Annotated in this window: 29 protein-coding genes; 20 read left to right on the forward strand and 9 right to left on the reverse strand. The window is 74.9% G+C overall.

Annotated elements, in window-relative coordinates; all coding sequences use genetic code 11:
- The 13 genes from ACFXAM_RS16810 to ACFXAM_RS16870 form a co-directional block, all read left to right on the forward strand.
- Positions 1 to 1,402 (forward strand): hypothetical protein (locus ACFXAM_RS16810; protein ID WP_380291829.1); only part of this gene is annotated, 1,402 nt, incomplete at its 5' end.
- A 14-nt stretch (positions 1,403 to 1,416) separates the two neighbouring features.
- A complete protein-coding gene (locus ACFXAM_RS16815) occupies positions 1,417 to 2,052 on the forward strand; it encodes a hypothetical protein (protein WP_380291831.1) in 636 nt (211 codons plus the stop codon).
- The gene (locus tag ACFXAM_RS16820) at positions 2,049 to 2,696 is read left to right on the forward strand and encodes a hypothetical protein (protein ID WP_380291883.1); all 648 of its coding nucleotides are present in this window, start codon (positions 2,049 to 2,051) and stop codon (positions 2,694 to 2,696) included. The genes ACFXAM_RS16815 and ACFXAM_RS16820 overlap by 4 nt, the downstream gene beginning before the upstream one ends.
- The gene (locus ACFXAM_RS16825) at positions 2,693 to 3,046 is read left to right on the forward strand and encodes a hypothetical protein (protein WP_380291833.1); all 354 of its coding nucleotides are present in this window, start codon (positions 2,693 to 2,695) and stop codon (positions 3,044 to 3,046) included. Before ACFXAM_RS16820 ends, ACFXAM_RS16825 begins: the two co-directional genes overlap by 4 nt.
- Positions 3,039 to 4,196 carry a hypothetical protein gene (locus ACFXAM_RS16830; protein ID WP_380291835.1) on the forward strand — a complete coding sequence of 386 codons (1,158 nt, stop codon included), beginning with the start codon at positions 3,039 to 3,041 and terminating at the stop codon, positions 4,194 to 4,196. Before ACFXAM_RS16825 ends, ACFXAM_RS16830 begins: the two co-directional genes overlap by 8 nt.
- 24 nt (positions 4,197 to 4,220) lie before the next feature.
- Positions 4,221 to 4,730 carry a phage baseplate assembly protein V gene (locus tag ACFXAM_RS16835; protein WP_380291837.1) on the forward strand — a complete coding sequence of 170 codons (510 nt, stop codon included), beginning with the start codon at positions 4,221 to 4,223 and terminating at the stop codon, positions 4,728 to 4,730.
- A gap of 13 nt (positions 4,731 to 4,743) precedes the next feature.
- A complete protein-coding gene (locus tag ACFXAM_RS16840; protein ID WP_380291839.1) occupies positions 4,744 to 5,076 on the forward strand; it encodes a hypothetical protein in 333 nt (110 codons plus the stop codon).
- Complete coding sequence (locus tag ACFXAM_RS16845; RefSeq protein WP_380291841.1) at positions 5,073 to 5,480, forward strand: GPW/gp25 family protein; 408 nt, start codon at positions 5,073 to 5,075, stop codon at positions 5,478 to 5,480. Before ACFXAM_RS16840 ends, ACFXAM_RS16845 begins: the two co-directional genes overlap by 4 nt.
- Positions 5,477 to 8,680: a putative baseplate assembly protein gene (locus ACFXAM_RS16850; protein WP_380291843.1), complete on the forward strand. Its 3,204-nt coding sequence runs from the start codon at positions 5,477 to 5,479 to the stop codon at positions 8,678 to 8,680. Before ACFXAM_RS16845 ends, ACFXAM_RS16850 begins: the two co-directional genes overlap by 4 nt.
- Entirely contained in the window at positions 8,677 to 12,438 is a 3,762-nt protein-coding gene (locus ACFXAM_RS16855) for a putative baseplate assembly protein (RefSeq protein ID WP_380291845.1), read from the forward strand. The genes ACFXAM_RS16850 and ACFXAM_RS16855 overlap by 4 nt, the downstream gene beginning before the upstream one ends.
- On the forward strand, positions 12,435 to 14,666 hold the full coding sequence (locus tag ACFXAM_RS16860; protein ID WP_380291847.1) for a hypothetical protein: 2,232 nt from the start codon (positions 12,435 to 12,437) through the stop codon (positions 14,664 to 14,666). Before ACFXAM_RS16855 ends, ACFXAM_RS16860 begins: the two co-directional genes overlap by 4 nt.
- 34 nt (positions 14,667 to 14,700) lie before the next feature.
- Positions 14,701 to 16,233, forward strand: a complete 1,533-nt coding sequence (locus ACFXAM_RS16865; RefSeq protein ID WP_380291849.1) for a DUF6519 domain-containing protein — start codon at positions 14,701 to 14,703, stop codon at positions 16,231 to 16,233.
- Complete coding sequence (locus tag ACFXAM_RS16870) at positions 16,230 to 16,433, forward strand: hypothetical protein (protein ID WP_380291851.1); 204 nt, start codon at positions 16,230 to 16,232, stop codon at positions 16,431 to 16,433. Before ACFXAM_RS16865 ends, ACFXAM_RS16870 begins: the two co-directional genes overlap by 4 nt.
- A gap of 24 nt (positions 16,434 to 16,457) precedes the next feature.
- Here ACFXAM_RS16870 and ACFXAM_RS16875 read toward each other — a convergent pair whose 3' ends face one another.
- The 7 genes from ACFXAM_RS16875 to ACFXAM_RS16905 all read right to left on the reverse strand — a co-directional run bounded on the left by ACFXAM_RS16875 (position 16,458) and on the right by ACFXAM_RS16905 (position 23,226).
- Complete coding sequence (locus ACFXAM_RS16875; protein ID WP_380291853.1) at positions 16,458 to 16,733, reverse strand: DUF202 domain-containing protein; 276 nt, start codon at positions 16,731 to 16,733, stop codon at positions 16,458 to 16,460.
- Positions 16,730 to 17,110: a YidH family protein gene (locus tag ACFXAM_RS16880; protein WP_380291855.1), complete on the reverse strand. Its 381-nt coding sequence runs from the start codon at positions 17,108 to 17,110 to the stop codon at positions 16,730 to 16,732. The genes ACFXAM_RS16875 and ACFXAM_RS16880 overlap by 4 nt, the downstream gene beginning before the upstream one ends.
- Before the next feature lie 6 nt (positions 17,111 to 17,116).
- Positions 17,117 to 18,556: a sulfatase-like hydrolase/transferase gene (locus ACFXAM_RS16885; RefSeq protein WP_380291857.1), complete on the reverse strand. Its 1,440-nt coding sequence runs from the start codon at positions 18,554 to 18,556 to the stop codon at positions 17,117 to 17,119.
- A gap of 9 nt (positions 18,557 to 18,565) precedes the next feature.
- Positions 18,566 to 19,963: an MFS transporter gene (locus tag ACFXAM_RS16890; protein WP_380291859.1), complete on the reverse strand. Its 1,398-nt coding sequence runs from the start codon at positions 19,961 to 19,963 to the stop codon at positions 18,566 to 18,568.
- A gap of 24 nt (positions 19,964 to 19,987) precedes the next feature.
- On the reverse strand, positions 19,988 to 21,562 hold the full coding sequence (locus ACFXAM_RS16895) for a sulfatase (RefSeq protein WP_380291861.1): 1,575 nt from the start codon (positions 21,560 to 21,562) through the stop codon (positions 19,988 to 19,990).
- Between the two features lie 125 nt (positions 21,563 to 21,687).
- A complete protein-coding gene (locus ACFXAM_RS16900) occupies positions 21,688 to 22,254 on the reverse strand; it encodes a PadR family transcriptional regulator (RefSeq protein ID WP_380291863.1) in 567 nt (188 codons plus the stop codon).
- 129 nt (positions 22,255 to 22,383) lie between these two features.
- Positions 22,384 to 23,226 carry a formylglycine-generating enzyme family protein gene (locus ACFXAM_RS16905; RefSeq protein ID WP_380291885.1) on the reverse strand — a complete coding sequence of 281 codons (843 nt, stop codon included), beginning with the start codon at positions 23,224 to 23,226 and terminating at the stop codon, positions 22,384 to 22,386.
- Positions 23,227 to 23,717: 491 nt separating this feature from the next.
- Between ACFXAM_RS16905 and ACFXAM_RS16910 the strand changes: the two genes are divergently transcribed.
- Complete coding sequence (locus ACFXAM_RS16910; protein ID WP_380291865.1) at positions 23,718 to 24,500, forward strand: BTAD domain-containing putative transcriptional regulator; 783 nt, start codon at positions 23,718 to 23,720, stop codon at positions 24,498 to 24,500.
- 80 nt (positions 24,501 to 24,580) lie between these two features.
- Here ACFXAM_RS16910 and ACFXAM_RS16915 read toward each other — a convergent pair whose 3' ends face one another.
- Positions 24,581 to 25,132, reverse strand: a complete 552-nt coding sequence (locus ACFXAM_RS16915; protein ID WP_380291867.1) for a cysteine dioxygenase — start codon at positions 25,130 to 25,132, stop codon at positions 24,581 to 24,583.
- Positions 25,133 to 25,198: 66 nt separating this feature from the next.
- Positions 25,199 to 26,161, reverse strand: coding sequence for a TauD/TfdA family dioxygenase (locus ACFXAM_RS16920; RefSeq protein ID WP_380291869.1), 963 nt, complete (start codon positions 26,159 to 26,161; stop codon positions 25,199 to 25,201).
- Positions 26,162 to 26,473: 312 nt separating this feature from the next.
- Here ACFXAM_RS16920 and ACFXAM_RS16925 point away from each other — a divergent pair, with 312 nt between their 5' ends.
- The 6 genes from ACFXAM_RS16925 to ACFXAM_RS16950 form a co-directional block, all read left to right on the forward strand.
- Positions 26,474 to 27,784 (forward strand): sensor histidine kinase, encoded by a 1,311-nt coding sequence (locus ACFXAM_RS16925; protein ID WP_380291871.1) that lies wholly within the window; start codon positions 26,474 to 26,476, stop codon positions 27,782 to 27,784.
- Positions 27,772 to 28,413 carry a response regulator gene (locus tag ACFXAM_RS16930; RefSeq protein ID WP_380291873.1) on the forward strand — a complete coding sequence of 214 codons (642 nt, stop codon included), beginning with the start codon at positions 27,772 to 27,774 and terminating at the stop codon, positions 28,411 to 28,413. The genes ACFXAM_RS16925 and ACFXAM_RS16930 overlap by 13 nt, the downstream gene beginning before the upstream one ends.
- 10 nt (positions 28,414 to 28,423) lie before the next feature.
- Positions 28,424 to 29,200 (forward strand): DUF4097 family beta strand repeat-containing protein, encoded by a 777-nt coding sequence (locus ACFXAM_RS16935; RefSeq protein WP_380291875.1) that lies wholly within the window; start codon positions 28,424 to 28,426, stop codon positions 29,198 to 29,200.
- Between the two features lie 233 nt (positions 29,201 to 29,433).
- Complete coding sequence (locus tag ACFXAM_RS16940) at positions 29,434 to 29,652, forward strand: MbtH family protein (RefSeq protein ID WP_380291877.1); 219 nt, start codon at positions 29,434 to 29,436, stop codon at positions 29,650 to 29,652.
- A 106-nt stretch (positions 29,653 to 29,758) separates the two neighbouring features.
- Positions 29,759 to 34,516: an amino acid adenylation domain-containing protein gene (locus ACFXAM_RS16945; RefSeq protein ID WP_380291879.1), complete on the forward strand. Its 4,758-nt coding sequence runs from the start codon at positions 29,759 to 29,761 to the stop codon at positions 34,514 to 34,516.
- Positions 34,513 to 40,511 (forward strand): amino acid adenylation domain-containing protein (locus ACFXAM_RS16950; RefSeq protein WP_380291881.1); only part of this gene is annotated, 5,999 nt, incomplete at its 3' end. The genes ACFXAM_RS16945 and ACFXAM_RS16950, both read left to right, overlap by 4 nt.

Consider the following 40,511-nt stretch of genomic DNA (forward strand, 5'->3'; position numbering starts at 1 on the left):
CCCGAAGGCCGCTCCCCGCCGCCCGGCCTCCGCCGTCGGCCGCGCGCTCCGCTCCTCCCGGCGGACCGTCCGGGCCGCCCTCACCCGCGTGCGGGCCGCCGCCCGCGCCCTCGGCCGCAGGCTCCTCGGCAGCAGGCTCGGCCGCGCCCTCACCACCGGCGCCCGGCGGATCCGCGACGCCTACCGCAGGCAGCGCGACCGCCTGCGCGACTGGCGGCAGCGGCGCCGCCAGCAGCGCGCCGCCCGCCGCGAACGCGAGAACTCGCCCCGGGCGAAGCAGCAGCGCCTGGACCTGATCGTCGCCCGGATCCGACCGCGGATCCAGCGGCTGCTGGCCCGCGGCGTCCGGCAGCTGGTGCTGCGGCCCGTGCTGGCCGGGATGCGGGCCTGGTATCGGCTCACCGGGCTGGCGGAGGTCGGCGGTCCGGCCTTCACCGTCGAGGCCCTGCTCAACCCGAAGGCCTCGGCCGGGGGCGGCTTCGAGCTGACGGACGCGGAGATCCGCGCGATCGTCCGCAAGCAGGCGGAGGGCCTGCTGGACCGCGCCGACGTCATCGACGTCGCTGCGCGCCTGCGGCTCATCAAGTACCGGGCCCAGGCGGACGCGGTGAACCAGTCGCTGGTGATCCAGGGGTCGCAGGACATCCCCGGCGTCGTCAGGTACCTGCGGGAGCGCGGATCGGCCCTCCAGCTCTCGGCCGCCCAGGGCGGTCCGCTCCTCCTCCCGCCGTACACCGTCGGCACCGGGAAGGTGGACCGCTACCTGGTCGGTCCGGACGCCGAACCGGTCGGCGAGCAGAAGCAGAAGCGGGGCGCCCTCAACTCGATGACCATGGGGGTCACCAAGTACCACGAGCTCGTGGGCGACCTGAAGCGCGTCGGCCTGAGCGACATGGACTTCGCCATGGCGCTGCGGGCCTACAGCACCAACAGCCACCTGCCGCCCTCGTTCACGGCCGAGCAGCGGGCCCTGGTGCGCAGCACGCACTGGCTGATGTTCGTGCGGGAGTCCGTCCGGAGCCCCGCCAACCTCGGCTACGCGGCCATGACGACCGACCTCCTGGCCCGCGGACCGGGCGCCGGCGGGCTGGACCGGACACAGGCGTTCGCCGAGTACGAGGGCAAGCGCCGCGGCGACCGGGGGCGGTTCCCGATGTCGATGGTGAAGGCCGTGCCGGCCGCCCGCGCGCTCAAGCAGGAGGAGGCCGGCCGGCAGAAGCACTTCGACGCCTCGAAGGCCGACCGCGACGAACTGCGCTTCCGCGAGTTGCAGCTCGGCGAGGCCTGGGCCCGCGCCCACACCGGCGGCCTGGGGATCCTCGCCGCCACGGAGGACGAGACCGTGAGGAAGGGCGAGAAGCTCGTCCGGGACTTCCTGCGGAACTTCTACGGCCTGACATGAGAGAGAAGACCGGAATGACCCGATCGTTCACCCGCCTGGTCCTCAGGCCCGAGTTCGGCGAGCACGACTTCAAGCTGGTCGTCTGGGACCTGTTCTGGAACCTGCTCGACCTCGGGCGCGAGGAGGACGGCGCCGTCGTCGACAGCTGGCTCACCCCGGACGGCAGGGCCGAGGTGCACTACGTCGACGACCGGACCACCGGCCTGCGGTACGTCACGATCCGGGGCGAGGGCGCGGCGGAGACGGAGGCGGAACTGCGGCCCCGCTGCCGGGTGTGGACCCTCGACGAGGCCCTGACCGCGCTGCGCCGGAGCGCCGGACGCGGCGAGCGGCCAGGCGTGGACGACCGGCCCGAAGCGGACGACCGGCCAGGCTCGGACGACCGCAACGACCGGCTCGTCGCGCTCTACGCCGCCGCGCTGACCGCCGAGGGCCCGGAGGACCGGGCGGTGGTCGAGGCGTTCGCCGCCGCGGCCCGGGACGACGATCCGGGGATCCGGCAGGCGGTGGTGGTGGCGACCGGCTACCTGCCCTGGCCCGGCCTGGTGGCCCTGGTGGAGGAGCTGGGCCGGACGGACCCGGTGGACCACGTCCGGCACAACGCCCGGGTCCTGCTGGAGGGTCTGGCCCGGACGGAAGGCGACTCCTGATGCCCTACACGGACGCCCCCCGGCCGGTGCGCTCCGGCCTGGTCGTCGTCGACCCGCAGCGCGGCACGCCGCAGCGGATCATCGTGCTGCAGTTCAACCCGGACAGCCTGGAGCGGTCGCTGGCCCCGCAGGCGGCGGGGGCGGACGGCAGCGGGGACCGCACGGAGGCCCTGCGGCTCAAGGGACCGGCCGTGGAGACGTGGAAGTTCACCGCGGAGCTGGACTCCACCGACCAGCTGGACGTGCCGGCCCCGAACGGCATCCTTCCGCAGCTGGCCACGCTGGAGTCGCTGGTGCAGCCGGCCAGCGCACAGCTGAGGGCCGGCCAGGCGCTCGCCACGCTCGGCACCCTGGAGATCGCGCCGGTCGAGGCGCCGCTCACCCTGTTCACCTGGGGCGGCAAGCGGATCCTGCCGGTGCGGCTGACCGAACTCACCATCACCGAGGAGGCGTTCGACATGGATCTGAACCCGGTCAGGGCGGCCGTCGCCGTCGGCCTGCGCGTGCTGACCGTCAGCGATCTGCCGGCCGGCCACCGCGGGGCGGAGCTCTACCTCGCGCACCTGGCGCAGAAGGAACGGCTCGTCACCGCCGGGGCCGACGGCGGGCCGGGGGCGCTCGGCCTGGGCGGAGGGCTCCGATGACCGCCGGCGACCCGTTCGACGCGCTGCCCGTGCCCTCGCCGTACCCGCCGGGCAGCCGCTACCACGGCGTCCCGCTCGCGCTGCACACGGAACCGGACGGACGGCAGGTGCCGTACCTGCGGCGGCGGCTGCTGCCGCGCGCGGACGGCCTGACGCCGCTCGCCGAGCACACCGTCGGGGCCGGCGACCGCCTCGACCTGCTCGCCGACCGCTACCTCGGCAGCGCCGACCAGTGGTGGCGGATCGCCGACGCCAACCCGGTGCTGGATCCACGGGAGCTGACCGCGACGCCGGGCCGGCGGATCGTCATCGCGCTGCCCGGCGCGGGAGCGGGGGCGGACCATGGCTGACGCCCCGGCCGTCACGGGCGGCGGACCGGTCGGCCCGATCCGGCTCAGCCTGCTGATGGGCCCGCGGATCCCGGTGCCGGTGCCGCAGCCGGTGACCGACGCCCTGCTGTCGGCGCAGGTCACGGTGGCGTCCGGGCAGCGCAGCGGGTTCCAGCTGGCCTTCGACCTGTCGAAGCGCGGTCCGGTCAACACCGCCCTGCTGCCGGGCGGCTTCTTCGACCCGAAGACCAGGGTGGTGCTGATGGTGACCGTCACCGGCACCCCGAGCGTGCTGATGGACGGGGTGATCATCCGTCAGGAGGTCGGCATCAGCAACCAGCCCGGGCAGTCCACGCTCACCGTCACCGGGGAGGACCTGACGGTGCTGATGGACCTGGAGGAGCAGGCCGGGGTGCCCTTCCCCGCGATGTCCCCGGCGGCCCGGGTCGCCGCGATCATCGGCAAGTACGGGCAGTACGGCATCGTCCCGCTGGTGATCCCGGAGCTGGTGCCGCAGACGCCGATGCCCACCCGGCGGATCGACTTCCAGAAGGGCACCGACCTCGGGTACGTCAACGAGCTGGCGAAGGCCAACGGGTACGTGTTCTACCTGGACCCCGGCCCGGTCCCCGGGGCGAGCCGGGCCTACTGGGGGCCGGAGAACCGGCTCGGTGTCCCGCAGCACGCGCTGAACGTGAACATGGACGCGCTGTCCAACGTCGACCAGCTCACCTTCGCCTTCGACGGGACGGCCCGCGAGGAGCCGGAGGCCCGCGTCCAGCTCCCGGCGACCAAGGTGTCCGCCGTCCTGCCGGTGCCGGAGGTGAGCGTCCTGCGCCCGCCGCTCGCGCTGCGGCCCGCGCCGGCACTGAAGAAGAAGGTCGTCGCCGACACCGCCAAGAAGGACTCCACCCAGGCGGTGGCCGAGATCATCGCCCAGGCGGTGCAGTCGGCGGACGCCGTCTCGGGCTCCGGCCGGCTCGACGTCCTCCGGTACGGGCACGTGCTGCGGCCGCGCGAGCTGGTCGGCGTCCGCGGCGCCGGCCTCACCTACGACGGCCTGTACTTCGTCAAGAGCGTCACCCACGACCTCAAGCGCGGCTCGTACACCCAGAACTTCACGCTGACCCGCGAGGGCCTGATCGCCCTCCAGCCGGTCGTCGTCCCGTAGCAGCCACAGTCAGGAGGTGCCCGCATGGCCGAACCGACCCGCTACCTCGGCAAGTTCCGGGGGACGGTGGTGAGCAACGCCGACCCGCTGGGGATCGGCCGCATCCAGGCCCAGGTGCCCGACGTGCTGGGCGAGGCGGTCTCCACCTGGGCGATGCCCTGCTTCCCGGTGGCCGGCCCGGGCATGGGGCACTACGCGCTCCCGCCGGTCGGGGCGGGGGTGTGGCTGGAGTTCGAGCAGGGCGACCAGAGCTACCCGGTCTGGACGGGCTGCTGGTACGGATCCGCCGCGGAGGTGCCGGCGGAGGCGGCGACCGGCCCGCCGGGTCTGCCGAACACGGTGCTGGAGACCTCCGGGCGGCGGGTGATCGTGCTGTCCGACGATCCGGTCACCGGGATCACCCTGCGCACCCCGGGCGGGGCCTCGATCGTGATCAACGACTCGGGCATCCGGATCAGCAACGGCCAGGGCGCCTCGATCGCGCTCGTCGGCGCCACCGTTTCCATCAACCAGGACGCCCTGAGCGTGACCTGACGGGGAGGACCTCGTGCCCGGAAATCTGCTGCACGTCAACGCCACGGTGCTCTGCCCGCACGGCGCCCGGGCGACCGCCCGGCCCGCCCAGGCCCGGGTGCTGGTCGCCGGCCAGGCCGTCACCGGCACCGCCGACCCGTACACCGTGACCGGCTGCCCGTTCACCGTGGCCGGCAAGCCGCAGCCGTGCGTCACGGTCCGCTGGGTGGTGCCGTCGGCCCGGATCCGGGTGAACGGCTCCCCCGCGCTGCCGAGCTCCGCCGTCGGGCTGTGCCAGAGCGCCGAGCAGGTCCCGCAGGGGCCGCCGGTCGTGACCGTCGTCCAGCAGCGCGCGGAGGGGACGTGAACGGCACGGGGTACCCCGGCGACGGCGCCGGGCCGGCCCGCACGGACCTGGCGTTCCCGTTCCGGATCGACCGGCGCGGGCGCACCGCCGAGGCCGGGTACGACGACCACGTGCGGGACCTGATCGAGCAGTTGCTGTTCACCGCTCCCGGCGAGCGGGTCATGCACCCGGACTTCGGCTGCGGACTGCTCGACCTGGTCTTCGCGCCGAACAGTCCCGAGCTGGCGGCCACCCTGCAGCTGTCCGTCCGGGCGGCGCTGCAACGGTGGCTCGGCGATGTGATCGAGGTCGGCTCGCTCGACGTGGAGAGCGAGGACGACGTGGTGCGGGTCCGGCTGGCGTACGTGGTGCTGCGCACCGGCACGCAGCGGCAGGACGTCTTCGAGGGCGGGGTGGCGGCATGACCGGGCGCAGCGAGGGGCCGGGGGCCCGGTGCGGGACGGACCTGCGGCGCGCCGATGTGCGCGCGGCGCGGTCGGCGGGCCTGGACGGCGCCGAGCCGGGCGACGACGGGCGCACGCTGGAGGTGACCTTCCTCGGCCGGGCGCCGGACGGGCTGGGCCCGGAGAACCTCCGGATCGACGGCGGCCGGCGGATCACCGGTCTGCGCGCCGTCCGGGTCGAGGTCGAGCGCGCGGACGACCCGGAGCTGGACGACCTGATGCGGGTCACCCTCGACCGCTCCGGCGACACCTCCCGCTACCGGCTGACCGTGGTCGAGGCGGACGCCCACGGCCGGCCGGGCACCCGCCCCCGTCCGGACTTCGACCCGCGGTACGCGAGCACCGCCTTCTCCTTCGGCGCCGACTGCCCCTCGCCCTTCGACTGCCGCGCCGAGGAGAGCTGCCCGCCCGTCGTCCGCCCGGCCCCGGTGACCGACTACACGGCCCGCGACTACGAGAGCCTGCGGCGGCTGGTGCTGGACCGGATGAGCCTGACCGTCCCCGGCTGGTCCGAGCGGCACCTGCCCGACCTCGGCGTCACCCTGGTCGAGCTGCTCGCCCACACCGCCGACCTGCTCTCCTACCAGCAGGACGCGGTGGCCACCGAGGCGTACCTCGACACCGCGCGCCGCCGGGTGTCGGTGCGCCGGCACGTCCGGCTGACCGACTACCCGATGCACGACGGCTGCAACGCCCGGGCGTTCGTCGCGCTGACGGTGGACCGCCCGCTGACGCTGCGGCGCGGCACCTTCCGCTTCGCCGCCGTCGACGTCGGCCGGCTCGACCCGCGGGACCGCCCGGACCTGGCGGCGGTGGTCCCCGACGAGGAGCTGGACGCGCTCGCCCGCACCGCCGCCGTCGAGGTGTTCGAGCCGCTCGGCGGGGAGGACGTGGCGCTGCACCCCGCCCACAACACCATCCGGTTCTGGACCTGGGGCGACCAGGACTGCGTGCTGCCCGCGGGCGCGACCGGCGCCACGCTGCGCGACGAGTGGCACCGGTCCGGCCGCCCGGAGGAGCGGGCCCGGCAGCTGGCGCTGCGCCCCGGAGACCTGCTGGTCGTCGAGGAGGTGCTCGGCCCGCGCACCGGCGCCGCCGCCGACGCCGATCCCGCGCACCGCCAGGCCGTCCGGCTGACCTCGGTCACCCCGCTGGTCGACGAGCTGTACGGGCAGCCGCTGGTCGAGGTCGCCTGGGCGCCGCAGGACGCGCTGGCCTTCCCGGTCTGCCTGTCCGCCCACGGCGGCAGCGGCTGCGGGCCGGTCGCCGACGTGAGCGTGGCCCGTGGCAACGTCGTCCTGGCCGACCACGGCCGTTCCCTGACGTTCTGCGGCGGGGCCCCGGAGACCTTCCCGGTGCCGCCGGAGCCGGTGCGGGTGGCGCCCTGCGCGCCGGGCGGCGGCTGCGGGTGCGGATGCGCGGAGGGCGCCGGGGACAGCCCGGCCGCGCAGGCCCTCCAGGAACTGCTCGCCCTGACCCGCGGCGGGCGGCAGCTCGGCCCGCGGCAGGTCCGCGAGCTGGAGGCGCTGGTCGGCGCGGCGGCGGTCCGGCGGGCCGGGCTGGGCGTGCGGCTCGCGCCCGGCTCCGGCGCGGAGGGCGGCGACGGCGGGGGCGCCGAGGTCGAACCGCCCACCGCCGACGCGCAGGCGGCGGTGCTGGAGACGCTGCTCGACCAGACCCGCTACCCCGTCCTGGCGCAGCCCTTCCGGCCGCTGCTGCGCCACACGCCGGTCACCCGGGCGGCCGCCTTCCCGGACCGGGCGCACGTCTGTGCCGGACAGGCCGCCCTGCTGGCCGCCGTGCCCGAACGGGTCCACCGGCGGCTGGAGGAGCTGTGGCACCGCGCGCGCGGCGGCCACCGCCTCTCCCGCGCCGAACTCACCGAACTCACCGTGCTGTTCGGCGCCCGGGTGGTGCAGGAGCTGCGTCTCGCGGAGCGGCCCGCCGACGGCCTGCGCGAGCTGCTGGCCCGCCGCACCCGGCTGCTCGCGGGCAAGCTGCGCCGCCTCGACGTGCTCGTCGCGCGCACCCGCTCCGGCGTGGTGCTCCGGCGCTCCGGCGTCTGGGAGGTGGACCGGAGCTGGGGTGCCCGGTACGCGGCCGGGCTCGACCCCGGCTCCCCCGCGCTGGCCGGCCCGGCGGGCGGATCCGCCGTCCAGGACCCGCGCGCCGCCCTGCCCGCGGTCCTGGCCACCGCCGACGGCCTGGAGTGGACGCCCCGCCGGGACCTGCTGGCCGACGGGCCCCGGGACCGGCACTTCGTCGGCGAGTTCGAGGACGACGGCCGTCTCGCGTTGCGCTTCGGCGACGGCCGTCACGGCCGGCCGCCGCGGCCCGGTGCGGAGCTGCGGGTCGCCTACCGCCTCGGCAACGGCGCGGCCGGGAACGTGGGCGCGGAGGCGGTCAACCACCTGGTGGTCTGCCGGCCACCGCGGGGCGGGGCCGCCACCCGGCCGCAGGACGCGGTGCTGCACGTCCGCAACCCGCTGCCCGCGACCGGCGGCACCGAACCCGAACCGCTGGGCCTGGTGCGGCAGTCGGCGCCGCTCGCACCGAGCCGCCGCCGGCTGCGCGCCGTCACGGCCGGCGACTACGCCGAGCTGGCCGCCGGCCTGCCGGAGGTCCGGCGGGCCGCCGCGGAGCTCCGCTGGACCGGCAGCGGCCAGGAGGTGCACGTCGCCGTCGAGCCGTACGGGCAGGCCCTCGCCGACGGCACCCTGCTGGAGGCGGTCGGCCACGCGCTGGAGGCGTACCGCCGGATCGGCCACGAGCTGGTCGTCCGCCCCGCCCTGCTGGTGCCGCTCGACGTCGAACTGCGGATCTGCGCCGCCGCCGGGTACCAACGCGGCCACGTCCTCGCCGAGTTGCGGCGGGTGCTGGGCAGCCGCGCGCTGCCGGACGGGCGCCTCGGCTTCTTCCACCCCGACGCGCTGGGCTTCGGCGAGCCGGTACGGGCCTCCCGGCTGGTGGCCGCGGCGGCCGCCGTGCCGGGCGTGGTCAGCGCCCGGATCACCCGGCTGCGGCGGCAGTTCGGGCGGGACGACGGCGAGCCGGACGCCGGGCTGCTGCGGCTCGGCGCGCTGGAGGTCGCCGCGTGCGACGACGACCCCGACCGGCCGGAGAACGGCCGGCTCTCGATCGTGATCGGAGGTGGCCGGTGAACGGCCAGTGCACCTGCGGCTGCACGGGCACCGCGACCGCGACCCCGGCCCCGCTGTTCAACCCGCCCGGGCTGAACGCCCTCGACCACCGCGTCGGCCGCTACGGGCAGTTCCTCGCGAGCATGCTCGCGCGGCTGTCCGGCCCCGCGTACCCGGCGCTGCGCGACCTGACCGTCCGCACCCCCGACGACCCGGCGATCGCGCTGCTGGACGCCTGGGCGGTGCTCGCCGACGTGCTCACCTTCCACTCCGAGCGGATCGCCGACGAGGGCTATCTGCGCACCGCCACCGAGGAGGGCTCGCTCACCCTGCTCGGCCGGCTGGTCGGGCACCGGCCCCGGCCCGGCGTGGCCGCCGACACCCATCTCGCCTACACCCTCGACCACGACCCGCGGGCCGTCGAGGACCCGGCCGTCACCGTGCCGCGCGGCGCCCGCAGCCAGAGCGTCCCCGGCCCCGGCGAGGACCCGCAGTCCTTCGAGACGGCGGAGGACCTCGTCGCCCGCCCGGCCTGGAACGAGCTGGCCGTGCTGCGCCGCCGCCCCTACCAGCTGACGCCCGGGCAGCTGAACCCCGGCGGCCGGGCCGAGCTGTTCGCCGCCGGCACCGCCAACAACATCAGGCCCGGCGACCGGCTGCTGTTCGTCTTCAGCGCCGACCGGGCCGCCGACCCGGTCCACCGGGTGCTGCGGCTGGTGCCCGAGGTGCGGATCGACCGCGACAACGACGTCACCGTGATCGGGCTGCCCCGGGACCTGCGCACCCTCAAGGACCTGCGCGCCGAGCTGACGGACTGGATCACCGTCTCCGAGCACGCCCCCCGCCCGAGGCCCGGGCGCAGCCGGATCGTCCGGGAGTTCGACGCGCAGGTGCTGGCCCCGCTGCGCGCCGACCTCGACCGGCCCGACGGTCCGCTGAGCACCCCGGCCGACTTCGCCGAACGGCTCGTCCCGGTGGCCGCCCGGGCCGCCGAGGCCGCCGAACTGGCCCGCTCCCAGCAGGCGGTGGCCGACTGGTTCGGCGCCCTCGGCGAGGAGCTGGCCCGGCTGCGCGAGCGCGCCCACCAGCTGGAGCCGCCGCAGCCCCCCGACGGGACCGGATCCCACCCGCCCGGCCCCGCGGCCGCCGACCCGGCCGTCCGCGGCCTCGGTCCGCTGCTGGCGGCGCTGCGCACCACCCCCGCCCGGCCCCCGCTCAGCGCCCGCGACCTCGCCCGCGACCCGCGGCGCCTGTTCGCCGCCGGATCGGACCTCGGCCCGCAACTGCTGACCGCCCTGGACCCCCGGCTGCGCGCGGGCCTCTACCCCGCCTGGCAACGGGTCGACCTGACCGCGCCGCTCGCCGTGCACGAGATCCAGGCGATGCGGGTGGTGGCCACGCCGTTCGGCGCCACCGCGCCGCTCAAACCCGTGTACGGCGCCGACGGCCGGATCGACCGCTACGTCGACTGGCCGCTCTCCGGCAGCACGCTGATCGGCGTCCGCATCGGCTTCGACACCGCCGGAACCGTCCCCACGACCGCCGACTTCACCTACGTCGAGGCCGGCAGCCTGCTGCACAGCGGGTTCTCGCTGCCGTGGGACCACACCTTCCCGTTCGGGCCCGGCCAGGTCCAGGTGGTCACCACCGAACCGCCGCCGCCGGACCCGCACGCCGGCGCCGCGCCCGCGCCCGACCGGGAGCCCGGCGTCAGCGCCCGGTTCCTGGCCGGACTGCCCGAGCGCACCGTCCTCGTCTCCCGCCCGCAGGCCGACGGCCGCGTGCACGTGCGGGTCGAGGGCGGGCCCGGCCCCGTGCTCGACCACCGGCTCGACCCGGGCCAGGAGACCACCGGCGAGTCCGGCGAACTGAACGTCCGGATGCACCGCCACCCCGCCACCGAGCAGTCCCCGCCCGCGGTCGAGGTGGTGTTCACCACCAAGCTGCAGCCGGTCTCCGGCACCGTCCTCACCCTCGACGCCGTGTACGACCAGATCGCGCCCGGCAGCTGGGTGGTCGTCCAGCGCCCGCGCAAGGGGCTCGACGGCGGCATCCCGGGCGGCCGTGACCTCGCCGAGGTCATCACCCGGGTGACCGATGTGCGGGTGATCTCCCGCGCCGACTTCGGCATCACCGGCAAGGTGACCGAACTGTCCCTCCAGCAGCCCTGGCTGGACGACCAGGACACCCAGCTCTCGCACATCCGGGACGCCACCGTCTACGCCCGCGGCGAGTCGCTGCGGCTCGCCGACGAGCCCGTCACCGAGGACGTCCACGGCGACCGGATCGAACTCGCCCGGCTCTACGACGGGCTGACCCCCGGCCGGCTCGTCGCGGTGAGCGGCGAGCGCACCGACATCCCGGGCACCACCGGCGTCCGGGGCACCGAACTGGCCATGATCGCCGGGGTCGGGCAGAGCGTCGACCCGAGCCTGCCCGGGGACACCGTCCGCACCACGCTCACGCTCAGCGCCGGCCTCGCCCACCGCTACCGGCGCGACACCGTCCAGGTCCTCGGCAACGTCGTGCGCGCCACCCAGGGCGCCACCCGCGACGAGGCGATCGGCAGCGGCGACGCCGGCGTCCCGGGCCAGCGCTTCGCCCTCTGGCAGTCGCCGCTCACCTGGCTGGCCGCCGACACCCCCGGGGGCGCCCGGAGCACCCTGGAGGTGCGGGTCGACGGGGTGCTCTGGCACGAGGTCGACAGCCTCGCCGGGCGCGGCCCCGGCGAGCGGGTCTACGTCACCGCGACGGCGGGCGACGGCCGCACCACCGTCACCTTCGGCGACGGCGTGCACGGTTCGCGCCTGCCCACCGGCCGGGAGAACGTCCGCGCCCGCTACCGGATCGGCATCGGCCCGGCGGGCAACGTCGGCGCCGGCCGGATCACCCAGCTCACCACCCGCCCGCTCGGCGTCTCCGCCGTCGTCAACCCGCTGCCCGCCACCGGCGGCGCCGGACCGGACGGCCCCGGCCTCGCCCGGCGCACCGTCCCGCTCGCCGTGACCGCCCTGGACCGGCTGGTCTCGGTGCCCGACTACGCGGACTTCACCCGCTCCCGGGCCGGCATCGGGCGCGCCGCCGCCGCCCGGCTCTCGGACGGCGGGCGCGAACTGGTCCACGTCACCGTGGCCGGGGTGGACGACATCCCGCTCACCGGCGACTCCGACCTGATCCGCACCCTGCGCTCGGCGCTCACCGCCCACGGCGACCCGCGGCTGCCGGTCGAGGTCGCGCCGCGCGAACTCGTGCTGCTGATCGTCGCCGCGGGCGTCGAGCTCGACCCGGACCGCTCCTGGGACGTGGTCGAACCGGCGCTGCGCCGCGCCCTGCTCGACCGGCTGGGCTTCGCCGGACGCGAACTCGGCCAGAGCGCCCACCTGTCCGAGGTGCTCGCCACCGCCCAGGCGGTGCCCGGCGTGGCCCGGGTCGACGTCGACGCCTTCACCGGTGTGCCCGGCAGCCTCACCCCGGAGGGCCTGGAGCAGCTGTCCGAGCGGCTCGCGCGACCGCAGCCGAGCGTCCCGGCCGCGCTCGCCCGCTTCGAGGAGCAGCGCCACCGGGTGCGCGACCCCGCCGGGGAGAGCCTCACCGCCGTCGCCGCCCGCCACGGCATCACGGTCGCGGAACTGCTGCGGCTCAACCCGGACGTCACCGACACCCGCCCGCTGCCGCCCGGCCGGGTGCTGACGGTCTTCCGCGGCCTGCGCCCGGCCCAGCTCGTCATGCTGGCGCCGAACCTGCCCGACACGTTGATCCTCAAGGAGATCCGCGGATGAGTGACACCGGCGAGCGGGACCCGGACGGACTGCTGGAGCTGCTGCCGCAGTGGCACCGGCTGCGCGACGCCGACGCGGGCGAGCCGCTGCGCGCGCTGCTGGCCGTCATCGCCGAGCAGGCCGACCTCGTGCGCGGCGGCATCGACCAGGGCTACCGGGACCGGTTCGTGGAGACCGCCGCCGACTGGGCCGTCGCCTACCTCGGTGACCTGGTCGGCTACCGGATCCTGCCCGGCTACGAGGAGGTGCTCGCGACCGGCCTGCACGGCGCCGCCTCCCCGGAGCGGGCCGCGGCCCGCGACCGGCTCGCCGCCCGGCTGGCGCCCCGGCACGACGTCGCCAACACCGTCGCCCACCGCCGGCGCAAGGGCACCCTCGCCCTGCTGGAGGAGCTGTCCGCCTCGGTCGCCGACTGGCCCGCGCGCGCCGTGGAACTCTCCCGGCTGGTCGCCGGCACCCCGCCGGTGCGGCTGCTGCGCCCGGACGAGGAGCCCGCCGCCGGGCGGCGGCCGGGCCGGCGCCGGCTCGCCGGCCTGCGGGACGGCGCCGCGCTGGACCTGCTGGGCGGCCCCTTCGACGAGCAGGCGCACACCGTCGACGTCCGCCGGGCCGGCTCCGCCCGCCGCCCGGGCGGCCGCACGCCCGCCGGGGTCGCCCTGTACGTGTGGCGGCTGAAGCCCTACTCCGTCACCCGGGCGCCGGCCTACTGCATCGACCGGGCCAGGAACCTGTTCACCTTCTCGGTGCTCGGCAACGACGCGCCGCTGTTCACCCGGCCCGAACCGGAGCCCTCGGCCTCCCACCTCGCGACGCTCGACAACGTGCCGGCCCCGATCCGGCGGCGCCAGCTGGCCGAGCGCCTCGCCGACTACTACGGGCCCGGCAAGAGCTTCGCCCTCTGGCGCGACGGCGCCCAGGAGCCCGTCCCGCCCGCCGAGATCACGGTGGCCGACCTGACCGGCTGGACCTACCGGCCGGGACGCGGCCAGGTCGCCGTCGACCCGGTGCTCGGCCGGATCGCCTTCGGGGCCCGCACCGCCCCGCGCCGCGGCGTCTGGGTCGACCACCACTACGCGTTCGGCGACGACACCGGCGGCGGGGAGTACCCGCGCGAGCGCCCGGAGGTGCGGCACCGGACGCTCTACCGGGTCGGCCCCGGCGGGCCGTACCAGCGGATCACCGACGCCTACGAGCGGTGGCGCGCCGACCAGCAGGCCGGCCGCGCGGGCGGCGCCGCCGTCATCGAGATCACCCACAGCGGCGCCCACCAGGAACAGCTGGACTTCGACCTCGGGGCCGACGACCGCCTCGAACTGCGCGCCGCCGAGGGCACCCGGCCGGTGATCCGGCTGCTCGACTGGTACAGCAACCGCCCGGACGCGCTCAACGTCCGGGGCGTGGTCCCGGGCGGGCGGCTGGTCCTGGACGGCCTGCTGATCACCGGCCGCGGCGTCAACGTCACCGGCCCGCTGGCCTCCGTCACCCTGCGGCACTGCACCCTCGTCCCGGGCTGGTCGCTGGAGCCGCACTGCGCGCCGCACTCGCCGCACGAGCCCAGCCTCGTCCTGGACCGCACCACGGCCTGCGTGCGGATCGAGCACAGCATCCTGGGCGCGATCCAGGTCATCGGCGACGAGGCCGGCACCGACCCGCTGGAGATCCACCTCGGCGACAGCGTCCTGGACGCCACCGGGCCCCGTCGGCCGGCGCTCGCCGGGCCCGACTGCACCCACGCCCACGCGCTGCTGCACGCGCGCCGCACCACCGTGGCCGGCGAGGTGCACACCCACGCGGTGCCGGTCGCCGAGGACTGCGTCTTCACCGGGCGGCTGCGGGTGGCCCGCCGCTCGACCGGCTGCCTGCGGTTCTGCTACGTGCCCCCGGGCTCGCGCACCCCGCGCCGCTACGCCTGCCAGCCCGACCTGGTCCGCTCGGCGGTGACCGAGCTGGTCGAGCGCGGCGAGCTGCCCCCGGAGCGGGCCGCCCGGCTGCGCGAGCTGGAGACCGCCCGGGTCCGCCCGCTGTTCAGCAGCCTCCGCTACGGCACGCCCGACTACGGCCGGTTCGCCGCCGGGTGCGCGCCGGAGATCACCCGCGGCGCCGAGGACCGCTCCGAACTGGGCGCCTTCCACGACCTGTTCCAGCCCCAGCGCGAGGACAACCTGCGGGCGCGGCTGGCCGAGTACACGCCGGCCGGCGCCGACGCCGGGATCTTCTTCGTCACCTGACCCGCCCCCGCCCATCGTCTCCGAGAGGACGACCGTGCACGCAGACTTCTCGCGCCTCACCTTCCGGCCCGGCAAGCACTACTCCGCGGTGCTGACGCAGCAGGGCCGGGTCCAGCTCGACGCCGACGCCAACGAGCAGGCCGCGATCGAGCGGTACCAGCTGCGCACCCTCGCCGCCGACCTGATCGGCCGTCACGGCGGACCGGCCGCGGCGGCCGGGTTCGCGATCGGCCACGTGCCGGGCAGCCACGACCTGGACGACCTCACCATCGGCGGCGGCCGCTACTACGTCGACGGCATCCTGTGCGAGGCCCACCGGCCCGTGCCCGGCCGGGCCGTGCCCGAGGACGGCGGCGCCGGCGCCCCCACCGGCCCCTCCGCCGGTCCTTCCGCCGGCGCCTCCGACGGCGGGGCCGGCGAGGAACCCGCCGGGTGGACGTACTGGGACCAGCCCGACGCCTACCGCGACCAGGAACGCCCCGGCGACCGGCTGCCCGGCGCCTTCCCGTTCCTGGTCTACCTGAAGGTCTGGGAGCGCAGCGTCACCGCGGTCGAGGACCCGGAGCTCCGCGAGGTCGCGCTCGGCGCCGCGATGCCCGACACGGCGGCCCGGGCCAAGGTCGTCTGGCAGGTACTCGCGCTGCCCGCCTCGGAGTTGAGCGTTCCGGAGGGCGGCCTCGCCGGGGTGCGGGAGGCCTTCGACGCCTGGGCCGGGGCGCACGAGCGGCCCGTCGCCCGGCTGGCCGCGCGGGCCCGGCGGCCGGAGCGCGCGGGCGAGGACCCGTGCCTGGCGCACCCCGAGGCCCGCTACCGGGGCCCGGAGAACCAGCTGTACCGGGTGGAGGTCCACCAGGGCGGGCGGGCCGGCTGCGACGCCACGTTCACGTGGTCCCGGGAGAACGGCTCGGTCGTCCTCCCGATCGTCTCCGTCGAGGGCGTCTGGGTCGGCCTCGGCACCCTGGGCGACGACGACCGGCTCGGGCTCTCGGTCGGCGACCGGGTCGAGGTCGCGGACAGCGCGTCCGTCAGCCGGGAGGAGGTGACGGAGCTGCTCCAGGTGGAGGAGATCGACCTGCCGGGCCGCCGGGTGCGGCTGTCCGCCGAACCGGCGCCGGAGGTCGGCCGGCAGGCCGCGCGCCACCCCTTCCTGCGCCGCTGGGACCACCGCGAACCGCGCGGCCGGGACGCCCCGCCGTTGGCCGGCGGCGCCCTGCCGCTCCAGGAGGGGAGCTGGCTCGACCTGGAGGACGGCGTCCAGGTGTACTTCCGGCCGGACGGCACCTACACCCGGGGCGACTACTGGCTCGTCCCCGCCAGGACCGCCACCGGCTCGGTGGAGTGGCCGCGGAACGCGGCCGGTGAGGCCCTGCTCCAGCCCCCGGCCGGGATCCGGGTGCACCACGCCCCCCTCGCCTGGGTGACCGGCCCGGCCGAGGTCACCGACCTCCGGCGGACCTTCGGGCCGTTGACCGCCCAGGCCGGAGCGGATGCCGGGGCCGCGCCGGTTGACGAGGGCCGTCAATCGGCGGGACCCACCGGGCCGCCGGGATGCAGGGTGGGCCCATGAACGCGCTGCACCAGCACCTCCTCGACAGCTACCGGGCCGCCCGGCACGCCGAACCCGCCCCGCCCCTGCCCGGCACCCACGACCTCGCGGCGCTGCGCTCGGCCCGCGACCACCGTCGCTTCGAGGCCGTCCTCGCCGGCCGCCCGGCCACCGGCCGCCTCCGCCTGGCCCTGCGCCGGCTGCGCCCCGGGACCTGCTGACGGCCGGGCACCCGCCAGCCCCCGTCAGGCCCGAAGGGCGTACTGCGCGGCGAGCAGGAGACCGGCGGCGGCCGCGCAGAGGGACATCGCGTGCTGCCGGACGCGGGTGCCGGTCCTCGTGGTGACGGACAGGGCCGCCACCACGAGGAGCAGGACGCCCGCCGCCGCCTCGGCCGCGGAGCGGTGGGCGAGGGCGCCGCGCACCGCCAGCACGGCCGTGACCAGCGCGGAGAGCGCGGTCCGGCGGCCGGCGAGCGCGGTGCGCTCGGGCTGCAGGCCGGGGTCCCTCCCCGGGGTCACGAGGACCGCAGCAGGAGCAGCAGGAACAGGCCGATCCCGGCCGGCGCGGCGCTCACGGCCAGCACCGGCAGCACCCGGCTCCGCGGCAGCGGCCGCCGGTGGCGCATCGCCCGCTGGACGGCGCGCCAGCGGAAGTAGGCGGTGCCGCACAGCAGGGCGCCCGCCACCGCCGGTACCGCGCCGAGCAGCGTTCCCGTGATCCCCCGGGTGTGCGCCGGGACGAACTGGGCCACGGCGAGCGCCGCTGCGATGAGGGCGAGTCCGGTCCTGAACCAGGCGAGGAAGGTCCGCTCGTTGGCCAGCGAGAACCGGTAGTCCGGCTCCTCGCCCTCCTCGTACCACGGCGTGCCGCCGCCGGGGCGGGATCCGGTGGGCACGGTGGGCTACCGGCTGCCGGGCGCCGGCAGGGCCACCTGCGGCAGGCGCGGGTCCGGCGCGGGCGGGATGACGTCGGCGGTCTCGACCATCCAGCGCAGCACGGCGTCGTGCAGCCGCCGTTCGGTGGCGGCGTGCTCCTCGCGGCCCGCCAGGTTGACCCGCTCCCGGGGGTCGCTCGCGCGGTGGTAGAGCTCCGGCGGCTCGTAGAGCCGCCAGACGTACGTCCAGGCGTGGTCGCGGACGGCGACGGCCTTGCCGACCAGGGTGGGGTCCTCGTGCTGGAGGGCGCCCTTGAGGTCGTACGGGAAGCCCGGGCGCTCCAGTTGCTCCTCCTCCTCGACGGTGAAGCCGCCCTCGGTGAAGGCGTACTCGCGGTGCGGCGCGGCCGGGTCGTGCAGCAGCGGGACCAGGCTGCGGCCGAAGTGGCGGTGCGGCGCCTCGACCCCGGCCAGCTCCAGCACGGTGGGCAGGACGTCGACCATCTCCACCAGGGCGTCGCTGGACCGTCCGCCGGCGAAGCCGCCGCCGCTGATGATCAGGGGGTCGCGGACAATGCAGTCGTGCATCGCCGAGGGCCACTTCTCGATCAGCCCGAAGTCGCCGAGGTATTCGCCGTGGTCGGCGAAGAACAGGGTCACGGTGTCGTCCGCGGCGCCGGCCCCGGCGACCGCGCCCATCACCCGGCCGAGCTGGTCGTCGAGGCGGGAGATCATCCCGTAGTAGGTGGCCGTCACCTCGCGCCACTGCTCCGGGGTGACGTCGCCGATCCCGTAGCGCTCGCGGACGGCCCGCATGTAGCGCGGCTCGCCGGCCGCGTCCCCGGGGGCGACCGGGTCGGGGAGGGCGTCCCGGTCGACCTGGGAGTACCAGGGCTCCTCGACCTGGAACGGGCAGTGCGGCGCGACCAGCGGGACGAACAGCACCCAGGGCTGCTCGGGCGGGTTCTCCAGCCACCGTTCGGCGGAGCGGATCGCGGCCTCGTCGGGGTCGATCCGGCCGTCGTCGGGGACCAGGCCCCGGTAGAACAGCCGGGACCAGACGCCGTCCGGGTAGTCCCCGCCGTAGCCGACGGTGGGCATGGTCGAGAAGCCGTACTCGTGGACGCTCGCCTCGGTGACGCCCGGCGCGAAGGTGTCGCCGCGCGCGCCCGCCCAGGCGACGTGGTAGCCGGCGTCCTTGAGGATGCGCAGCAGGTTGGGCTCGTGCTCCTTGAGCAGGTGGGTGAGGGTCCGGTGGCCCGCGGTGTGCGGGTACCAGCCGGTGAGCATCGACGCCCGGCTCGGCGAGCAGACCGGGTGCTGGACGTAGGCCTGGTTGAAGGTGGTGCCGCGGGCCGCGAGGGCGTCCAGGTGCGGGGTGCTGACGTAGGGGTTGCCGAACGCGCCGACGGCGTCCGCGCGCAGCTGGTCGGGCATCAGGATCACGAAGTTGGGACGGCTGGTCATGTGCGGTTCCTAGTTCTGCGGTTCGGTCGGCAGCGGCCGGTCGTCGGCGGTGGCGCGCCGGTCCAGCTCGGTCTGGACGGCGGCGACGTCGCGGCCGTAGGTGCGGTACAGCGGTGTGGTGAGGAGACCGTTGGCGAGGAGGACCACGACCACCATCCACAGGAAGGCGCCCTGCAGTCCGACGGCGTCGCCGAGGTGGCCGACCAGCAGGGTGATCACGGCCCAGGCGGCCCCTTCGATGCCGAGGAAGACGGCGAAGGCCGCGCCGCGCAGTTCCGGCGGTGTGATGGCCATGACGACCGGCCGGTTGACCGACGGCTGGAAGCCCTGCAGCAGGCCCAGCAGCGAGAAGAGGGCGGCGTAGACGCCGAGGTGGGTCCAGGCGATCTGGGTGGCGACGTAGGCGACGACGCCGTACCCGAGGATCGCGGTCTGCAGGACGGCGATGCGGCCCGAGCCGGGGAAGCGGCGCTGCACGCGGTCCGCGGCCAGCCCGCCGGCGAGGGTGCCGATCAGGTACGACAGCGAGGAGGGGAGGATCACCAGCGAGGCCTCCGCGGTGCTGAACCCGCGGACGTCGACCAGGAACACCACGCCGAAGGCGATCATCACGAACTGGGCGCTGAGCAGGCGTTGCAGGCACATCAGCGGGAAGCTGCGGATGCCGGCCAGCCGGCGCAGGGCCGCCCGGTCGAAGGCACGGACGCGCGGCGCGGCGGGTCCTTCCTTCAGCGCGGCGAGTTGGTGCTCGGCCCCGCCGACGCCGGGGTCGTCGAAGAACAGCAGGACGGCGAACCCCGCCAGCAGTTGCATGGCGCCGACGGCGAAGAACCCGTACCGCCATCCGCCGTCGACCCGGGACAGCTGCCCGAGCACCGGTCCGAGGAGCCCGGTGACCAGGGCCACGGTGCCGAACAGGACGCCCGCCGCCCGGCCGCGGGCCCGGTCGTCGAAGAGGTCGGCGAGGATGCCGTTGATCAGGGGACCGCTCCCGGCGACGCCGGCGGCGGCGATCGCGAAGAGCACCACGAGCTGCACGTAGTTCTGGGCGAGGCCGGTGGCCACGGTCCACACGCCCCACAGGCCGGAGCTGACGGCGAGCACGTACTTGCGCGGGTAGCGCTGGGCGAGGCTCACCCAGATCGGCCCGAAGACCACCCCGATGATCTTGCCCAGGGCGACCAGCAGGCTGAGCGCCGCCAATGGCAGGTTCAGGGCGGAGCGCATCGCGGGGAAGAGCACCGAGACGGCGCCCTGGTCGCCGCTGTCGGTGGCCATGGCGGCGCTGAGCAGGCCCAGTTGGCGCCAGCGGCCCCTGCCGCCCGGGGCGGCGGCGGCATCGGAGGCGGAGGCGGAGGCGGCGGACGGGGAGGTCACCGCGGCGGGCGGCGGGGAATCGGCGGTCATGCGGAACTCCCTTGGCACGGCGGATCAGTCGGACCGGACGGAGCGCTCGTCACGGGTCTGCATCAGGGCCGCCCAGCGGGCCGCGAGTTCGGCGGTGCGCGGTCGGTCGGGGGCGTGCCAGGAGACCGGCACGTTCAGGGAGGTGAGGCGGGCTTCGAGGTCCTCGGCGAGGTGCTCGCGGCCGGTGTCCCGCAGGTGCCGGGCGTAGCGGGCGGGGTCGTTGTAGTACGTCGGGCCGGTCTGGAGGGTGGCCTGCATCGGGTCGGGCAGGCAGCCGGGGCGGCCGGCGTGCTCGTTCCACCACTCGGCGAGGTGGGAGCGCATGACGGCGGCGAGTTCGGGTTCCTCGTCGAGCAGGTCGCGGGTGAGGTACGGGTCCTCGGTGACGTGGAAGAGCTGCTCCCACTCGGCCCGGAAGGCCCCGGGGTGGTAGGTGCGGATGTAGAGGTGGTCGCGGGTGCGCACGGCGCGCTGGTAGGTGTGGGCGCCGTGGCCGAGGACCAGGTAGGGGCGGGACTCGATGGTCTCGCCGCGCACCGCGGGGGCGAAGGAGGTGCCCTGCCAGCCGGCCGGCACGCGTATGCCGAGCAGGTCGCAGAGGGTGGGGGCGAGGTCGATGTTGTAGAGCAGCGCGTCGTTGCGCCGCGCCTCGGCGGGCAGCCGGTCGGTGACGCCGGGCCAGTGGACGATCAGCGGCACCCGGTGGGTGGGTTCGTTGGCGAGGCCGTGCTCCGCGTAGGAGCCCTGCTCGCCGAAGGACTCGCCGTGGTCGGCGCTGACGATCACCGCGGTCTCCTCGGCGATCCCCAACTCCTCCAGGGTCGCCATGAGTTGGCCGAAGTAGTGGTCCCAGTAGTGGACCGCCCCGTCGTAGCCGTTGATCAGGTGCTCGAAGTCGGCGCGGGAGCGGACGGCGTCGGGCATGTTGTGCGGGACCGGGGAGGTGCCGTCGCCGGTCAGCGAGTAGTGCAGGTCGAGGGCGCTGCGCGGGCCGTAGATCTCGGCGTGGGCGGCGATGGTCTCCTCGTCGGGCCACTCCTGCACCGGGCCGGAGGCGGCCATCTTCTCGGTCCACTCGGCCGGCTGGGTGTAGTTGGTGTGCGGGTCCCAGTAGGTGAGGTGCAGGTACCAGTTCTCGTCGTCGGCGTGCCGGCGGATCCAGTCGACGGCGGCGCGGTTGACGTCCTGGGCCTCCTCGTCGCCGAGGCGGGCGGTGGCGCGGATGGACTCGCGGAAGTTGGCGTGGAAGAAGTAGGCGCGGTGCCGCTCGGCGAACACCGAGACGGCGGCGGTGTAGTGGCCGGCGAAGCCGAGGAGCTGGCCGAGCAGGGGGCGGTCGGGCTCGGGGCCGTGTCCGGAGTCGAGCCGGAACTGGGCGGCGGGCCCGAAGTGTCCGATCACGCCGTTGGTGATGCCGAACTGACCGCTCGTCAGTGCGGTGCGCGAGGGCAGGCAGGGCGAGTCGGAGCAGTAGTAGCGCTCGAAGGTGACCGATTTGTCGGCGAGGGCCTGGAGGTTGGGGGTGGTGGGGCGGTGGTAGCCGTAGGGGGTGGTGTGGTCGGCGCGGAGGGTGTCCACGTCGACGTAGATGATGCGCATGAGGGTCTCCGGGGGAGGGGGAGCGGGGCAGGTGCGCACGCCGGTGCGGCCCGGCGGCAGGGGGACGCCGGGCGACCGGTGATCAGGGGGTGGGGCGGCGCCGCGGGGGCGCGGCGGGCCGCGGTTCAGCGGCCGAGCCGCGTCTCCAGGCGGGCCTTGGTGAGCTGGAGCCAGGCGATGTACGAGGCGCCGTAGGCGTAGCCGTACTCATGGGCCATGGTGTGGATCTCGGTGGCCCAGTCGGCGTCGAGTTCGGGGAGCTGCGGGTCGTAGGAGCCGGGGAGCGGCAGGGCGCGCGGCTCCGCGTGCTGCTGGAGCCGGAGCTCCAGCTCGGTGGTGACGATCTCCAGGGCGATCGCCGGGTCGAGCTGTCCGGCGAAGACGAAGCGCAGGGTGAAGTCGGGGTCCCTGGCGCGCGAGGAGGGCACATAGGGGGACCTCGCCCACTCCAGGAGCGCCGTGCGGCCGTCCTCGGTCAGCCGGTACACCTTGGCGTCCGGCCGGCCCTCGCGCGGATCGACCTCGAAGTCCACCCAGCCGCGCTCCACGAGCTTGGCCAGCCGGCGGTAGATGTGCGGGAGTTGGACTCCGTACCCGATGTAGCGGCCCGGCCCGTCCATCCAGCGGCGCAGGTCGTAGCCGGACAGCCGGCGCAGCGCCAGCCCCCCGAGAATCACATAGTCGAGCTGCATCGGCGGCACCTATGTTCTGAGGAACTTATGACCCACAGATTCATCCACCGGTAGGCGGATGTCAAGGCTCCGGTTGCGACCCGTTGCGACCCGTTGCGCGCCGTCCGCGCGCGACGCACCCGCCGCGCGCTACGCGTCCGCCGCGCAGCGGAAGCCCGCGTGGCCGCTGGAGCTGTCCGGGCTGTTGGCGGTGCGGGCGGCCACCCGGTAGCGGTTGCAGTAGGAGCGGTGGCACATGTGGGAGCCGCCCCGGATGACCTTGTCGGTGCCGGTGGCGGGGCCGGCGGGGTCGACGAGCGGACGGCCCGCCGGGTGGTCGGTGGTCCACCAGTCGGCGCACCACTCCCAGACGTTGCCGGACACGTTGTGGAGCCCGAAGCCGTTGGGCTCGAAGGCGTCGACGGGGGCGGTGCCGCGGAAGCCGTCGGCGGCGGTGTTGCGCGCCGGGAAGGTGCCGCGCCAGATGTTGCAGCGGTACTCCCCCGCCGGGTCCAGCTCGTCGCCCCACGGGTAGCGCGCCTGCTCCAGCCCGCCGCGGGCCGCGTACTCCCACTCCGCCTCGGTGGGCAGCCGCTTGCCGGCCCAGGCCGCGTACGCCGCCGCGTCGTTCCAGGACACGTGCACCACCGGGTGGTCGCCGCGCCCGTCGACGTCGCTGCCCGGCCCCTCGGGCCGGTTCCAGGCGGCGCCCTGCACCCCGCACCACCAGGGCGTGCGCTCCGGGCGGGGGGCGCCGCGGCGCAGCGCGGCGGGCAGGAAGGAGGCGAACACGTAGGACCAGCCGATGCGCTCCGCCTCGGTGCGGTACCCGGTGTCGGCGACGAACCGCGCGAACCGGTCGTTGCTCACCGCGCGGGTGTCGATCCGGAACGGCCTCAGCCGCACCGGGCGCACCGGGCCCTCCCCGTCGCCGGGGAACCCCTCGGCGTCCTCGGTGCCCATCAGGAACTCGCCGCCGGGCAGCAGCACCATGCCCTCGTCGCCCCGGCCGGCGCTGCGGCCGGCGTTCCGGCCGGCGTTCCGGCCGGCGCTCCGGTCACCGACGGGCAGCAGCAGCGGCGTCGCGCCGCCGCCTCCCCCGGAGGGCATGCAGCAGCGGGCGGGCGCGGCGGGTTCGGGGCGGTCGGTCATGCGCGGGTCCTTCCGTACCGGCCGGGCCTGGTTCCCCGGCACTTATGGACCAACGTACATAGGTCCGGCCGGCCGGCCAAGGGAGGGGCGGCCCCGGCGGAGGCCGCGACCCCGCGCCGGGCAGCCCCGGGAATTCCCGTGAAATACTCGTGAATGAATCCGGGAAATCCCGCGCAACAAAGTTGAAATAGAAAAAATATAGAGCTCCGGCCGAGAGTGATAAGCCTACGACGGATCGGCCCGTTTGCCGGGCCGGACCCCGTCGCAGCAGGCCCCGGGACCAGGTGTGGACGGTCCCGGCGGTGGCAGATCATTTTCTCAGGGGGACGGAAATGGAGTTCTCGATCCTCGGCCCGGTCCTGGTCCGTTCGGGCGGCCAGGACCACGCGCCGAGCGGGGCCAAGCAGAAGACCATCCTGGCCGGGCTCCTCATGGCGAACGAGAAGCTCGTCTCGGACGAGAAGCTGAGCACCTGGCTGTGGGGGCCCCGGCCACCGGTCACGCATTCCGCGCAGATCTACACGCACGTGTCGCGGCTGCGCAAGCACGTCGGGGCGGACGCCGAGATCGTCCGCCAGTCGTCCGGCTACCTGCTGCGCCTCGGGTCCGCGCGCTTCGACCACAGGGAGTTCCGGCGGATGGCCGCCCAGGCCGACCGCGAGCTGCGGGCCGGTGACCACCGGCGGGCGGCGGCGCGGCTGCGGGCCGCGCTGCAGCTGTGGCGCGGGCCCGCGCTCGCCGACACCACGGACGTCCTGCGGGACGTCCACGGCCCGCAGTTGGAGGAGGAGCGGATCTCCGCGCTGGAGGCCCGGATCGACGCCGACCTGGCGATGGCGGACCACCGGGCGCTGGTGTCCGAGCTGGCCGGGCTGGTGATGATGTATCCGCTGCGGGAGCGGCTGCGGGCGCAGTTCATGATCGCGCTCTGTCTGGGCGACCGGCAGGGCGAGGCGCTGGGCGTCTTCTGGGAGGGCCGGCGCATCCTCGCGGAGGAACTGGGCATCGACCCGGGCCCGACCCTCTCCCGGGTGCACGAGGCGGTCCTGGCGGGCGACCGCGAATTCCCGCGGATGGCACGGGAGATCATGGCCGGAGCGGCTCTCGCGAGCTGATGCCCCGGCTCCCCCTCCCGTGCGGCACGGCCTCGGAGGCGCCTTTCCGACCGGCGCCTCCGAGGCCGTGGCGGGCGGTCCTAGGAACCCGCCGGCCGGTAGGTCCGGCGGATGCTGGAGCCCAGCAGGGAGACGTCGGCGCCGTACACGTGCAGGGAGATCGCCAGGCCCGGGCCGTCGTTGCGGACCACGTGGATGTCGTCCGGCGGAACGAGCCAGCAGACGCTGCCGGTCGGGTTGTGCTCCTCGCCGACGGCCCGGAGCGACCCCGGCGGGCCGTCCGCGTCCCGGGCGAAGACCACCTCGGTCTCCTCGCCCTCCAGCACGCCCACCACGCACCAGGAGATGTGGTCGTGGACGGGGGTGCGCTGGCCGGGCAGCCACACCAGGGCGACGACGGAGAACCCGCCGCCGTCGCCCACGTGCAGCACGTGCTGGGTGTAGCCGTCGGGCGAGCCGATCCGGTCGCACTCCCGGAGCAGTTCGCCCTCCGGGAGCGCCGCGCGCAGCAGCTCCGCCACCAGCGGTGCGGTCCGGTCGTCCGGCAGGCCCCGGTCGACGACCTCCTGGATCGATGTGACGAGCCGGCGCAGGCCGACGGGGATCTCAATCGTGTTCGATGGCAGCAGCATGGAGGGTCCACCTGAATGAGTACGAGGACGAGTCGAAGTGGTGCCCGGAACGCGGAACGGCCCGGGTCAGGCCGCGGCCGGGGCGTGGTCGGTCATCGCCACCAGGACGCGGCGCCCGCCGGTGAACGGCCTGCGCCCGTGCCCGACGAGCACGTTGTCGATGACCATCAGGTCCCCGCGGCGCCAGTCCACGTCCACCGCGGCGTCCAGCCCCCGGTCACGGACCTGCCGGATGTACTCGGCGGGGATCGGCCGGCCGTCGGCGAAGGTCACCGACTGCGGCAGCTCGTCGGCCGGCAGCAGCTTCATCAGCTCGGCGGCCGTCTCGTCGCCCAGCCCCGCCGGGTGCCACTGGTCGGACTGGTTGAACCAGACCTCGACGCCCGTCACCGGGTGGCGCAGGGTGGACGGCCGCTCCTGGCTCACCCGCAGGTCGCCGCCGCGGCCCCACTCCCAGGTGGCCCCGGTGGCGGCGAGGAACTCGTCGACGACCTCGGTGCGGTCCGTCTCGAAGGTGTCCTGCCAGCTCTTGCCGAGGCCGACGCCGCCGTGCAGGTTCTGGGTGTAGCGGACGCCGCCCGCGTAGGCCTCGCGCACCTCGTCGTCGAGCGACTCCAGCCAGCGCGCGGCGTCCACCACGGGGGTCGCGCCGCCGGTCTCCGGGGCGGCCACGCAACAGAACATCAGCCGCGTCGGCCACCGGTGGGCGTAGGAGAGCTCGTTGTGCATCGAGATGGTCTGGTCGCTCGGGTACTCGGTCGAGGTGTAGAGGTTGCTGCCGACCTTGCTGCGCGGCGAGTTGCCGTGGACGTAGGCGAGCCGGCCGGGCACCAGGCGGTCCATGACCGGTCCGAGCTCGCCCTCGCCGACCCCGAACCCGCGGAACACCAGGGCCTTGTGCGCGGTGAGCAGTTCGTGGAGGTCACCGGCCTCCTCCAGGTACGCGGTGAGGCCCTCGGCGCTCGCCGCCGCCCGCGCGCTCTCCGGGCTGATCTCCAGCGGCTGCCACGGCTCGTTCTGATTGGTCACGTCGATCCCCTGCCTGATCGCCGACAATTCGGGTGCGTTTCAGGCGACATCCTGCGACCGGGTCCCATATTTCCTCGATATCGCACCGGATCCGGGGCGGGAGCGGCCACCGCGGCGGCCGGGACCCTGTACCTGGTACCACCCTCAAGACGGGTACCTCCGTACCTGACGGGACGGCCGCGATCGACGAGACTCGTCCGGGACGGAACGGACGGCGGACGGCGGACGGGGAACGCCGGGCCCACGGGGCCCGGGAGCCCGGCGACGGCGGACGAGGACGAGCACAGAGGAGACGGGTACGCAGTGGATGCCATGGAACAACGGGGGGTGCGCCGGGTCGCGGACAGCCTTCCGGGCGTGCTGTCCGCGCCCTGGTCGGCGAGGACGTGGCGGCTCGTCCTGCACGTGCTGCTGGGCCTGCCGGTCGGGCTGCTGACCTGCGCGGTGCTGCTGGTCCTCGGCGGGCTCACCGCCGGGCTGGCGGTGACCTGGGTGTTCGCGCTGCCGCTGCTCGCCGCCCTGTTCTGGTGCTCGCACCGGCTCGTCGCCCTCCAGCGGGCCAGGTTCGCCGCCCTGCTCGGCGTCGAACTGGTGCTGGAGAAGCCGGCCGCGCCGCCCGCCGAGGGCGGCTGGGTGCGGCGGGTGCTGGCCGAGGCCCGTTCGTCGACCACCTGGCGGTGGCTCGGCTACCACGCGCTGGCGGGTGCGGGGGGCGTGCTCGGGGCCGCCCTGCTGCTCGGCCTGTGGGCGGCCGGCCTGGCCATGGCCACCGTCTACCTGGGCACCACGGGGCTCGGCCGCGCCCTGCCGTACACGATGGGCCTGCACCAGGTCCTGCTGGTGGTGCTCACCGTCGCCGGGATCGCCGTGCTGCAGCTGTCGCTGAGCGTGGCGCGCGGCGTGGCGCAGCTGGACCTCGCGCTCGCCCGGCAGCTGCTCGGGCCGAGCCAGCGCGACCGGGCGAACCAGCTGTCGGAGCGGGTGGTCACCCTGACCGAGGCCCGGGCCAAGGTGGTCGAGGCGGCCGACTCGGAGCGCCGCCGTCTCGAACGCGACCTCCACGACGGGGTCCAGCAGCAGTTGGTTTCCCTGTCGATGAACCTGGGGATCACCCGCAGGAAGATCAAGGACATGCCGGAGCCGGCGCGGGAGGCACTCGCGCAGGCGCACGAGCAGACCAAGCAGACCCTGTCCGACCTGCGGCAGCTGGTCCGCGGGCTGCACCCGGCCGTCCTCGACGACCTCGGCCTCGACGCGGCCCTGTCCGGCATCGCGGCGCGCTCCCCCGTGCCCGCACGGCTGCGGGTGGACCTGCGGCAGCGGCCGTCGGGGACGATCGAGGCGGCGGCGTACTTCGTGGTCTCCGAGGCGCTGGCCAATGTCGCCAAGCACTCCGGGGCGAGCGAGGTGGCCGTCAGCGTCGAGCAGATCGAGGACCCCGCGCGGGGTGAGATCATCAAGGTGACAGTCACGGACAACGGGTGTGGGGGCGCAAGTGAGAAGGCAGGCAGCGGACTTCGCGGCCTCGTGCAGCGGGTCGGCGGAGTGGACGGAACCCTGCACATCGACAGCCCGGTCGGCGGGCCGACCGTGATCACCGCGGAGCTGCCATGCGGATCGTGATCGCCGAGGACGCGGTGCTGCTGCGGGTGGGCATCGTGCGGCTGCTCGAAGCCGAGGGGTACGAGGTCGTCGCCGCCGTCGGCGACGCCGAGGCCCTGCTCGCCGCCGTCGAGGAGCACCGGCCCACGCTGGCCCTGACGGACGTGCGGATGCCCCCGGGCTTCCGGGACGAGGGCCTGCAGGCCGCGTTGAAGATCCGGGAGCGGTTCCCGGAGGTCGCGGTGCTGGTGCTCTCCCAGTACGTCGAGGAGCGGTACGCCGTCAGGCTGCTGTCCGGCCGGACCAGGGCGCTGGGCTACCTGCTGAAGGACCGGGTGGCCGATGTGGACGAGTTCCTGGACGCCGTCCGGCGGGTGGCCGAGGGCGGGACCGTCCTCGACCCCGAGGTGGTCTCCCAGTTGCTGGTCCGCCAGCAGGGCGACCCCCTGGAGCGCATCACCGCGCGTGAGCGCGATGTGCTCGTCCTGATGGCGCAGGGCCGGTCCAACGCCGGGATCGCCGCCGCCCTGGTGGTGAGCGAGAGCGCCGTGGCGAAGCACATCAACGGGATCTTCAGCAAGCTGGACATCCCGCCGGCCGACTACGACCACCGCCGGGTCCTGGCCGTCCTGAAGTTCCTGAACGGATAAGAGGGGAAGCATGTCGCCACAGAACAAGCCGATGGGGTTGCTCGGGGCCGCCCGGAAAGCGGGCGTGACCGGCACCGCCGTGATCGTCGCCGGCGCCGCCCTGGCCGGATGTTCGGGCCTTGCGTCGACGCAGACCGAGACCCAGCAGGTCTCCTTCGACCACCAGATCGAGCGCATCGAGTTCCACCTGGACAGCGGGGGCATCACCCTGACGCCGGGTGACCAGGGCCGGGTCGGCATCGACCGGAAGCTGACCTGGACCGAGGACCGCCCCTCCTTCACCGAGGAGTGGCAGGGCAACGTCCTGAAGATCACCAGCACCTGCGACGGCCGGCACTGCTCGGCCGACTACACCGTGCGGGTGCCCGCCGCCGTGGCGGTCAAGGCGTTCACGGAGGCCGGCACCATCAACGCCCAGGCCATCCAGGGCGATCAGGAGCTGCAGACCGGGGCCGGGGACATCAAGGTGTCCGACGCCGCGGGCCGGCTCTCCGCGACCACCAAGGCGGGCAACATCACCGCCGGCGGCCTCAGCTCCGGGGTCGCCTCGGCCGACACCCAGTCGGGCAACCTGAACCTGGGGTTCGCCAAGGCGCCGTCCCAGGTGACCGCCCGCTCGCAGGCGGGCAACGTCAAGGTGACGGTGCCGCGCGACGGGCAGCAGTACAAGGTGGAGGCCGACACCAAGGCCGGCCGGAAGGACGTCGACGTCGCCCAGGCCCCGGCCGGGCCCGGCACGATCACCGTGCACTCCGACGCCGGTGACGTCAGCGTCCACTCCGCCTGACCGCAGGACCGAAGAACAGCACGTCGGACAGTACGCGAGGCCCCGGTGCGGGGCGGCCCACGAGGCCGCCCCGCACCGGGGCCTCGTCGCGTCCGCACTGTATAGCTGCCCGATAGAACAGATATAGCCCACCCGCACAGACTTCCCGGAGTACGGCGCAGGACGTCATGGCGTCGCGCCGACGTGCCCAGCGGATTCCACGCCGGTACGGACCCGAATCGCGAGGAGTGGCAATGTCTGAGAACACGTCCAACCAGGACATCTTCTGTGTGGTCCTCAATGACGAGGAGCAGTATTCGATCTGGTCCGCGGACCGCGCCCTGCCGGCCGGCTGGCGGGCCGAGGGCACCGAGGGAACCCGCGAGGAGTGCCTCACCCGCATCTCCGAGGTGTGGACCGACATGCGCCCGCTGAGCCTGCGCGAGCGCATGGCCGGGGAGCTCGCCCGCTAGGGAATTCCCGCCCGATCCCCCCCTGGAGCTGCCGGGAAGATCCCGGCCGCTCCGTCCAGCCATGCCGTTTCGGCTTGCCTTTTCACTGTCGATCACAGGAGTCCGTGTGGCCCGGCATTCGCTTCTGCACCACATCGTCGCGCAGCGCGCGGCGCAATCCCCCGACACCGTGGCGTTCATCGAGAACGGCCGGCGGGTCGGCTACGGGGAACTGGAGGTGAATGCCGGGCGCCTGGCGAGCCTCCTGCGGGATCACGGGGTACGGGCGGGCAGGACCGTGGCCCTCGGTCTGCCCCCCGGCTCCACCCTGGCCACCGCCCTGCTGGCGGTGCACAAGACCGGAGCCGCCGCCGTCCTCGCGGCCCCGGACGCCCCCGCCGAGCGCCTGGCCCTCCTCCTGGAGGACGCCCGGCCCGACGCGGTGATCACCGCCGGAACGGAGCTGCCCGTGCCGCCCGGCACGAAGCACCTGCGGCTGGAGCCCGGCCGGCCGGATCGCCTCGCCGGCCTCGCCGAGCAGGCCGAGCAGGCCGAGCAGGCCGAGCCGGTGGAGCCGGTGGAGCCCCTGGAGCCGGCCGACGAGGCCGCCTCCCCCGCCCTGGTCGCCTACGGCCGCACCGGTACCGGGTGGGTGCTGGACGCCGCCGACACGGCCCGGCACGCCGGCCGGCTCGCGGAGCACTACGGCCTCACCGCCTCCGACGTCCTGCTGCTGGCCGGCCCGGTCGACGACCTCGACCTGCACGGCGTCCTGTTCGCCGCGCTGACCACCGGCGCCACCGTGGTGGCCGCGCCGCCCGCCGACCCGGCGGCCGGGCCCGAGGCGCTGCCGCGCACCGCCGCCGCGCTGCGCGCCACCGTGCTCACCACCACCCCCGACGCGCTGCGCCCGGCGGCGGACCTCGCCGCCTGGGCCGAGCCCGCCGAGCTGCGGCTCGTGGTGTGCCACACCCCCGGGCCTGACCCCACGGCGGCCCACGAGGTGTGCCGGCTGCTGGCCGGGCGCACCCGGGCCGCGGTCCGGAGCCTGCACGGCGCCGCCGGCCGCGGCCTGCCGGTCGCCGCCTTCGGCCACGAACCCGGCGCCGAGGCCACCCCCGTACCGCTCGACCGGCTGACCGGCGAGGTACGGACCGTGGTCCTGGACGAGTCCGGCGAACCGGTACCGCCCGGCGTCCCCGGCGAGCTCCACCTCACCGGCACCGGCACCGCGCTCGGCTTCCACCGCCGCCCGGCCCTCACCGCGGAGTGCTTCCTCCCGGACCCGTACGGGAAGCCCGGCGAGCGGCTCCACCGCACCGGAGAGCTCGTCCGGCGGCGCAACGACGGCACCCTGGAGCACCTGGGCCGGCTCGCCGACGCCCCGGACCAGGAGCCGCCCACCGCACCGGCCCTGCTGCTGGACGACGACCACCCGCCGTACGTCGAGCCGCGGACCGCCGAGGAGCGCGCGGTCGCCGCCGTCTGGTCCGAGCTGCTCGGCATCGACGACATCGGCGCCCACGACGACTTCTTCCAGCTCGGCGGCTACTCCCTGCTGCTCACCCGGCTGATCGAGCGCCTGCACCGGAGCACCGGCAAGCTGCTCGACCTGTCCGGCCTCTACACCGCGATGACGGTGGAACAGCAGGCCGAGCTGCTCCGCGACGCCCCCGCCGCCGGCCGCCCGGTCGAACCCGTCGCCCGGGACGGAGCGCTCCCGCTCTCCTCCGGCCAGCGGCGGCTGTGGTACCTGGACCGGGCCAGGCCCGGCAGCGCCGAGTGGATCGTCCCGCTCCTCCTGCGCCTGCCCGCGGACGTCCCCGCGGACACCGTGCGCCGGGCCCTGGACGTGCTCGGCGAGCGGCACGAGTCGCTGCGCACCCGCTACCTGATCCAGGACGGCGAGCCCGCGCAGCTCGTCGAGGCGCCCGCGCCGGTCGAGCTGACGGTCCTCGACTGTCCCCCGCACGACCTCGGCGCCGCGGTCGTCGCCAGGTTCGAGGAGGAGTTCGACCTGGAGGCCGGGCGGCTGTGGCGGGCCCTGCTGCTCCGCGAGGACGGCCGCGACCAGCTGCTGTTCATCACCGTCCACCACATTGCCTGTGACGGCTGGTCGGCCACCGTGCTGGAGCGCGAGTTCCGGGAGATCTGCGACGCGCTGTACACCGGCCGCACGCCCGAGCTGCCCGCGCCCGTCATCCAGTACGCCGACTACGCGGCCTGGCAGCAGCGCTCCGCCGACGAGGACGGCCACCGGGCCGGAGTCGAGTTCTGGCGGCGCGAGCTCGACGGGATGACCGTCCTGGAGCTGCCCGCCGACCACCCGCGCCCGGCCGAACGCGACCCCCGCGGCGGCATGGTGGCCGTCACGGTCCCGGCCCCGCTGGCGGACGAGCTGCTCGCCCTCGGCCAGCGCCACGAGGCCAGCCCCTTCCTGACCCTGCTGGCCGGCTTCGCCGCCCTGCTCGCCCGCTACACCGGGCAGTGGGACGTCGGCGTGGGCGTCCCGGTCGCCGGGCGGGACCGCCCGGAGGTCGAGCCCGTCGTGGGCTTCTTCCTGAACTCCCTGGTCCTGCGCTGCCGCCTCGACCCCGCCCGGGGCTTCGCCGACGCCCTGGACGGCGTCCGCGCCACCGGCCTCGCCGCGTTCGCCCACCAGGACGTGTCGTTCGACCGGCTGGTCGAGGAACTCCGCCCGGAGCGCGACCCGTCCCGGACGCCGCTCTACCAGGTCGCCTTCAACTACAACGACGAGCAGGTCACCGGCGGCATGCCGGGCGAGGCCGACCACGCGCTCTTCCTCGGCTCCCGCCGGGTCGCCAAGACCGACCTCACCCTGTACCTGCGCCGGAACGCCGACGGCACGCTGAACGGCGTCTTCGAGTACGCGAGCGCCGTCTTCGAGCACGCCACCGTCGAGCGCCTCGCCGGGCACTTCGTCCAGCTGCTCGCCTCGGCGGCCGCCGCCCCCGGCACCGGGCTGCGCGACCTGGAGATCCTGTCGGCCCGGGAGCGCGCGGACCTGCTCGGCGGCTGGAACGGCATGCGCACCGCCTGGCCGGCCGGCTCGGTGATCGACCTGATCGAGGCCCAGGCCGCCGCGACCCCCGACGCGACCGCCCTGGTCGCCGGCCCGGAGCGGATCGGCTACCGGGAACTCGACCGCGCGGCCGACCGGATCGCCCACCGGCTGGTCGCCCTGGGAGCCGGCCCGGACCGCCTGGTCGGCGTCTGCCTGCGGCGCGGCCCCGGCCTCGTCGAGGCGCTGCTCGGCGTGTGGAAGGCCGGCGCGGCCTACGTCCCGCTCGACCCGGACAACCCGCCGGAGCGGCTGGAGCACATCCTCGCCGACAGCGGCGCCACCGTCCTGATCAGCGACTCCACGCTGACCTCGGCCACCGAGGGGTTCACCGGCACCCGGCTGCTCCTGGACCGCGCGGCCGACGCCGCCGACGGCTCCGCCGACCTGCCGGCCGGCCCGCCGCCGCGGCACACCGACCCGGAGCAGCTGGCCTACGTCATCTACACCTCGGGCTCGACCGGGCGGCCGAAGGGCGTCATGGTCAGCCACCGGGGCCTGGCCAACCACCTCCGGTGGGCGGCCCGGGACCTCGTGCACGGCGAGGGCGGTGCCCCGCTGTTCTCCTCCGTCGCCTTCGACCTGCCGGCGACCAACCTCTACGCCCCGCTGCTCACCGGCCGCCCGGTCCACCTGCTGCCCGCCGACCTCGACCTCGGACGGCTCGGCGCCGAACTCGCCGCGGCCGGCCCGTTCTCCTTCGTCAAGCTCACCCCGGGCCACCTGGAGCTGCTCACCCACCAGCTCACCCCGCAGCAGCTCGACCGCCTCGCCGGCGTGGTGCTGGTCGCCGGCGAGGCCCTGCCCGCCCGGACGGCCAACCACTGGCTGGACGCGCTGGGCCCCGGCCGGCTGGTCAACGAGTACGGCCCGACCGAGGCGTCGATCGGCAGCACCGTCTTCCCCGTCGACAAGACGGCCGACGCGGTGGTCCCGCTGGGCGGACCGCTGCCCAACGTGACGGCGTACGTGCTGGACGCCACCGGCCGGCCGGTCCCCGTCGGCGTGCCGGGCGAGCTGCACATCGGCGGCGAGGGCGTGGCCCGCGGCTACCTCGACCGCCCCGGCCTCACCGCCGCGCAGTTCGTCCCCGACCCGTACGGCCCGCCCGGGTCGCGGCTCTACCGGACCGGTGACCTGGTCCGCCGGCTGCCCGACGGCAGCATCGACTTCCTCGGCCGGATCGACACCCAGGTCAAGATCCGCGGCTACCGGATCGAGCTCGGCGAGATCGAGGCCCGGCTCACCGCCGAGCCCGGGATCCGCGACGCCGTCGTGGTCGTCCACGAGGCCCGGCCCGGCGAGAAGTCCCTGGCGGCCTACGTCGTGCCCGCACCCGACCACGGGTTCGACCCCGGGCAGGTCCGGCAGCGGCTGTCCGACGCGCTTCCGGAGTACATGGTCCCGGCGTCGATCACCGCCATCGAGGCGGTGCCGCTGACGTCCAACGGCAAGCTCGACCACCGCGCACTACCCGCGGTCCACGAGTCCACCGACGCCCACCGCCCGCCGGAGACCCCCATCGAGGAGCGGATCGCCGGAGTCTGGGCGACGCTCCTGGACCGGGAGCGGATCGGCGTCGACGACGACTTCTTCGCGCTGGGCGGCCACTCCATCCTGGCGATCCGCATGACCTCGTCCCTGCGGGACGAATTCGACATTGACCTCTCCGTCCGGAGCGTCCTCGAAAACCCCACCGTCCGATCGCTCGCACAGGTGGTGGAGGCCCTGATCAGGGCCGAGATCGAGCAGATGACGGCGGCAGAACTTCTTGAGGCGAAGGCAAGGGAGCACCAGGCATGAGCATCGACAGTAACCCCGTGTCCGACATGGAGCTGGCGCGACTGCGCGAGGAGGTGCTCCGTCGCCGACTGGCCGGAACCGCGTCCGGACGGCGCACGGAGATCCCGCTCGTCGACCGCGGCCGGCCGATGCCGCTGTCCTTCGGCCAGCAGCAGATGTGGTTCCTGCACCGCCTCGACCCGCAGAGCGCCGAGTACCACGTGCCGCTGGCGGTCCGGCTGCGCGGCGCGCTCGACACCGAGGCCCTGCGCGCCGCCTGGGAGCAGGTGGTCGCCCGCCACGAGATCCTGCGCACCCGCTACCTGCTGGTGGGCGAGGAGCCGCGACAGGTCGTCGACGCCCCCGCCGCCCCGCAGTGGACGGTGACCGACCTCACCGAGGTCCCCGCCGACGAGCGCGACCGGCGGGCCCGGGAGCTCGCCGAGGCGGACTTCGCCGCCCCCTTCGACCTCGAACAGCGCTGGCCGGTCCGGGCCTCGCTGCTGAAGCTGCACGAGGACGAGCACCTGCTGGTGGTGACCTTCCACCACATCGCCTGCGACGCCTGGTCGGTCCGGCTGCTCACCGGCGAGCTCAGCGCCCTCTACCGCGCCGGGACCGGCGGCGAGCCCGCCCGGCTCGCCCCGCTGCCCGTCCAGTACGCCGACTTCGCCGCCTGGCAGCGCGACCGGCTGACCGGCCCGCACCTGGAGAAGGAACTCTCCTACTGGCGCGAGCGGCTGGCCGGCGCACAGCCGCTGGAGCTGCCGACCGACCGCCGGCGGCCCGCTGTCCGCGGCTGGGCCGGCCGCACCGTACGCCGCACGATCCCCGCCGAGCTGGCCGCGCGGGCCCGCTCCCTCGGCACCCGGCACGGCACCACCCTGTTCACCACCCTGCTCACCGGGTGGCAGCTGCTGCTCTCCCGCTACGCCGGAACCACCGACATCCCGGTCGGTGTGACCATCTCCGGCCGCAACCACCCCGAGCTGCAGCAGATCGTCGGCTACGGCATCAACACCCTGGTCGCCCGCGGCCAGTGGCAGGGCGACCCGTCCTTCGCCCGGCTCGTCGACGACGGCCGCGACACCCTGCTGGGGGCGTTCGACCACCAGACCGTCCCGTTCGCCCGGCTCGTCGACGAGCTGCAGCCGGAACGCGACATGTCCCGCACCCCGCTGTTCCAGGTCGACTTCGTCCTCCAGGAGGACCGCACCGGGGCGTTCGACCTGCCCGGCCTGACCGTCGAGGCGCTGGACGGCGACCGGATCGCCAAGTTCGACCTCACCCTGGAGCTCCAGGAGGCCGCCGACGGCTCGCTGGACGCCCGCTTCACCTACGCCGAGGCGCTGTTCGACCACGCCACCGTCGAGCGGCTGGCCGGACACTACGAGACGCTGCTGCGGGCCGTCACGGAGCACCCGGAGCTCCCGGTCGGGGCGCTGAACCTGCTCCCGGCCGCCGAGCAGGAGCAGATCCTCACCGCCTTCAACGCCACCGACGCCGGGTTCCCGCACACCAGCACGCTCGCCGACCTCGTCGAGGAGCAGGCCGCCCGCACCCCGGACGCGCCCGCCGTCTCCTTCGACGGCCTGACCCTCGACCACACGGCCTTCAACGCCCGGGCCAACCAGGTCGCCCACCGGCTGCTCGAACTCGGCGCCGGCCCGGAGACGGTCGTCGCCGTCTGCGCCGAGCGCTCGCTCGATCTCGCCGTCGCGATCCACGGCGTGGTCAAGGCCGGCGCCGCCTACCTGCCGCTGGACCCCGAACACCCGGACGCGCGGCTGGACTTCATGCTCGCCGACAGCGCCGCCCCGATCCTGCTCACCACCCGAGACCAGCTCGGCCGCCGCCACCCGGACGACACCGTGCGGGTGCTCACCCTGGACGACCCCGCCGAGTGGGCCGGGCAGTCGACCGACAACCCCGAGCGGACCGCGGGCCCGGACAACGCGGCCTACGTCATCTACACCTCGGGCTCCACCGGGCAGCCGAAGGGCGTGGTCACCACCCACCGCGCCATCGTCAACCGCCTGCACTGGATGCAGAACGCCTACGGGCTCACCGCCGCCGACACCGTCCTGCAGAAGACGCCGGCCGGCTTCGACGTGTCCGTCTGGGAGTTCTTCTGGCCGCTGATCGCCGGCGCCCGCCTGGAGATCGCGCTGCCCGGCGGGCACCGCGACCCGGCGTACCTGCGTGAGCTGATCGACCGGGCCGGCGTCACCGTCGCGCACTTCGTGCCGTCCATGCTCTCCCTCTTCCTCGCCGAGGCCGGGACCGACGGCGGGACCGACGCCGGGAACACCGCCGGGAACGCCGCCGGGGCCGGCCGGCTCTGTCCGTCGCTGCGGCTCGTCCTGTGCAGCGGCGAGGCCCTGCCCGCCCAGGTCGCCACCCGCGCCCTCGCCGCCCTGCCCGCCCAGCTGCACAACCTCTACGGCCCCACCGAGGCGGCCGTCGACGTCACCGCGTGGCACTGCACCCCCGAGGAGCTCGCCGGGCTCGCCCGCGTCCCGATCGGCGGCCCGATCGACAACATCCGCCTGCTCGTCCTCGACGACCGGCTGCGCCCCGCGCCGATCGGCGTCCCCGGCCAGCTGCACATCTGCGGCGTCGGCGTGGCCCGCGGCTACCTCGGCCGCCCCGCCCTGACCGCCGACCGCTTCCTGCCGGACCCGTTCGGCGACCCCGGCGACCGGATGTACGCCACCGGCGACCTCGCCCGCTGGCGGCCGGACGGCACCCTCGACTTCCTCGGCCGCATCGACACCCAGGTCAAGCTGCGCGGCCTGCGCATCGAGCCGGGCGAGATCGAGACCGCCCTGCGCGAGCAGCCCCGGGTCCGCGACGCCGCGGTCGTCGTCCGCGAGGACGACGACCGGGACCAGCACCTGGTGGCCTACGTCGTCGGCGACGCCGACCCCGAGCGGCTGCGCGCCGCGATCCGGGAGCGCCTGCCCGAGTACATGGTGCCGACCGCCCTGGTGCGGCTCGACGCCCTGCCGCTCTCCGCCAACGGCAAGCTCGACCACCGCGCGCTGCCGGCCCCCGAGCGCTCCGCCCTCGCCACCGACGCGCACATCGCCCCGCGCACCCCCGTCGAGGAGCGGATCGCCGCCGTCTGGGCCGAGGTCCTCGGCCTCCCGGTGGAGCAGGTCGGCGTGGAGGACGGTTTCTTCGACCTCGGCGGCGACTCCATCCGCGCCGTCCGCCTCAGCGCGGCGCTGCGCGAGGCCGGCCACGACCTCACCATCCGGCAGATCTTCGAGCACCGGACCGTCGCCGCCCTGGCCGTGGCGGCCGCGGCGGGTACCCCGGTCGCGGCGGTCGAGCCGGTGGCGCCGTTCGCGCTGATCGGCGACGAGGACCGGGCCGCGCTGCCGGCCGACGTCGTCGACGCCTACCCGCTCTCCCAGATCCAGACCGGCATGATCGTCGAGATGCTCGCCGACGACGGCCGCAACACCTACCACAACGTCAACTCCTTCCGGATCCCCGACGACCGGCCCTTCTCGTCGGCGGCGCTGACCGGGGCGCTCGCCGTCGTCGCCGGGCGCCACGACGTCCTGCGCACCTCCGTGCACCTCGCCGGGTACGCGCAGCCGCTGCAGCTGGTGCACGCCGAGGTGGAGATCCCGCTCACCGTCCACGACGTGCGCGAGCTCACCGCCGAGCAGCGGCGCGACCACGCGGCCGAGCTGCTCCGCCGGGAGCGCGCTGCCGCCTTCGACCCGGCCCGGGCCCCGCTGCTGCGGCTCAACGTGCACGTGGAGTCCGACCGCGCGTGGCGGCTGACCTTCACCCAGTGCCACGTCATCACGGACGGCTGGAGCGTCACCTCGCTGCTGATGGAGCTGCTGGAGGCCTACCGCTGCCTCCGCGACGAGGTGCCCCTGCCGTTCGCGCAGCCGCCGGCCGTCCGCTACGCCGACTTCGTCGCGGCCGAGCTGGAGTCCCTCGACAACGAGGACGACCGCGCCTACTGGCAGCACATCACCGACACCCACATGCCGGTGGTGCTGCCGACCGGCTGGGGCGCGGAGGGGCCGCGTGAGCACCACCGGTTCCAGGTGCCGTACGGGGACCTGGAGTCGGGGCTGCGCGGTCTGGCGGCCGCGGCCCGGACGTCGCTGAAGAGCGTGCTGCTCGCCGCGCACGTCAAGGTCCTCGGCATGCTGACCCCCGAACCCGCCTTCCACACCGGTCTGGTGGCCCACGGCCGCCTGGAGGCCACCGGCGGCGACCGGGTGCTCGGCATGCACCTCAACACGGTCCCGTTCCCGGCGGACCGCAGCGCCCGCACCTGGCGCGAACTGGTCGAGCAGGTCTTCGACCAGGAAACCGCCATCTGGGGCCACCGCCGCTACCCGCTCCCCGCCATCCAGCGCAACACCGGCGGCTCGGAGCGACTGCTCGACGTGATGTTCGACTACCAGGACTTCCACCAGGTCGACACCGACTCGGTGGACCTGGAGGCGACCCTCGGTGACGGCTTCACCGAGTTCGGCCTGCACGTGAACGCCTCGGGCGGGAACATCACGCTGACCTGCCCGAGCGACGTGTTCAGCGGGGCGAACGGCGAGCGGCTGGCGGGGATGTACCGGCGGGTGCTGGAGGCGATGGCCGCCGACCCGACCGGTGACGCCCGCGCGACCTACCTGCCCGAGACCGAGGCGCTCCGGCTGCTGGAGGAGTGGAACCGGGCCGTCACGATCCCCGGGGAGGAGTGTGTCCACCGCGCCTTCGAGCACCAGGCCGCCGCAACCCCGGACGCCCTCGCGCTGACCTTCGAGGACACGCACCTCACCTACCGCGAGCTCAACGAGCGCGCGAACCGGATCGCCCACCACCTGATCGAGCAGGGCGCCGCGCCGGAGACTCTCGTCGCGGTGTGCCTGGAGCGCGGCATCGACCTCATCCCGACCCTGCTCGGTGTGCTGAAGTCCGGCGCCGGCTACCTGCCCCTCGACCCGTCCAACCCGGTCGAGCGCCTCGGCTACATCCTGGGCGATGCCCGCGCTTCCGTCGTCGTCACCCAGCAGCGGCACACCGACCTCGTGAGCACCATCCACCAGGGCCAGATGGTCGTCCTGGACTCGGACGTGGACGCTGCGGTCATCGACGCCCGGCCGGCCACCGACCCGACCGTCGACGTCCGTGCCGACAACCTGATCTACGTCATCTACACGTCCGGTTCCACCGGTACGCCGAAGGGTGTCACGCTCACCCACGCCAACGTGTGGCGCCTGCTGGCCTCGGTGCGCGAGCAGTTCGCGTTCGGAGCGGACGATGTGTGGACGCTGTTCCACTCCTACGCCTTCGACGTCTCCGTCTGGGAGATGTGGGGCGCCCTGCTCCACGGCGGGCGCCTGGTCGTCGCGCCGTTCGAGGTCCTGCGCTCGCCGCACGACTTCCTCGACCTCATGGTCACCCAGCGGGCCACCATCCTCTGCCAGACCCCCACCGCCTTCCGCTCCCTCACCACCCTCGCCGCCGACGGCGACCCGCGCATCGACGAACTCGCCCTGCGAGCCGTCGTCTTCGCCGGTGAGAAGCTGGAGATCGGTGACCTGGCGCCCTGGACGGACCGCCTGGGCTCCGAGATGCCCGCTCTCGTGAACATGTACGGCATCACCGAGACGACCGTGCACTCCACCTACCACCAGGTGACCGCGGCCGACCTCGCCAGCCCGCACCGCAACCCGATCGGCAGTCCGCTCGCGGACCTGGGCATCCACCTCCTGGACGAGCGTGGTCACCTGGTACCCGTCGGAATCCCCGGCGAGATCCACGTCGCCGGCCCCGGTGTCGCCCGCGGCTACCTCAACCGCCCCGACCTGACCGCCGAGCGCTTCGTCCCCGACCCGTACGGCCCCGCCAGCTCGCGGATGTACCGCTCCGGTGACCTCGCCCGGCGTCTGGCGGACGGCACCCTGGAGTTCCTCGGCCGCATCGACACCCAGGTCAAGATCCGCGGCTACCGCATCGAACTCGGCGAGATCCAGGCCAA

The organism is Kitasatospora sp. NPDC059462 (genome assembly GCF_042749955.1).
In the GTDB taxonomy this organism is placed as follows: domain Bacteria; phylum Actinomycetota; class Actinomycetes; order Streptomycetales; family Streptomycetaceae; genus Kitasatospora.

Bases quoted from the DNA above. Each gene is read 5' to 3' on its own strand.
- ACFXAM_RS16815 (WP_380291831.1), top strand. From the start codon at position 1,417: ATGACCCGATCGTTCACCCGCCTGGTCCTCAGGCCCGAGTTCGGCGAG.
- ACFXAM_RS16825 (WP_380291833.1), top strand. From the start codon at position 2,693: ATGACCGCCGGCGACCCGTTCGACGCGCTGCCCGTGCCCTCGCCGTAC.
- ACFXAM_RS16830 (WP_380291835.1), top strand. From the start codon at position 3,039: ATGGCTGACGCCCCGGCCGTCACGGGCGGCGGACCGGTCGGCCCGATC.
- ACFXAM_RS16835 (WP_380291837.1), top strand. From the start codon at position 4,221: ATGGCCGAACCGACCCGCTACCTCGGCAAGTTCCGGGGGACGGTGGTG.
- ACFXAM_RS16850 (WP_380291843.1), top strand. From the start codon at position 5,477: ATGACCGGGCGCAGCGAGGGGCCGGGGGCCCGGTGCGGGACGGACCTG.
- ACFXAM_RS16860 (WP_380291847.1), top strand. From the start codon at position 12,435: ATGAGTGACACCGGCGAGCGGGACCCGGACGGACTGCTGGAGCTGCTG.
- ACFXAM_RS16870 (WP_380291851.1), top strand. From the start codon at position 16,230: ATGAACGCGCTGCACCAGCACCTCCTCGACAGCTACCGGGCCGCCCGG.
- ACFXAM_RS16885 (WP_380291857.1), bottom strand. From the start codon at position 18,556: ATGACCAGCCGTCCCAACTTCGTGATCCTGATGCCCGACCAGCTGCGC.
- ACFXAM_RS16890 (WP_380291859.1), bottom strand. From the start codon at position 19,963: ATGACCGCCGATTCCCCGCCGCCCGCCGCGGTGACCTCCCCGTCCGCC.
- ACFXAM_RS16895 (WP_380291861.1), bottom strand. From the start codon at position 21,562: ATGCGCATCATCTACGTCGACGTGGACACCCTCCGCGCCGACCACACC.
- ACFXAM_RS16900 (WP_380291863.1), bottom strand. From the start codon at position 22,254: ATGCAGCTCGACTATGTGATTCTCGGGGGGCTGGCGCTGCGCCGGCTG.
- ACFXAM_RS16905 (WP_380291885.1), bottom strand. From the start codon at position 23,226: ATGGTGCTGCTGCCCGGCGGCGAGTTCCTGATGGGCACCGAGGACGCC.
- ACFXAM_RS16910 (WP_380291865.1), top strand. From the start codon at position 23,718: ATGGAGTTCTCGATCCTCGGCCCGGTCCTGGTCCGTTCGGGCGGCCAG.
- ACFXAM_RS16915 (WP_380291867.1), bottom strand. From the start codon at position 25,132: ATGCTGCTGCCATCGAACACGATTGAGATCCCCGTCGGCCTGCGCCGG.
- ACFXAM_RS16925 (WP_380291871.1), top strand. From the start codon at position 26,474: ATGGAACAACGGGGGGTGCGCCGGGTCGCGGACAGCCTTCCGGGCGTG.
- ACFXAM_RS16930 (WP_380291873.1), top strand. From the start codon at position 27,772: ATGCGGATCGTGATCGCCGAGGACGCGGTGCTGCTGCGGGTGGGCATC.
- ACFXAM_RS16935 (WP_380291875.1), top strand. From the start codon at position 28,424: ATGTCGCCACAGAACAAGCCGATGGGGTTGCTCGGGGCCGCCCGGAAA.
- ACFXAM_RS16940 (WP_380291877.1), top strand. From the start codon at position 29,434: ATGTCTGAGAACACGTCCAACCAGGACATCTTCTGTGTGGTCCTCAAT.